The sequence below is a fragment of the Shewanella holmiensis genome (assembly GCF_025370255.1).
GTDB classification, from domain to species: domain Bacteria; phylum Pseudomonadota; class Gammaproteobacteria; order Enterobacterales; family Shewanellaceae; genus Shewanella; species Shewanella holmiensis.
Map to the genome: position 1 here is coordinate 1 of NZ_JAMTCD010000027.1, position 50,092 is coordinate 50,092.

Consider the following 50,092-nt stretch of genomic DNA (forward strand, 5'->3'; position numbering starts at 1 on the left):
CCAGGAAAGCCAACTCAAAATGCTTTTATTGAACGATTCAACCGCACTTACCGAAATGAAGTTCTGGATTGTTATTTGTTCAGCAGCTTGACTGAAGTAAGGGAAATCACGGATAGTTGGCTTGAAGAATATAATTATGATCGGCCACATGAATCACTGAACGATCTACCGCCCAAGATGTATGAGCGATTAAATGAGGAAAACTCTCTTAAAATATGATCTATATAAGGGATGGTTACAGCATGATGTAATGTCGAAATAGTCTGTGGCGTGGTGTAGTGAAATAGTTAATTTGGCTACGAACTAAAAGATTAAAACTACTGTGGGTTACGCATGTGATGGTTAACGGAGTGAGGGCATCTGTTAGATTCCTTCACTACCCCTACAAAATCTAATGAATATCACTATCGACTAGTACAATAACTCTAACAAGCTTTTGTCCAGGTACAGCTTAGAGTGAACGCTCTAAATCGTTATTGCCCCAAAGCGTTTTTCATTAGCAGCAGTAATCGATTACTAATCCTTATTTGAAAACACCTTCAATAAGGTATTAATTGCTTATGAGGGCCACTTAGTTCGAACTTAGCCCAACATCTAAAAAACCGATTTAAACATTGTCGTTTTTGTTCAATCTTAGCGAGCAGACATTGCTTATTATGTGTGACATACGAAAGCGAGGCACTTTTTAGATAAAGATGGAAGGCTTTCCAGTAAATCAAAAAATTAGGTAAAAAGCGATGTTAGAAATTAAACCAATCGAAAATCTAGAAGAAATCAGCACACTAAAGCAAGCATATTTTGCACAATCAACAGCACCTCTTGATGGTATGTGGCACTTTGGATTTGTACCCATGTCTACACACTTTGGGTTTTATGAACAAGAAACCCTAGTTGGATACTGCTGCATCAATGGCGAAGGTTATATGTTGCAGTTCTACCTGAGTAATGATACTAAAATGGATGCAAAAGAACTGTTCACGCTTATCGCAGAACAAAATAACTCAGTCATTGGGGCTGTAAATGGCGCATTTGTCAGTACAGCAGAGCCGCAGTATCTATCACTTAGCCTTGATAACGCATCAGCAGTGAAGGTTAATTCTCTGATGTACAAGCAAAAAGAGGCGAGTAAGCAAAGCACTATTCCAGGGTTTGAACTAAAGCTAGCAGAGTCAGAGCAACTGGAGCAATTTGTTGAGTTTGCAGCCACTACTATCGGTGCACCAGAGCAGTGGCTTACAGGCTACTTTGGTAACCTGATTAATCGTAAAGAGTTATTCGGTTATTGGAGCGAGAATGAACTTATTGCAACGGGCGAGTGCCGTCTGTTTGATGAGTACCAAACGGGATATGCAGACCTTGGCATGATTGTCGCTCAATCACAACGTGGAAAAGGCATTGCTACTCAAATGCTTAACTGGCTAGTTAACTCAGCTAATCAGCGTGGTTTAACGCCTATCTGTTCTACTGAGAGCAGTAATGTAGGTGCACAAAAAGCCATTAAACGTGCGGGTTTATCATCTTCAAACCGCATTGTTCAGGTTGAATTTAACAACAAATAACTTGTTATCCCTCTTGCTGTTGTAAGGGGGATTTTGGTTTACGACGATCTGACTTATAGTACCCTTAATCAATAAACCTAACGGAACTGGTTATGATCCATTGGCTAAAGTCGCCAAACTCACCATGTGTTTCCCAATATGTAGAATGCTATTGGTTAATTGATAAGCGCCCTGATTCAGAGACTTATCAATTCCCAAAGCTCAACCCTGACCCATCGGCACATTTGATTCTTTCACCTAACAATCAAGCCTACTCTTATGACCTGAACCCGAGCATAGCGAAGGGAGAAGGCAGCCATTGGCTTTATCCACATCGGCAGACCTTTGAATTAGATCACTCTAAGCCATTTGTTCATCTTGGTATCAAGTTTCGTGTCGGCGCTCTTTACTGTTTACCCGATTTTTCTGCCAATCCTTTGGCACTAGATGAAGTGGAGTCAGTGGAAGACTCAACATTGTTCAAGCAATTAGGTATGGATCAAAGCAGACTGATTGAACTGGCTCGAACCAATCCACAGCAGTGTGTAGAGCAGTTAGATACGATGCTGTCGCCTTGGTTGGAACAGTGCACCGAAGATCAGCACAGTAAAATCACTCGCAATGTACTTAAACATCTAGACCAGAGTACGATATCTGAGCTGGGTGAAAAACTGTATTGTTCACAAAGAACCCTAGAAAGAAGCTTTCAACGCACCACAGGGCTTACCCTTAAACAGTGCCAGTCGATGAATAGATTAGAAGCAATGCTAGAGTATCTCTATCAACGTGAATCGACTGAACTAGATTGGGTTGAAGTTGTCTTCAAATTTGGTTTTAGTGATCAACCTCACTTGATCCGCCACCTTAAAAAACAGCTTGGCTTTACACCTAAAACTTATGAGAAAGAGCGAGGGTTGACGATTGATGTCTATGGTGGTGTTAGTTCAAAATCAAAGTTAGGCTGATGGAACTATTCAATGGGCACTAACGCATTACAGAACCTAATCTAAAGTGATAGTATTGACGTGATTATTCTAGCTCGCTTTTGTCCAAAAGTGAGCTTCATAAAGTTTACTCTGCCCCCACTAATTCTAAGCCTGCAACAGGCAATAAGTACCGATGAAGTATTGGACTTAATTTGTCGACCAAATTTAGTTAAATTGTGGTGGTAGAATAAAACTACCACTCACGACATGCTCAATGTTAGCTAGCATTAGCTACATACTGACCACAGCTCGGATCAAGCCCTGTTGAAACCAAGCTTGTAAGGTTTGTAATACCATTAGTGGCGCAGATTGTTCATCGTGCCATTCCAGCATTTGCTCGCACTGGTCGGCAAAATTGTTGCCCTGAATAAATCCTAGCAATAATGCATATTGTGCTGCTGATAATGAAACAAACTCGGTTAAGCGCGATTCACCGCGCCATAGTAACCATGCTCTAGTTGACTGATAATCTGGCTCTGGCGGCGTGGTATCCACTTTTAATGCTTGCCAAGCTTCGACAGCATTACTGTTACAGGTGAATATTTGCACGCTAGGATGAAAGCGTAAACAGCAATTGGGCCACAATTCTGGCGATATAGCCTGTAAATCACTAAAGCTTGCGCGCGGGCTTTCTGCTGCGTCAAAGGCATTTAGCAAACGACGTTCGAATCGGGCTAAATCAGCAATAATAGGATGCTGTTTAAAAAAGTCATCTTGTTGTAAAAAGTTCGGTAAATTCTCACAAAATTGGCGCAATGACTTATTACTTGAGGGATATTGACGAGTATAGTCGGCGGCCATTTTATCGAATAAATCGTCACCCAAATATACCCCAAGTAGCTGGTGGTCTGTTTCAATGGTTTCTTTTAAGCGGATCCGGTAAGCGTTGGCATAAATTTGTAGGCGATCATTTGCACTGATCCCCACTTGTTCAGACACGTTAGCTTTCATTACTGACTGAATTTGTTCGTGCTGTATATCCGCACCATCGGAGAGTAAATACTGCATAAATTGCTGTTGAATCTCAGCTAAACGGCTCATTGTTATGCCCTGACGTGTTTCGGTGAAACGTTATTAGTACTGATATGCTTATTTAAGCCAACAAGTGAGCGAGTGCCAAAGCTTGAACGGGCTAATTCGGCATTGTCGGGCAGAGTTAACTCTGCAATGTGTTTCGCTTCAAGCAATTCTTGGTATAACACGGGAAATTCGGGAATATTTGCATCGCGTTCAATCATGGTGCTCACAGGTCCAAAGCGTTCTAATGCTGCTTGGTAAAGCGTCCAAACCGAAGGCGACACATCATGGTCGTGGGTATCGATGACATAATCACCAAAGTCACTGTGACCGGCTAAATGAAATTGCTGTACTCGGCGAGGGTCTATTTTTTTAAGGTAATCGAGTGGATTAAAGTGATGATTGCGAGCGCTGACATAAATGTTATTAATGTCGAGTAAAATTAAGCAATCTGCAGCTTCTGCAACCTGGCTTAAAAAGTCCCATTCGTCCATAGTCGAGTCTTGATATGACAAATAGCTGGATACGTTTTCTAACAGTATTCGTCGACCTAAAAAGTCCTGCACAATACGCACACGCTCAGCGACATGGTTAACCGTTTCTTCGGTGTAAGGCAGTGGCAGTAAATCATGGCTATTAACGCCGTGAATAGAGGTCCAACAAATATGATCTGAAATCCATTTAGGCTGAATGTCGTTACTGAGTTTTTTGAGTGCTTTAAGGTAGTCCATATCAAGTGGGTCGGAACTGCCAATTGACATAGACACGCCATGCATCACTACAGGGTATTGCTCGACAATGGCTTCTAAATAATATCGAGGTTTACCGCCTGCAACTAAGTAGTTTTCAGACAAAACTTCAAACCAATCAATGTCGGGTTGGTGTTGTAAAATATGCTCAAAATGGTCAGTACGTAAGCCTAAGCCAAATCCAAGAAAGTCTTCTGTAATACGAGTATCTGACATGGTCCATCCTTTTTAAAGCAATTTTTCTAGCTTATGATTAGGTAAAAGTTGCGTTAATAATTGAGAAAGTAAACTGATGACCCTGTAACGATAGTCGGTGACAGAGTCATCAAACGAAGCCAAATTAGCTTGCTTTACCGCCAATGTCAGCGCACGATTTTGCTGTAGTGCTAACAAATCCGGTACCTTTACAACTTGCTTGACCGCCACATGCGTTATCAGCACCTTTACAATCGTTATGGCCTTTACAGATGTTAACACCGTAGCAGTGAACTAGATCGGCTTTAGTGACTTTACCAACCCAATCATCTTTTTGTGTGCCGCCGACATCAGCACAAGCTTTTGATGGCATACCAACAAAACCAGTACCTTTACAGCTTGCTTGACCATTACAAGCATTATCTGCTGTTTTACAGTCATTGTGACCTTTACAGACGTTTACCTCGTAACAATGGACTAAATCTGTTTCGCCATCGGCTAAAGGTACTGTGCTTGTTTCAGCTGCCATTGCTTGACCTGATAAACTGGCCATTGCAAGTGCTAATGCTGCACCTGTTATGCTACTTTGTGTTTTAGTATTCATTATGTATTCCTTTGCTTGATAATAGTTCAAATCGACTTAAGCCTTGCGGTAGCTTTATGATAATTGAGATAGTGACTACAGCGAGGTTGGGATAAAGACCGCTATAGTGTAGAAGATCTTACAAGAGTATTTGAATAAAGTAGTTATTGTGGTCAATTATTGTTAAATTGCTGTTACAGTTTTTCTGAAATTTAGTGGGGTCAGGGTCTGAGGGATCCCACTAATTTTTAGGTTTTTCCTATTGCGCCATTTATACCAATCATTAAGCGTTTAAATCCGAAATAAAAAAGGGGCCTAAAGGCCCCTTTATCTAATTAGCTAATGTTTAAAACTCGTAACGGGCAACTAGCGAGAAATATCGCTCAGTTTGACGATCGGTTGTCATACCGTAATCGGGATTCAACTCCAAACCGTTGGCGGTATCAGCGTATCTGGCGCGCTCTTCGTTGATATTCGTTGCAGTATCAGAATTAAGTACATTGTAAACAGTACCTTTGACACTAAACCCACCACCAAGCAACTCAGGCTTATACATCAAAGACATATCTACATTGGTCACCCAAGGTAAATTACCCGCGGTACCACGAGGAGCGGGATTGCCGTTCTCATCATAGTGTGAGGCTTGATCGTAATAACGACTGATACAATCTTCCCATGGATTACCCGGTGCACAGCTATCTACGCTATCAGGGTGTTGAGAGAACATACTCTGAGGGCGTCCCGAGGTAGTTCTGGCAACTAGACCAAAAATGAGATCATCTGTGATCTTGTAGGCACCACTGATCTTAATCGAATGACGATGGTCGTTAGGGAGGTCACCATTAGAATGGTCCATCAGATCACCATAGTCATAAGAAGTTGTCCAGCCTGGATCTGCCTGATTGTTATCAGTCTTAACCAATCCCTCAGTGTTACCGTAGCTGTGTGACCATGTGTATGAACTATTAATCGTTAAATCATCAGTCACGTTGCCATCTAATGTGAACTCCATAGCAAGGTACTTACGCTCAGCCTTTGGCAACATCAGCTCTTCGGCAGACAAGGTAACATCGTCAACTTGTCCATCACCGTCAAAGTCATAAGACATTTGAATCGCTTCGCCTGGATTATTCAGCACATAGTAAGAGCCTTGACCCACGTTATCGTCAATACCTAACTCTTGTAACTTCTTCGCTAACACAGGGCCCACATCAGTATCTTCTACGCTGCGACCTAAATCGCGATATACAAAACGTACACCACCGCTCATGGTGTCAAACAACTCTTGCTGATAACCAACTGTAAACTCATCTGAATACATTGGTTTTAAATTCGCTGATGCAATGAGTCCAGGCTCTGTGATACCACGTTGGCGCCAATATCTATCACGCAACATTGCACCGCGACTTGGTGAACCATCAGCTTCCAATATTGGCTGGCCATTGGCGTCAACTTGATCTAGCTCTGAATACTCAAACCATTCAATAGATGATGAGCCTTGAGTAATGTTCATGTTGGCTGAGACGGGCTGGAAATAACGTCCGTAAGTCGCAAACACCTTAGCGCTACCGTCACCAAACACGTCATAAATAGCCTGTAAACGTGGGGCAATTTGGTTGTCTATAGACACATATTCGCGTCCATCGGATACGGTATTATCAAAACCACTATAACGTAGGCCTAAATTAAGCACGAGCTGGTCCGTTACCTGCCATGAGTCATTCGCATAAAAGGCAAGTGATGTCACTTCTGAATCGGTGTAACGGGTTCGAATACGACGCTCGATAAAGTCAGTACCCACAGGTGCTCCAGAACGATCATCTACGCCCGCAGTTTTAACTGACCACCAACCTTCCGCATCGCCAACACCATTCTGGCCAGAGTTGAAATCGACTGTCACCTTAGTGTAGTCAACACCAAACTGAATAGAGTGAGACTCTAAATCCCAGTTAAAATCGATACGGGCTTGGTCGCGAATATATTCTTCTTCTGATACCGAAGAGTTGGTATGAGTACTAAGATATGAACCATTACGGTAGTCATAAACACTTGGATTGGTCGACGCGACCACATTTTCAACGTTTTCAGATGTTCTACCAACAACCGCAGAGACCGAGAAATCATCAGAAAAATAGCCGTTATAGTTCAAGCTATACATTTGCCCGCCATCTTCACCAGGCGCTGCAACGCCTTCTTGCTCACCGACGATGTTCGTCTCCCAGTCGTAAGCATAGTTAGTGTTGGTCCAAGTACGTTTGTTGTTCATCGCTGACAAACCAAATGAATGATCTGAATTAATAAACCAATCGACCTTGGCAAACCAACGGTCTTCCTCTCTTTCTCTATTTGTCTTTACGGTTGAGCCAGCCCAGTCTTGATCTTCACGACGAGGGGCAAATAAACCGTAGAAAAACAGCTTATCTTCTACAATCGCACCGCTAGCCCATAATTGAAGCTCTTTAAAATCGTTACTATCTTGAGCGGTATTGGTTTGAATAACGCCTTCGCTGTTGAAAAGCGAATCATGGCTTGAACGCGTTGATGATGGATCCCAACGAACTTCAGTACCAAAACTAAATTCATTCTCACCAGATTTAGAAACCGCGTTAACGATACCACCAAGCGCTCCACCAAACTCAGGGCTCACCCCACCAGTCTGAACTTGTGTTTGAGAAATTGCCTCCCAAGGTAGGCGTATAGAGCCAAGACCAGTACGAATACTCGTTACATTCATACCGTTAAAGTAATAACCATTTTCAGCAGCTGACGCCCCACCAAAACTCGAAGCACCTTTGAAATTTGAGCCACCAGGCGCAGCAGTACCCGGGGCAAGCAATGCGATACTTTCGAAACCAGTATTAACTGGCATCGACTGTAAATCACTTTGAGTAAAGGTCACCCCAGATGTAGATGACGCCATGTCCACGCGACGAATCATACTGCCGGTAACAGCAATACGCTCAACATTGTCCTCACCTTGCGTGGCGAGTTGGCCATCAAGAATAATCGATTGGCCGATTGTCACTTCAATATCATTCTGCTCTGACTGAATAAACCCATCTTTACTAATCGTAATGTCGTACTTGCCAACGGGAACATTACGCAGAATGTACTCACCATTGTCATTGGTTTGAACCGTGTAAACTAGACCTTTCGTTTTATGTTTAAGCGTGATCGTCGCATTTGTAATATTGCTTCCCGAGCTAGAGGCAACCTGCCCCTTGACGATACTACTTCCATCCACAGCCATTGCTGCTGGGGCAGACATTAGCAGTACCGAACCGACAGCAATAGCCGCCAGTGTTTTCCGTGGCATAAAGCGCCCGCGGGCATTACTTCCAGACATAAAAACCTCTCCCTTATCTAATTTGTTGTAGTGCATCCGCGTAGAATTATTTTTGATTGATCGTAGGTACATATTTTTGGATGCAACAAAACCATAACACATGACACATATTTTATACAATCTCCAATATACAATATTCAATGTGCGATAAAGGAGTGTTAACTAAATGAGTTTTCACAGGCTTTAAAACAAGACGTAAGAAAAAAGCGAAGATTGGAACACTATCCACAGCGGCAGTTAATTGAGTCATTAACTCAGATAAGATTGATAGAACAGTAGATTAAAAGAGGGGGGCTGAGGTTAAACGCTCGCCGTTACACTGCTTACAAAAATTTAGTGGGGTCAAAATTTAGTGAGGTCAGGGTAAACTTTTATAAAAAGTAAATTGAAACACTGCTTTTTCTAAAACGTTTATGTCCAAAAACGATTTAGCTTTTTATTGTCCGATTGATACCCGAAAGGTTAAATCGAAGAGATCAAATAACCAAGTGTAGATGCGGCTGAGGGTATCGAAAACAGGGATGTTTTCGTTAAGCGGTCAGGGATGACGCATAGCGTCCCGAAGCAGTATCTGCACATAAGCGAGCCGCAGGCTTTTAACTACAATGAAGATTCGACTTTAAACACTAATCCCAATTCCAACTCAGCCAAACGTTATAAGCTCAAGATGCCAACGCCTTCATTCGAAGGCCTACACACTTTTGTCCAAAAGTGAATTTAAAAGTGATCACACTTTATAATCAAAAAATGAAATTTGTCCTCTGATAATTTATCAAACTATTACGTCATTACCGTTCATGACAACCTTAAGTTTTTATCAAACGATATTATTGTCGTACAAATAATAGAATAAATAACAACTGCGAATATCGAGTGCCTATATCGAGTGCCTATGTCGATCACTCATAGCAGATATTCCCCGAATCTAACCTATCGTTGTCGAGGCTAATTAACTCAACACTAAATCCATCAAAATCGCATCTTCATGGCCATCATCCGTTGGGTAATACCCCTTACGACGACTGGTTTCAACAAAGCCAGCTTTTTCATATAGCCCAATCGCGCTCAAGTTAGACTGACGAACTTCTAACATAATGACTACCGCGTCGAATGCTTTTGCCTGTGCAACTAATGAGGTTAATAAGCGCTTACCCAAACCTAAACCCTGTGCTGAGGGGGCGACGCAAATATCCATCAAGGTCACTTCATCTATCACCTGCTGAACAATACTAAAGCCCAATAATTGCCCCTCAGCCATCACGCCTTCAACGCGATATAAATGCCCGAAACAACTGGCTAAGGTAGCTGACGACATTGGTGAATGATGGCATGCCTGTTCTATAACTGACATGTCAGCAAGATGAGCTTCCGTTAACGCGACCAAGGAATAAGTCATAAATTTTTCCACAAATGGGCAATGACACAGTGATGCTATCTAAGATAAGCAAGCAGATATACCTAAATCATATCAGTTAGTTAAAACAATTGTTACCAGATTAAACATCACCCTCTGTGGATTTATTCATATTCTTTCATAAGTTGTCTAAATTCATTCATCCACGGTCTGACTGTCGTTAACAACTCTTATCTAATATGGGCTTCATCGGTAGAAGTCATCATTAAGAGAGCAAATCATGACCGCAAAAGAATTATCTGAAACACCTAAAAAAGTGAAACTCAATGAACTTAAAGCACTGGGATTTATCATTTTTTTATTATTCCCCATTGTCACAGCCACCAGCATTAGTGCCTATGGCTTTGTAATTTGGATGATCCAAGCCTTTGGTGGCGTGGTCGCTCACTAATCCTTCTCACTCTGGGTCAATCTTATTAAGGATGTCGTTATGAAATGGTTTATCAACACCTGGCGCACACTCAACCAGCCAGCTAAATATCTCACTTTAGGCACTATTAGCCTTTCAGCCTTTTTAATGGGCATTATTTTTTGGGGCGGTTTTAATACCGCTCTAGAACTGACTAACACAGAAGAGTTTTGTATTAGTTGTCACAGTATGGAAAGCAAACCCTACCAAGAATTACAGCAAACCGTGCATTGGTCTAATCACTCTGGTGTGCGTGCTACGTGTCCTGATTGTCATGTGCCGCATAACTGGAGCCGTAAAATTGGCCGTAAAATTGAAGCATCACATGATATGTGGGGCTGGTTAATGCAAACCGTGAATACCGAAGAAAAGTTTGAAGCTAAACGTCTTGAAATGGCCAGCCGTGAGTGGAAACGTTTTGACCGTGATAACTCATTAGCCTGTAAAAACTGTCATAACTACGACTCAATGAAGTGGGAAGACATGTCGAAACTGGCGCAAAAACAAATGAAACGTGCTGCCGAAACAGACCAAAGCTGTATCGATTGTCACAAAGGGATTGCCCATAAACTACCTGAAATGGGTACCTCACGTGCACCAGAATTGATTGCCCAAGTCGGTGCTGGCGAATCAAGCCTTGAAGCAAACAGCAGTTACTTTACCGCATTAACCAAGCCACTTTATTTCAACGAAAAAACTGACGTTGAAGCTGGTACCTTAAACATTGCCACTAAAGTGACTGTGTTAGAAACCAAAGGAAATCGCGTTAAAATTGGCATTGATGGCTGGCGTAAAAAAGTCGGCGCGGGCCGAGTGATTTACTACGATTTTGGCCTCAACATTTTATCGGCTCAATTGTCAAAAGATGCAGCGCTTGAAGAAGGTGTAATGGAAGTGTTCGAGCAAGAAGAAGATCCGATGACAGGGCTTATTTGGCAACGTGTAGAAGCCAAAATTTGGACCGACTCAGATTACCTTGTGAAAGACCTACAGCCACTTTGGGACTATGCAAGAGACACTTATACCAACAGTTGTAGTGTGTGTCATACCCAACCTGCTGAAGCGCATTTTGATGCCAACAGCTGGCCTGGTATGTTTCAAGGAATGATAGCGTTCGTCAATATGGACCAAGATACCCAAGCACTTGTGCAAAAGTACCTACAGGAACATTCATCTACTTTCGACAAGTCAGCGCACTAATAGGACATCATTATGAACAGAAGAGACTTTCTAAAAGGCTTAGCAGCAACTTCATTTGTTAGCCTAAGCAGTGCATCAGTGCTAGCGCCATTTAAGGCTTTGGCCGCAGCGGGAACCATGGCGAATGATGACTGGTTAACAACTGGCTCACATTTTGGCGCATTCAAAATGAAGCGTAAAAATGGCGTCATTGATCAAGTTATCCCATTTGACTTAGACAAATATCCAACCGACATGATTAACGGCGTTAAAGGGTTAGTGTATAACCCATCACGCGTTCGTTACCCTATGGTGCGTTTAGACTTTTTATTAAATGGTCATAAAAGCGATACTTCACAACGTGGTGATTTCCGCTTTGTACGTGTCACCTGGGACAAGGCACTGAACCTGTTCAAGGACTCATTAGACCAAGTGCAGACTAAGTATGGGCCATCAGGCTTACATGCGGGGCAAACTGGTTGGCGCGCAACGGGGCAGCTGCACTCAAGCACTAGCCATATGCAACGCGCTGTAGGCATGCACGGTAATTTTGTTAAAAAGATTGGCGACTACTCTACCGGTGCTGGGCAAACCATATTACCGTACATTTTAGGGTCGACTGAGGTATACGCCCAGGGCACCTCGTGGCCGTTAATCCTTGAACAGTCAGACACTATTATTTTGTGGTCTAACGATCCCTATAAAAACCTGCAAGTGGGTTGGAATGCTGAAACCCACGAGTCATATGGCTACCTTGCGCAGCTGAAAGAGAAGGTTAAGCAAGGTAAAATCCGCGTGATCAGCATTGACCCTGTGGTCACTAAAACGCAGCAGTATTTGGGCTGCGAGCAACTGTATGTCAATCCACAAACTGACGTGGCATTGATGCTGGGCATTGCTCATGAAATGGTGATCAAAAACCTGCATGATAAAAAGTTTATCGAAGGTTACAGCCTAGGATTTGAACACTTCCTACCTTATCTATTAGGTGAGTCCGATGGCATTGTAAAAACCCCAGAATGGGCCAGTAAGATTACTGGCGTGACTCCTGAAATCATTCGTGATTTAGCCAAGGTAATGACTAAAGGTCGTACCCAAATCATGATGGGCTGGTGTATTCAACGCCAACAACACGGTGAGCAACCCTATTGGATGGCTGCTGTGTTAGCCACTATGATTGGCCAAATTGGTTTACCTGGCGGTGGTATCAGCTATGGCCACCATTACTCAAGTATTGGCGTGCCCTCATCTGGCGCCGCAGCACCAGGGGCGTTTCCACGTAATTTAGATGAAGGTCAAAAACCGCTGTTTGATAATAATGACTTCAAAGGCGCAAGTAGCACTATCCCTGTTGCGCGCTGGATTGATGCCATATTAGAGCCGGGTAAAACCATCGACGCTAACGGCGCAAGAGTGACCTATCCAGATATCAAAATGATGGTATTTTCGGGGAATAACCCTTGGAACCATCATCAAGATAGAAACAAAATGAAGCAAGCATTCAAAAAGCTTGAATGCGTGGTCACCATTGATATGAACTGGACGGCGACATGCCGTTTCTCTGATATCGTGTTACCAGCCTGTACCACGTTTGAACGCAATGATATTGATGTCTATGGCAGTTATGCTAACCGTGGCGTATTAGCGATGCAAAAAATGGTTGAGCCATTATTTGAAAGCTTATCTGACTTTGAAATCTTTACTCGATTTGCCAAAATCATGGGTAAAGAGCAAGAGTACACCCGTGGTATGTCTGAGTTTGATTGGCTTAAAAAGCTATATAACGAGTGTAAAGCAGACAATGCTGGCAAATTTGACATGCCAGATTTCGATACCTTCTGGAAAGACGGTTATGTTCACTTCGGTGAAGGTCAACCTTGGACTCGTCACGCTGATTTTAGAAACGATCCTGAAATGGCGCCACTTGGTACACCATCGGGTTTGATTGAGATATTCAGCCGAAAAATCGCTCAGTTTAACTATGATGATTGTCCAGGCCACCCAACTTGGATGGAAAAATCTGAACGCAGCCATGGTGGACCCGGTTCAGATAAGTACCCTGTGTGGATGCAGTCTTGTCATCCTGATAAGCGTTTACATTCGCAAATGTGTGAATCAGAGCAATACCGTGCAACCTACACTGTAAAAGGGCGTGAGCCAGTTTACTTAAACCCAACCGATGCCAAACAACGTGGTATTAAAGACGGTGATATCGTGCGGGTATTTAACGACCGTGGTCAATTGCTTGCTGGCGCAGTAGTGTCAGACAGCTTCCCGCCTGGTGTTATTCGTATTCACGAAGGTGCTTGGTACGGTCCTGTTGGCAAAGATGGCAGCAAACAAGGTGGCAATGAAATTGGTGCATTATGTAGCTATGGTGACCCAAATACCTTGACTCAAGATATTGGCACCTCCAAGCTAGCCCAAGCTTGCGCAGCCTATACTTGTTTAGTTAACTTTGAAAAGTATCAGGGCAAAGTGCCAGAGGTCAGCTCGTTTAGTGGCCCAATTGAAACACAAGTGTAGTTCACACAATTAGCCGTTAACTGAGGTTATTTAGCACCACATTTTCCATTGGGGCTAAATAACCCTCTAGATAGAATCGACCTGAATTGGGTCAAAGGAGATTACATAGATGACTGATAAGCAAGTATATGCCACCCCAATGAACCAGGGCCGCGCGATGGTATACAGACTGCTCTCATCGCTTTTTGCTAAAGAGCTTGATCAGCAACTATTGCATGAACTGACATCCAGTCAAGCTCAAGCCTTCTTTGCTCAACTGGCCAGCGATCCTTTATTGGCACAAGATATCGCTAGCTTAAATTCAGTGTTGAATACGCTAAATACTGATCGGGCGTTATTAGAGCTTGCTGCTGATTATTGCGGATTGTTTTTAGTCGGCACTAAACATAGCGCAAGTCCCTATGCCAGCTTATACCTTGGCGATAATGACGCCAGCGATGAAATATTGTTATTTGGTGAACAACATCAGCAAATGAAGACTTTTTTACAACAAAGTCAATTGACTGTACAAAGTGAGTTTCCTGAACCTGCTGATCATATCGCAGTCATTTTAGCCTACGTCGCCCACCAAGCCTGTTGCAGTGACGATAAAACACAACAGGCCTTTATCGCCCAATATTTGAATGCTTGGTTACCTCAGTTTACCGATAAGGTAATGACGGTTGATAGCGGTAATTTTTATGCCGCTCTTGCCAGACTTACCCAGGCTTGGGTTGCCAGTGATTGTGATGCTTTACAAGTAAGTTAGTTTTATCCTTCCCCCAAAGACCCAAAACACCGAGCTTGCTCGGTGTTTTTTTATTCATGCTATCTGCTGACATCAGATAACTTGACTGAAACGGCATCCATTGAGTCTTGCCATAATTGTTGTAACGCTTGGTATTCTTCATTGGTAAAGGTGCATGTTTCCAATTGCTGACATAGCTGAGTTAACGCAACTAACCCCATGCTGGCACTACTGCCCTTTAAACCATGTAATAATTCGCTACTGTTAGCAGGTAAGTTAGCTAATGCCGCTATCTGTGCGGTACTGCTGGCTTTAAACAAGGTGAGCATTTCAGCTATCGCATCCGCCCCTAAGTATTCTAAGTCCTCAGTAATTTGTTGCTCATTAAGCAAACTCGCTGTTGGTTTACATACTGGATAGCTATTAGGCTTGGCCTTAATGGTGCTACCTGCAACTAGGCTGTCGGCATCAGTAGTATTGGAGTTCACTTCACCATGATAAGCCGATGCCGAGTGGGGAGCCGATGCTGCACCTACACTGTGCGTCTCGGTTTGAAATGCCTCACTGGCCACCCCAATCCATCCTGCTAAAGCCTGCATATTCAATGGTTTTTCGAGTACCGAATCAAACCCTGTTGCTTTATAAAGCTGCATATCATCATCTTGCACTTGGGCAGTAAAAGCGGCGATATTTGCCCTCACCTGCGCCGATTGCGCAATCTGTGTTAACTCAGCCAGTAACTCAATGCCCGAGCCGTCACCTAACTGAATATCAAGCATAATTGCATCAAACTGAGCGGCGTTATCCTGCCGATAAACCGCTCTTGCCTCGGCGCAGCTTTCAACCAATATCGACTGATGCCCAAGGTGAGCTAAAAAGCCTTGAGCTACCATGGCGTTGACTTTGTTATCTTCAATGACCAACAGATTTTTAGGCGTCACCTTTGGCAACTCGATACGGCTTAACTCATCGGCTTGATTACACATAATAAGCGGTAAGCTAAAGCTAAATGTTGAGCCCTTACCCACTTGGCTATCCACGCGAATACATTGGCTGGCGTTATCGAGATTGTTTTCGCAGTTATTGTCGAAATCATTCATCAATGCGACCAATTCTTTACAAATTGCCAGCCCCAAACCAGTACCACGGGTGCGCCCTTGATTAGGTTGAGCACTATATGCGATAAACAATTGTTCCATCGCGGTGTCACTAATGCCAACTCCGCTATCAATCACAGTAAAAGTGAGCCTTTGGTCAACCACAGCCACACTTAATTCCACACCACCTTTTGGGGTAAACTTAATTGCATTACCCAACAAATTAAACAATACCTGTCGCAGTTTAGGGCCATCGACATGCACCCAGTGCGGCAAGTTTTGACAGTTTAACGATAAAGATAATCCAGCCAGCCCCGCACCCGACATCATCACAGCCATCACTTCATCTAACAGATCATTTAACGCAACGGGTCGCGGCTCATTAGTTAACTTGCCTTGCTCTAAACGCGAAAAATCTAAAATATCGTTCAATACGGTTTGCAGTAATGTGCCGCTATATTGAGACAAAGCCAGCATTTGCTTTTGGGCTGGCGGCAAAGGAGAGTGACTTAATAACGTTAACGTGCCTAAAAGCCCATTTAATGGCGTGCGAATTTCATGGCTCATGGTAGCTAAAAATAATGATTTAGCATTACTGGCCTGCTCTGCCATCTCCCTTGCGGCCGAGTGCCCTTTTGCTTCGGCATCTAATTGACGGTTGGTTTCGGCTAATTCTATGGTGCGCGCCTGAACGGTATTTTCTAATGAGGCTTTATGCACAATCAATTCTGATGCGGTAGTTTGTAACTCGACTTGCAACGCTTGATTTTGGGTGGTTTTTTGCTTAAATGCTTCAATAGCTGAAGCCATAGCTGTCAGCTCATCATCGCCATGGGGATCGAGCACAACCTCGGTATTACCTAGGCTTAATTGCGATAATGCTGTCGTCGCTTCATTTAGGCGCAGGGCAATGCCTTTATAAATCACCCGATATACCACTAGCATCATGATAATAAACATCAATACGCCGGTGGCCCACAAACCCGATTTTGCCCAAAGAAGTTGTTGTAAAAAATCACGGCGGGCATTGTCTGCTTGAATTTGTTGGGCTTTCATCGCGCCATCGACCGACTTATTTAACTGGCTTAATTTGTCGGTTAACTGCATTAACTGAGCATTTTGCTTCGCCAACACTTGTGCATATTGCTGTTGTAAGCGTAAACCAATATTCACGTCCCTCAGCAAAACTAATTCTTGCTCGAGTTCAGTTGCCCTAGCTGGATCACGTACCAGCCCTTTAAGTAATTCAAGTGGCATTAAATCAATTTGCTTATCCATTACATGATTTGAAACATCTACTCCAGAGGCGGAATTAAGCGGGGCGCCTGCAACATTTTGACCGCTTATTTTAGGGCGAAATCCCGATTGATAAAGCACCCGCGTCATGCTGTCTAATACTTTATTCAACCCAAGTTGTTGCTCGGGTGACTGTAAAAGTTGACCCACCAATGCGATATGGTTGATCAGTGCTAACGCCCTATTTAAGCGTTCTCTGATATCTAAATCTTGTTCTATAATGGTGTCGAGCAGATGGGCACTTTGCGCCTCACCTGCCACTTGCGGGTAGGCTAAGCTTAATTTGGCTAAAATAGCCGAGTCGACTACCGCTTGTTCGGCTTCAAGCAATATGCCGCTTCGACGGGCCGCTTCAGCAAGGTCACTGCCTTTATCATCTAATAGTGCGGTTAATGCTAAGCGTGCACCTACTTGACGTCCTAAAACCGATAAGTCGTGAATAATTTCCCCCGCAAGCAAGGCTAAGTTATTATCTTTGCTGTTATGATTACCTTGCACATTTAACGCGTTAAGCCGCTCAATTGCCGCGAGTAAATTGGTGCTTTCTAAAGAGAGCTTACGCCCTAAAAACGCTCGCTGAGCTTCTTCTTCAACTCGCTCAAGCCCTTGGGCATTGTCGAGTAAAGCATTAGATGACTGCATAAGTTGTCTGGCCGCTTCCGAGGCGGGTAAGGCTTCTTCATATAAATACTGATCGGCTAATTTGACCCAATACAAAGATAAACTGCCCAGACTAACTAATAATAGTAATAGCAGTCCTAACAGACTAAAGGCCAACATGAGGCGACCAACTAAGCTCTTACCTGATAGTGATAAAGCACTCACATTCATTCCTTAAACTGTTACAATCTACTCGACAAAAATCACAGTGTTTTACTTAACGGCCTAGACACCCTAATAGAGACAATAAGATGCGACAACTCATTTATATACTCATTTTTTGTTTAGGGACAACTTCATCATTTGTTGAAGCAAAAAACGACACTCATTGGTCATTAGAGCGACGAACCCCATTTAACCAAAAAATTCAAACCACTGAGAAAATCCATTATAACGCCTTAACGTCTGCCCAAAAAAACTGGCGTATTTGTGCACTCGTCCCCCACCTTAAAGATGCTTATTGGATAGGCATCGATTATGGATTGGTGTCACATGCCAACCAATTAGGGATTAATCTTGAGTTATTTGAAGCTGGCAGTTATTACCGCAAAGATAAGCAACTAAAGCAACTCGAACACTGTTTAACAGAGCCGTTTGATGCAATTTTACTTGGCACTGTCAGCCCTGATTTACTTAAGCATTATAAAGGACTAATCAATAAACCAATTATTGCCTTAGTCAATCAGCTTAATAGCCCTATCATAAATACTCGCGTTGGCGTGAATTGGTATCAAATGGGCTGGATTGCAGGCAATTTTATTAGCCAAGCACAACCAAAGCCCCCAACAGATAAATCGGTTAAAGTAGCACTATTAACTGGCCCGGAAGGTGTGGGCGGTAGCAGTTGGGTTGAGCTTGGTATTCTTGATGCCATAGCTAACAGTCCGGTAGAAGTGTCCTCTATCCGCCACACAGATAATAACCGCAACCTTTACCGTGACCAATTACATCACTTACTCAATGATCATATTCCCGATTATATTTTAGGAAGTGCGGTGGCCATTGAGGCAGCAATAGGATCTTTACAGCATAAACAATTAACTGAGCAGGTAAAATTAGTCAGTAGCTATTTATCTCCCGCCACGTTACGCGGACTGTATCGAAATAAAGTGGCTTTTAGCACAGATGATCAAGTGGTGTTACAAGGTAAGTTAGCCATTGATGTGGTAGTAAAAGAGCTTGAAGGAGCAGCGCCCTTCGGTGACATAGGCCCGCAAATACAAAAGCTATCACAAGGTAAGGTGTCCTTTAAAGCACTTGAGAATAGCTTGGCCCCTGCTGACTTTTATCCAGTCTATCGTGTCGTCTCGCCTAGTCTTCAACCTTAGTGGCAAACAAATAACCTTCACCGTGGACGGTAACAAATAAATCTGCCTGAAGCTTATTGCGTAAACGGCGGATAATCACGTCTATGGTTCTGTCATTGACATCTTCATTCCGATGACTTGTTTGCTGCATTAAACGTTCGCGAGATAACACCTGTTGTGGGTGTAAAGCAAAAGCCGTCAGTAGCTCAAATTCCGCTTTGGTGAGTTTAATCACTTCATCACCGCGAGATAACTTACGGCTATTCAGTTCTAAAACATATTGGTCGAAAACAATTAAGTCGTCACATTTTTCAAATTGCTCTACCACTTCCTGCTGGGCTTTTTTTACTAACGAAATCCGCCAAAGCAAGTTTTTAACCCTAACGAGTAACTCTCTTAGTTCAAACGGTTTAGTGACATAATCATCGGCGCCCATTTCAAGGCCAACAATTTTATCTATGGTTTCATCTCTACCAGTAACCAAAATAATACCGACATCTGAACGGCTACGAAGATCACGGGCTAAACTTAAGCCATCAACACCGGGCAAATTCACATCTAGCATCACTAAATCTATATGTTGTTTAGCAAACTGTTGCCACATTTCTTCACCATCTGCGGCCTCAAGTACCCGATAACCTTCACGCTCAAAGTATCCTTTTAGCCGTGCACGTATTACCGCCTCATCATCAACTACGAGTACAGTACTTGCTAACCCAGTATGTGCCATTTCATTTTCCAGATAGAGTGAAATCGATACCCGTTATTATTCATAATTTTTCATATTTGCCTATAAAGATATCAAAGGAATGAGTAGCTGGTAGCAAAAAAAGCCTAAAAAAATGGACCTGAATATCACTAAGGGAGTGACGTTTCAGATCCACTAACAATATTTACCGCGAAGCGGCTATTGCAGGTTAGAAACTTTTGTTAATACCGACAACGAAGCGATCATCAAAAATTTCAGTTTGGGTACCATACACTTTATGATCAGAATCAACTGTGCTGCCATGATAACGCACGTCAAAATTAATCCCTGCATAGGCTTTACTGACACCAAGGTTCCAGTGTCCCCAACCTTCTGCCCCCTCGCCATCTAAATCTTGGTAACCGACACTGCCTGACACTTTCCAGCCACTGTCGAATTGATAACTTGGGTGTACTGCGTAGTTCACACCTTGCCAGCCATCAACACCAAACCAGTCATCAACCGTTGGTGTCACTTCTAGTTGCACGTTGGCACGGCCAAACTGCTTGCCCACTTTAATCCATAATTCAGTGTAGTTTGAATAAGAGGCACCCGGATAAAGGTAAGAAAAGACCATCACGTCATAGGTAATGCCGCTTTCGCCGAACTCGCCAGCTTTACCAATATATGGTGCGGTTACAATTTCTAAATTAGGATCGGCAAACTTAATATTAGAAGCAAAAACACCAGTATACCAACCATCATCGTTAGCCCAGCCTAAGGTGCCTTGTACCACAGGAACGTCGCCGTCCATCGTTTCAGATTCACCACGAAAAACATAATCAGATGCAAAAGTCATGTTACCGCTGATTTTACCGCCAAATACGTCGGCATCATCTGCGGCAAACGCAAATGGCACAGCTGATAAAAGCATGCTGCCAAGTAAAACCGATTGAGTCAGTTGATGTATTTTGTTCATAATTATCACCCTATGTTTACCACTTATTATTGATAGGATGACTATAGGGAAAACTTATGAATGGCTATTGTGCTTGATATGAATTGATAAAAAATGAATATGAAAAATTATGAACACAAAGGTTAATTCACTTGCAGAGGTATGAGTGCAGCCCTGTTAACGCTCACTTTGGCGAGTGTTTAGGAGCTGACAGATTTGTTGCCAAAGTTGACGTTTTTCATCACCATTTTGCATCACATCATTAAGCGGAGCGGTAACCAGCCAGGCGACCCGTGGGCGACGTTTGGTTTTACGCATATCCCAAACAACCTGTGGGCCTTTGTGGATTTCACAGTCAAAATCACACTCATCTAGCGTCACATTAACCAGCCCAAGTACCTGTTCAATAAACGACTGCGCCGACAAGTCAGCATCTATATCATGCAATACTAAAAAAGGTTTACCCGGCTTGTCGGCACTGCGCCAACGAGTAATGTTCATTGCATCAAGAAACGCTGATTTTTCCATGTTCACTGTCTAAAAACCCATTGTGCGTTAAGAATATCAGGTTAGCGGGGATGAGGGAAAGCCAATGTCATAATCCTAACTCCCTTGCCCATGTTTACAACATTGGCTTAAATGCTATTAACCAATTGCAATGGAATGAGTTAACCGTTGTTGTGTGTCATAACGAGGTGAGCTTAGTCAAAAATGGGGGATGCGTTCAACACTCAGCGTACAAATTACCCGCTGCATTTCTAAATATTCCAAACCTGCAACCTGCAACCTGCAACCTGCAACCTGCAACCTGCAACCTGCTTTACAATCAGCATAAAGATGGCAATAAAATTTTCCCATAAAAAAAGTCATGTTAATCAACATGACTTTTTAAGAGGCAATATGTCAGGTTAACCCTGGCATAGGTCAAACCGGTTAAATGAATAGTCCAAAGGTTTGATTAATTTTTTGGTGCTCTTGGTTTGCCCATTGAAAATATTCTTGCTCGGTTAATTCGCTAGCGGCATCTTTATCGATAAGAATAATTGCATTTTCATGCATTTGTAAGGCTGACGCTGGACACATAGCCGTTACAGGACCGGTGATCATTTGCTTAACCGCAGCGGCTTTATTCTTGCCCGTTGCCATAAGTAATACATAACGTGCATCAAGAATAGTTGCTATCCCCATGGTCATTGCCATAGTTGGTTGATATTCGTCTTTTTTAAATAAACGACTGTTATCTTGTAACGTTTGCTTGGTTAAGGTTTTAATTCGAGTACGCGACGCTAAGCTTGAAGTCGGTTCGTTAAAACCGATATGGCCATTTGCACCAATACCTAAAATTTGTAAATCTACGCCACCCGCATTTTTAATTTGTTCTTCGTATGCAAGACCTTGCACGCGAGGATTTTGATCATTACGACAAGTTGGTAAATATGTCTTTTCTTGATCAATATTGACATGATCAAACAAATTTTGTTTCATGAAAGTACGATAGCTTTGTGGATTTTCTGCTTCAATATTATGATATTCATCAAGATTAAATGTAGTCACATTTTCAAAGCTTAATTGGCCTTTTTGATGATATTCCACTAACTGCTTATACAAACTAATTGGCGTACTACCCGTTGCAAGACCTAAAACAGGATTTGTTTTTTGTTTGATGACTTCTGCAACCCATTGAGCTGCACCGCTCGCAACTTGCTCTGCATTTTCTAAAATAATAATTTGCATAAATATCCCAATAAAAAAACAATAATGAACGTTAATCAAAGACCCACGCATATTAGCATAAATTTAAACGGCAAAAAGCTCTGCATTGCCCACCCATGCTGGTGAAATTAATTCAACTAGGTAATTTTTTGCTTAAAAGACTTATTAAGTATCTGCTTAATGAACAAAGATCCCGACAGCAATTTTTAACCCTGCTGAAGATTTACCATTGGCGTGAGTAATCAACCAATTCCCGGAGAATTAGCTTAAAACGCCCGCGATATGGGCGCTGATAACTCCGGTGACACTCATTGGCAAAGAAAGACACATCCCAAATAGATGATGGTTACTTTATAACTAAACTGAAAATTAATCACTAATTAGCGCTTAATTTATCTCTCAATTTGAGTGGTTTGATTTAATGATAATGCATTGAAGTGAAAATCAGAAAACAGATATTTTGGGATTACTGAGTCAACTTTAGCGCCTTTCCCCCCAAAAAATGGTCATGCCACTGGGACTCTGCTTACACATATATACTCAATTCTATAAGTGGTATTAAGCCCTGTTACCCATGACATTAAACAACACAACAACGCTAAGCTCCCCCCGCCAATGACAAAAACTGGCTATGTTAATCTGTTATTGGCATGTACATCCTTAAAGCAGCGGATGATGTGCAATAACTAAATCACCTTTGTTACCCTGTTCAGTTGATTTCTCGTTTTTGATGGCAAATTGTTGGAGATTTTTATAAGAAAGAAACTTTTTGATTTTAAGGGAGGGTTACACTGGAGCAGCGACACCCGATAGTGAGTGTATTGGAAAGAGTCGCAGCGGTAAGGCAACGAAAATTCATTTGGTCGTGGATTGTGGTGGATTACCATTCTAATTCGAGATATCAGAAAGCCAGAGAAAATGATATTGCGCGTGCCGAGAGTCTTGTTGACCACCTTAGGGAGGGAACGTATTTATCGCTGATAAAGGATATGACAACGACGCTTTAAGGGCATATGTTTAAGCAAAAGGTGGGGAAACCGTTATACCAAAGCGAAATTATGGACAAGATATCGACAAAGAAAGTATGGATTGGTGCTTCTACAAGTATCGACATCTGGTTGACAATGCTTTCAGGAGGATTAATTACTTACTTTAATATCAACAATATATAATAAAATAACAAGAAATTAAGCCAGTATAGTATCACTGGCGTTTACTATAATGTGGCTGTGGCTGCCGATGCATTGCTGAGTAAAATGTGCACAGCAAAGTTCAACACGCCCCTAGGTTGTCCGAATTCAGTTGACCAGGTCATAACATAGTCGAGAATAATTAAAGGTAACATAGCGCACAGTTTTCGTGGAATGGCAACGAAGACTATTTGAACTCAACTAAGACATTATTTTTATAAAAATGGCTTGAAAACAATCTATATTATTGATTAATAATCTTAAAATATTGTCTTCGTTTTTGTATGGTTATCTAAATCAAGCTCATTACTCTTGAAAATATCGGGCAAATATAACCAACAAGTCTGGGTCACACATATTAGTGAGTTTTTTGATATCTAAACAGGTAATTGAACCGTAACTCGTTTCAATGATTTGCTGATCTCTTAGTTCTCCTAACAGTTTTGACCAGTGCTGGCGGCTGCAGCCTGTTACGCTTGATAAATCTGCCATTGAAATTGGTAAGGTGTTTTTTCCTTTATGAGATAAAACAGAAAAAGTGACGGTTAAATAGATAAGCAATGTGTCATGCTTTCCTACCTTATTAGCAACAACCCAGAATTCTCTGGTTGCACTTAACGACATTTGTGAACGATTGATAAAGAAATCAAACAGTGCCATAGAGCTAGAGCAAAGTTGGTAAACCGATTTCTGGGGATAGATGGTTAATTCAGTGTCACAGAGTGCTTCATAGAGAATTTCAACATCTTCAAAATCATACCAAGTGTAGTTAGGGACCAATATTTGATGGTCGCTCCAAATGAACATGGTGACGAAATCACCACTTTTTCTGACTAGAGATTCTTTTATAAATCCGTCGTCGATAAACAGCATGCCTACTGATTTATCTAGCGGAAAAAGTTCGCCTTTTTTTAATGTTCTTTTGAGTACATTACCATTAAGTGCAGAAATAATTTCCTGTTCAACCCCTGCATATGCAAGTGTCTTCTCTATCTTTTTGATTTTTAACTGTTTCATTTGGACCAATCCAGCCAAGCGTTTAAATTAAATGCTTTTTACAACCGATGTAGATTAGCCGTTTTTCGATGGCGATTCCCTCTAATGTGTCACAAATCATAGTTTTGTAACGAATCATTATTCGATTTCTAAATGTGTGATTCTCAGATTGACTCTTTGTAAAGTACTTACCATTTGTAAGGTTATTAATGGTTTAAGCTTGGTTTAGTTTGTTAACGATTCCATTTGAATGTTTTCATTCAAAACTATTCAAGGTGCCACAATGAAGCATTGTAAATTTTATTCACGCTTATTAAGTCTATTGCTATTCAGTAGCAGTATTTTGGCTGTCCAAGCCACCCCATGGGACGACCTTAGCGGTGAACAATTAGAACAACAATTAGTAGACAAGTTCGCTGAAGGTAAGTATTCCCCTAAAGGCGCTGATAACTGTTTGACTTGTCACCGCAAAAACGAAACCGTCATGGCGTTATTTAGTGGCGTGCACGGTAACATTGCCAGCAGTGACTCACCTATGGCAGGCCTGCAATGTGAAGCTTGTCATGGCCCGCAAGGTCAGCATAATCGCGGCGGTAAAGAGCCGATGATTGCGTTTGGTGCCGACAGCAAATTGTCTGCCCCAACCCAAAACACCGTTTGCCAAGGCTGTCATAACGACCCTGAGCAAATGGCATGGCATACCAGCACCCATAATCTAGAAGAAATTGCCTGTGCCGATTGTCACACCATTCATGCCGCTACTGACCCCACGTTAGATAAGTTGTCGGTGAATGACACCTGTACTTCATGCCACACCCAAGAAAAAGCTGACATGAACAAGCGCTCATCACACCCAATGAAATGGGACCAAATGACCTGTATTGATTGTCATGCACCGCACGGTTCAATGAGTGAAAGCGCCCTAGTTAAGCCAACCGTTAACGATACCTGTTATAGCTGTCACGCTGAAAAACGCGGCCCATTCCTATGGGAGCACGCACCGGTTACCGAAAGCTGTGTGTCATGTCATAACCCACACGGCAGCGTCAACGACAACTTATTAGATAACCGCGCACCGCAGTTATGTCAGCAATGTCACGCCGCAGATGGTCACGCAAGTCGCGTGGTACCAGAGCCCGGAATGGATGCCTTTGGTGGTGGAAAAAGTTGCCTTAACTGTCATAGCCAAATTCATGGTTCTAATCACCCAGCTGGCAGTCTGCTGCAACGCTAATGGAGAGCAAGATTATGTCATTTAAATTGAATCTTATTACCTTGTCACTGCTGGCGGTATCCACCTCTGGCATGGCGGCTAACTTCGGTGTCGGTCAAGCCAATACCACTGCGGTTGATACCCAGAAATACGAATGTAAACGCTGTACCAATGTTACCGGTTATCGCGGTGAAGTGAGTGTTGCTGCTGGGTATAACGACGTCAGTGATATTCACGCCGGTAATGCGTTAGGCACAGCCAAAGACGGCGGTATTGCAGCGGTGAGTGGTGATGTTCACTACCAAGGCGAGTCAGGTTACCAAGCTCGCATTCAAGCCCATCAGTTAGGCATGGATAATGGCTTTGCTCATCTATCAGGTGGTAAAGCAGGCTTATATGAATTCAGCCTTGATTATGATGCGATTAAAACCTACAAAGCCGGTGATGTGGAAAGTGGCCTGTGGCACAACGATGGCATGCTCACGCCATCTGACAGCATCAACATCTTTGATTTAGCCCAGCGCCGTGAAAAAATTGGCTTAGGGTTTGACTATGGTCAGGACTTTTATGGCGTCTTTGTGAACTACAGCCAAGAAGATAAAACCGGTCATAAATCAGCAAGCCTTGTGTCGCCTAGCCCGATTAATTTTGGTCTACCAACCGATGCAACCACCAAGCAGTTTGATGCTGGGATTAACTTTTCTGGGCAAAACTGGCTTACTGAGCTGAGCTATTTTGGCAGTGTCTATGAAAACCACATCGACCACTTAAGCCTACCTTATGCCAATGATGTGTACTCAGCAGACCCAGATAACCAAGCCCACCAAGTGGCATTATCGGGTCAGTACAATATCGGTCGCACCTTTATGAATGGTCGCATCGTCACGGGGCGCATGATTCAAGATGACAACCTGATTCAAATGACCGGCAACCCGTTACAAAACTGGGACGGCCAAGTCGACACCTTAGATGGTCGCTTTGCGCTGACCTCAATGGTCACTAACCGTTTTCGTATCGGCGGTAGTGTTGATTACAGCAAGCGTGACAATAAAAGCTCAACCGCTGAGTTTGCGCAATACAACTTCAATAGCTTAACTGGAGCCTTTAGACAAAATACCCCACAAGATATTGAGCGTAACACATATAAAATCAATGCAAGTTACCGCATCGCCAGTGGTTACCGCTTACAAGCCGGTTACGACCGCAAAGACGTAGAGCGTACCTTCAGTGACCGCGAGCAAACCAATGATGACAACCTATGGTTAAAGTTCAATGTGCGTGCGCTAGACAAGGTTAATTTTAACCTGAAAGCCGAGCATGCCAATCGCAGTGGCTCTGACTATGAAGTTAATGAGCTGACCTCATCTGAAAACAACGCCCTACTGCGTAAATACTACTTAGCCGACAGAACCCGCAACGCAGTTGAATTAAAGGTGAACTACAGCCCTATCAACTGGATGAGCCTCGACATCAGCACCCGTTATGCCCAAGACGAGTATGACGATACCCAAATCGGTCTCACTGAGTCAGAAGATTACGGTTACGACGCCAATCTTAACATCGCCTTTAATCAGCATATTGACGGTTATGTGTTTGCCGGTCAGCAATGGATTAACTCCAATCAAGCAGGCAGCCAAAGCTTTGGCCCAGCGGATTGGATGGCTGACGTTGAAGATGAGTTTATCAACTTAGGCGCAGGCGCAAGCTATAGCGGTTTACTGCAAGACAAGCTCACCTTGGGCGTTGATTACCTATTCAGTAACTCCGTCAGTAACACGGATGTGACAGCCGCGACCACAAATCCGTATGGGGATTATTACTCATACAACCACAGTGCCAGCATGTACGCCGATTACGCGCTGAATGAGCAAATGGCACTGAAATTAACTTACCGCTATGAACGCTATTTCGATACCGATGCAGCCAACGTAGGGGTCAATGATATTCCGGGGATGATTACTCTGGGTGATATCAACCATAACTACAACGCGCACCAAGTGATGTTGTCGTTTACCTACCAATTGCGCTAAGACGTATCGTTAAAGCTACGAGAGGAAATATCAATGGAACGTAGAAGTTTTTTAAAAGCGAGTGCAGCACTTGGCTGCGCAGCAACGGTTACCGGTTGTAAAACCAGTTCAGATGAGCCAAATAAAGTCCCGCCAGTTGCACCTGTCGATGAGGTGATGGATTGGAACTTCTGTACCGGCAACTGTGCATCAATGTGTCCACTTAAAGTGTATTCAAAAGATGGCATCATGACTCGGGTTGAAACCGAAAATGATGATGACGTGATTGATGGTGAGAATGGCCAAGTGCAGTCGCGCGCTTGTCCTCGTGGCCGCGCTGCCCGTCAGCGTGTTTATGCGCCTGAACGCTTGAAGTATCCGATGAAACGGGTTGGTAAGCGTGGCAGCGGTCAATGGCAAAGGATCAGTTGGGACGAAGCGCTTACTACCCTTGCCGATAAAATTCAATACACTATCAATGAGTATGGTAATGAAGCGATTCACTTCACCCAAGCAACAGGGGGTGGGTTTATTTCTGCCGGCAATGATGGCAAAGGGGGTTTTGCCTATCCACTACCGCACTCAATGAGACTGTTCCATCTTCTTGGCGGTTTTACGGCAACTCAGGGTGGATACAGTGCGGCACAGCTCAGATGGGCGGGTCTTGCAACTGACGGTGTGATGCGCGGTAGTTCGTATGACCAAATGGCAAAAAGTGACTTTATTTTAGCCTTTAGTAGCAACCCCCGTGAATGTCAAATGGCGGGTGGCGGCAACAGTTACGCTTGGACTCGTTACACCGCAGGCAAAGAGCTGTGGATTGTGGACCCTAAGTATACCGATAGTGCTTTGGGGATCGAAACCGAGTGGCTGCCTATTCGCCCAGGCACAGATACCGCAATGATTGAAGCCGTGATTCATGAGTTAGATGAAAATGGCTGGATTGATGAAGACTTTGTTCGTGAGCATTGTATGGGTTGGACGCAAGATACTATGCTTGACGAGATACAAGATGAAGAACCTTATAGGGATTATATCAGGGGTCTTAACGACGGCATTCCTAAAACGCCAGCGCGCGCAGCCAAAATTACAGGTATTCCAGAAGAGACCATTAAACGATTAGCTAGAAAGCTGCATGAAGCACAGCGACCATTCATTCTGCAAGGTCTTGGACTTAATCGTTCAAAAGTCGGTGAGCAGGCTGTACGTGCGGTGATGATTTTGCCTTGGTTAATTGGCAAAATTGGCAAAGAGGGTACCAGTAATGGTGGTTTTTGTGGTGTATATAGACCGGACGCAGTGCCAGTCGCCACCAGCCCTAACTTTTTATTGGAAAACAAAGTTAAACAGATGGTCCAAAGTTCAAACATTGCATTAGCGGTTGATTTGGGTACTGAGTTTAATGGCAAAGAGCATGGCTTGTTCGAGCAATTGGAAAAGCAAGCCTTTATGACGGGCAACCGTACCCCAGATAAAAGCTTAGCAATGCCGATTAAGTTCATTTGGAGTGCTTGTGGTAATAGTTTGGTTAACCAAACCCAAGGTGCTGAATATAGCGAGAGGGTTTATAGCGATGAATCCAAGTGTGAATTTATTGCCGCTTTTGATATTTTCCATACTCCGACCACACGCTGGTGTGATCTTATCCTGCCAGCCCAAATGGATGTTGAGCAGAATGATGTTGGTTTTGCCCAAACTGAAAATACCATCACGCCTATGTCGGCAACGTCTTCAATAACACCAGCGTTTGAGGCTAAAACCGCATGGGACATGCACTGCGAGTTGGCTAAAAAATTGGGCATATGGGATGAATATACCGAAGGTAAAACTGACGAAGAGTGGAAGAGGCAACTATGGGAAGAAAGATATTCTCATCATGATGACGGCTCTGGAGAATTCCCGCATTACGATGAGATTCTAGAAATTAAACATAAGCGTTTCTATCGTCCAGGAACCAAACTCGTCCACAAAGATTTACTGCCAGGGACAAAGTTTAATACCCCAAGTGGCAAGGTTGAAATCTATTCAATGACCTTACGTGAGATGGCACTGGCGACAACCCAGCCTGATCCCAAGGATAAAATGCCTGCGACACCGCAGTATTTCACGCCTCATGAAGGTTATGAAGATGAAGACACCAAACATGACTATCCATATCAGTTTGTGACGTCTCACGACAAGCGTCGTACGCACTCGCTGAATCATAACAACATCTGGTTGGCTGAAGCGATGCAATCTGCAGTTTGGATGAACCCGCTCGATGCCCAAAAATTAGGGTTGTCAGATGAACAAATTGTCATTGTTGAATCAATGAGTGGCAAGATTGCCGCTCGACTAAAAGTAACCCCTAGAATTTTACCGGGTGTACTCCAGAAAGCACAGGGTTCATGGCGACAGTTGAACGATAACGGGATTGATATTGGCGGGTGTGTAAACACCTTGCTTGGTCCGTTTTATTCGCCATTTGTGAAATCAATGTGCTCACACACATGTCGTGTGAAAATTTCTGCAGCGCCAGCCAGCATTGTGCTGGATAAGTACCAAGACTGATTTATAAGGGGAGATTTATCAAATGAATAGTACAAAACAATATGGTTTTTACGTTGATACTTCAACGTGCAGTGGCTGCAAAACGTGCATGATCGCTTGTAAAGACAGAAATGATATGGATCTAGGCATTCTCTGGCGTCGCGTGTACGAGTATGCGGGGGGCGGGTTCGTCGAAAATGGTGATGACACTTATACGCAAAATGTTTATGCGTATAACGTTTCGGTTGGTTGTAATCATTGTTCAGAACCTGTGTGTGTTAAGGCGTGTCCTACTGGTGCTATGCATAAGCGTCGCAGTGACGGATTCGTTCTGGTTGAACAGAGCATGTGTATTGGTTGTGAGAGCTGTGCACGGGCTTGCCCATATGATGCACCACAATTGGATGCAGCTAGAAAAGTGATGACCAAATGTGATGGTTGTTATGACAGAGTTGAAAAAGGACTTAAACCTATTTGTGTTGATTCATGTACCCATAGGGCACTGGAGTTTGGCTTAATTGAGGACTTGAGAGCCAAGTATGGCGACAATGCCGATGTTAAACCGCTGCCTGATTCCGGCATTACCTCGCCTAACTGGGTCGTTAAAGCACATAAAAATGAAAACCAAGGCGCTAGAATTATTAATGTTCGCGAGATCTAATTAAGCGTGATATGTGGAAATATGCGTCAGCTTAATTGGCGCTATTTCTATGTAGCCCTCTGTGTATCAGTTGATGGTAAGTCAATTGATGCATCAGAGGGTTTTATTGGGTAATTGAAGTAAACAACAATTATTGTTGTCAATGAAAGTGTCATTGCTGCCAGACGTGCTGAGCAAAATGATGCTTATTGAATAGGTGGAAATGGTCACATGGTTACAAAAACAGATTATCAACTTGCAGCCGCAGTATGCCGTATCTTGAATCGTATTTATTATGAAGCACCAACAGAAAGCATTCTTAGCGAATTAACTCAGCAAGATATTCTAGACTGTTGGCCGACATTTAATCGCTCAAATGAAGCGCCGATAGAACAGTTAAAAGACAGCTTAAAGCACGAAAGTCTACAGGACGTGAGTGTCGACTATCATCGTCTTTTCGTCGGCCCCGGAGAGCTAGAGGCTTACCCTTGGGGATCGGTTTATACCGAAAAAGGCAACTATTTGTTTGGCGAAACCTCGTTGGCTTTTAAGGCGTTTTGCCAACAAAACCAGATCGAATTTACCCTAGAGTCAAATCAGCCGGTTGATCATATTGGTTTGATATTGGGTGCGCTCGGCGTTCTGTTTGACAATGCTGCGGAGCATGGAAACAGTCTGCCTATAGAAACACTACTAAAGGAACACTTACTGCCTTGGAGTGGTAATTTCCTCTCTGCCATCGAGGCAAAAGCACAAACAGATTACTACAGAAGCTTTGGGCGACTGACTGCCATCTTGCTTGATGACTGGCGTGAACTCTTATCAATCGAACCCGTTGAACGAAAACTCTACATGTAACCTCAACTGCGGATGATAAAGGCAGAACAAACAGCTCTTTGCAGCGCTAATAGTGTTGAATTTACTTACAATAGGCCAGCTATTAACGCGTAAATTAGCCTTGTTATCAGCACAAGGTTAAAGTTTGACTGTAAGGATTTGCAGCTAGGTTGATTATTCGGTTGGTGCCTAGGCATGTATAGGCAAAGAGGTAGAGGACTAAAATGAGTTTATTTCGATCCATCGGGCGACAATGGGATAAATCAGCATTTGCCGATAAAATAGCGAAAAAGCTTCAATCCCATCGTGAAATTTGTGCTTTGTTTGTCGGGGCAACGTCTATCGAAACCGTTGCTAATTTAGTCTCAGCCTTTACTTATGATGAAGCCCAAAAGCCATTAGAACAAAATCTTAATGATGCCATGATGCTGCAGTTATTATTCGATAGCTTTCGGCAGCTTATCGGCAAGCAAATTGATTTGGGAGAGCTTTCTCAAGCAGAACATTTGATTGTCCAAGCAACAAAGGTATACGCTGATATTGTTGAGTTAGAGGAAGATTCTGAAGCATTGACAAGGGTTGTGGAGCAAGTCCGCAGCTTGAGTAAGCAACTGGAGGCTTTACAGAAATATCAGCGAAACCAGCATCGAAGTATGGTGGTAAATAGATATTAGATTTAGTATTGCTCGTATTTACTTATCGCAGAAAAAATATCATTTGTGAGCTTACAAAATCAGCAGGATTAAGTGAGTACAACAAGTCATCAATTAAAATAGCGGATAAATTTGATGGTACTGATTTGGCCTGTGGGTCCTTAAATAGATATAAACGCCCCACTTCAACAACATCAACTAACTGGTATCCAAAGCGAGCTAAAACCTGATCAATAACTTTACCATCAAGGCTCATTGCGATTGCCTTTAACCAGAATCGCATTTAACCATTTTTCATCTTGCCGATCAGGTCTTGCATCAGCGGTTATCCATGTTTTAACCATATGCAAACGGGTATGTTTAATAAACATAGTCAGTCTGGATTCATCTGCGTTGGTAAAGTAACGCCCTCCTCGCTCAACATCATCATTGCCATATTTAAAGGAACAATAAAGATAACCACCGTCTTTTAAGTTTTTAGACAAGTTTGTAAATGCAGCAGGCAATGCGTTACTGGCAACGTGCAATAATGAAGCACAAGCCCAAATGCCATCGGCTAACTTTTCTGTTCTGAAGTGCTCAAACGTATTAAGTTCAACATCTAGACCCGTTAACGCTGAAGCCTTCTCCACCAAACGCTCACTGGCATCAAAAGCACTGACTGCAAACCCGTGCTGTAGAAAATACAAACTATCTCTACCACTGCCACACCCAGCATCAATAATATGCCCTGAGGGGGCTAATAAAGGTAAAAACAAGTCATACAAAGGTGACAAATCGACTGCGACGGTATCGTTATAAAATGATTCCGCATTGACGTTATAAAAGCTAGTTTTCATAAGGTTGGATTAAATAAGCAATATCTACAGATTATCATAAACAATAATGTTGGGTGGAGCATTTAATTACTGGCGAGCCTATTTGTTGATGACACATAGTATTAAAAAATCGAAGTCAAATCATAACCTTCATAGCGGTATTGGTTTGCTCATAAAAGCAAGATCAGCAATGGTAGAAAGTGTTTTGTTAAAGAGTAAATACGTGGCAACATGAGCAGTCACCCAGTTGGGTGCCTCTTTGCTTGACCATATCATCACCACTCTGATTGGATTAGAATTATGGTCAAAGTCAAAATTACTATCAGTGAAATGGAGATGACGAATATGTTCGATAAAGACGCATTCAGCCTCGCACATCTGTGCGACAAAGGCCTATCCCTTTATCCGGAGCGAATCGCCCTCATCCAGGAGGAGCGGTCGATTACCTATGCTGAGCTAGAGGAGCGAATAAATCGGGTTGCCAATGGACTGATCTCGCTCGGTGTTAAGCCCTTTGAGCGCGTCCTCGTCATCTTCGAAAACGACATTCGCTTCCCCGAAGTTATGCTCGGCATCATCAGAGCTGGCGCCGTAGCAACTCCTCTCAACTTCAAGCTCAAGCCGCAACAACATATGGATCTGGCCCAAGACTGTGAGAGTCGCATCGTATTAGGCAGTGCCGGGAAAGTCGAATCGGTCCTCGCTTGCCTGTCCGATGGGGGGGCCGAGATTGGTATTGTCGTCGATGCCGATCAAGGGCCACTTCTAAGCTATGAGGATTGGTTAGCTTCATCTTCACCCGAACGCTGCGATCATGGTTCGGCTGGCAATGACCTCTGCATACAGGCATACACCTCAGGCTCGACCGGACGCCCTAAGGGGGTTCTTCTTACGCACCATGGACTAATACGTACCGCTCAGCTTCTAGTAGAATCCAACCGAATCAATCAGGATTCACGGGTCTTGCTGTCAACACCGCTATTCCATATGAACGCTACTGCTGCGGGAATACTCCCGTGCCTGAGCCAGGGGGGCTCGGTAGTCATTCTCAAACAGTTCGACGCAGATCGTGTGATTGATGAAATCGATATACACCGCTGCACATACACAACCGGTGTACCGGCCTCGTACGAGCTTATTCTGGCTGCTGCACGACAAAAACCACATGCGGATGTCTCTAGCCTCGAGTTCATCAACGTGGGGTCTGCTCCTATGACACGCACGCTTCTTGACGAACTGGTGCAAACTTTACCTAATGTTGATGTGATCGAAGGGTACGGTTTAACGGAGTGTCCCATCATCACCCTCAATCCACGTGGGCAAAACAAGCTGGGCACTATCGGTCGCGCGCTTCCGGGCTTCGAGTGTAAGGTCATCGGCACCGATGGCAACACTGTGCCAGAGGGAGAGGAGGGAGAACTTATCGTGCGCAGCGAATGCAACGCGCTCGGCTATCACAACCGGCCAGATGCTCAGGCAGAACGCTTCCGCGATGGTTGGGTGTATACCGGAGATATAGTGTCATGCGCCCCCGACGGCTGGTTTACCTTTAAGGGGCGTATCGACGACCAGATGAATGTAGGGGGAGAGAATGTCTTTCCGGCCGAAGTCGAGAACATTCTCGCCACTCATCCTGAAGTACGCGATGTCAGTGTTGTGCCGGTTCCCCACGAAGTGAAAGGTCAGGTTCCGGTGGCTTTTGTGGTGCGCAACGTCGGGGCAACCCTCAGCGAGAAAGAGCTCATTGACTACTATATCGCACACGGTGCTGCATATTCCCATCCGCGCCGTATCTACTTCATCGATGAGATGCCGCTCTTGGCTACCGGTAAAACCGACCTGCAAGCGCTTACAAAGCAGGCTCGCGAGGCAGTTTAAGAAATAGGCCCTCTAACTTGTCATAATGAGTGCTTACCGGGTTTGATGCGTCAGGATTGTGAGTGCCTCTCATTTTTTAATGAGAGGCAATCAAAATGCAACGAAGCTTTGCTTAATCATTTAAAACACAGGCTTGTCGAGCCATTATTGCATACCATTTTATGAATAAGATGTTTGAAAAAAGCTAACAGCAACCCACAAAAGTAAAGCAATAAAAAACCCATTCATTTAATAACGAATGGGTTTTATATTATGTAGACTCGTTAACATTCAAAATGTATTTATCTGGCGTTAACTCGGAAACTCAAGCCTCATAGCTGAATCTCGTCGCCCCTTGCTACGTAGGGAGCAAGTTTATTTTGGAAAAATACAGCCAACGAATTTTGACGTGTCTAACGGATCTTTAAAGTCAGGAGTACGCTTATTAATGAAAGCGTCAGCACCTTCGTGGAGATCATTGGTGCGAGATAGCACATCAATCACACCAAGCAATTTCGCAATCGCCTGCTCTTCAGGCAAGTACATGCCATAGCGTAACGCTTGCTTACAGGCACACATTGCCTGCTTCGGACCTTTTGCAAGCTTGGCGGCAAATTCGTGCGCGTGCGCCAGCACTTCACCCTTGGGCGCAATGCGGTTGGCATAGCCCCACGCGAGCACTTGCTGTGCATCGACCATATCGCCCAGCAGCATCAACTCACTGACGCGACCAATACCGATACGGCGTGTGATACGTACTGTGCCACCACTGCCTGGTAAGGCGCCAAGTTTAATTTCAGGCAGGCCAAATCTTGCGTTTTCGCCAACCACGATGATGTCGGCGCCAGCGGCGAGTTCCATGCCACCGCCTAGCGCAAAGCCTTCAATAGCCGCGACTGTGGGTTTCGGGAAATTGGCAAATTTAGTGAATGTTTCGTTCTCAGGCGCAAGCTTGCGAGAAACGACTGCGCCGTCTGCCAACAGTCCAGGAAATTCTTGGATATCTGAGCCAGTGCCGAAAGAGCGGTCACCGTCACCTGTGAGTACAAGCACTGCGACTTCTGGGTCAGCCTCTAGGCTAGTCAGGACCTCGTCCAACTCGCGTCTCATATCCAGTGTCATGACGTTCATTGGTGGGTTAACCAGGAACACGGTTGCTACGTTGTTAGCGATCTCTACGCGTAGTTTTTGGTATGTCATATCTTTTCCTTTAATTGCTGTGATTGCAATGCTTCCAGAGCCTACTGACTCCCACGCCTGTTAGTTTTTTTACTAACCTTCGTATGTCCGTCTGTTGGTAAGCTTGTGATGCCGGTATTCATCAACAAACGGATGGGGGTTAACAGGTCCAGTTATTGGGGTCTAGGTAATATAGGTAGGGCGTAACGCAAGTTACACCCTCACCATTTAGCTTCTTGTAAACACTGGGTGTCTTTTCTCTACAAATGCTTTGGTACCTTCCGCCTTATCATGAGATCTAGCAATGATGCCAAAAACTTCACCTTCCTGTTTTAGGCCGTCTTTATTTGACATATCATTGCCCGCATTCATCACTTCTTTTGCACTTGCAACAGCAAGTGGGCCATTTCTGCCGATCACTTTTAAACAGTCAACAGCAGCTTGTAAACAGCTTGCTTTATCGTCTGTTATTTTATTCACTAAGCCCCATTCATAGGCTTTATCAACATCGATAAACGTGCCTGAATAGATAAGCTCTTTTGCTCGGTTGCGACCAATGTATTTTGGCAGTCTTTGGGTGCCACCAAAAGCAGGTAATACACCCCATTTAACTTCAGGCTGTCCGAACACGGCTTGTTTTGAAGCATAAATAAAGTCACAAGACATGGCCATTTCACATCCACCGCCAAGTGCAAAGCCATGAACACAAGCAATCATAGGTAGCGCTAAGTCTTCCATTGCGATAGTCACATCTTGACCGAGTTTAGCGAAGTCTTCGGTTTCTTCCGGCGTCATTTTAGACATACCAGTGATATCTGCACCGGCGATAAAAGATTTCTCGCCAGAGCCAGTAAGAATCACGCCAATATATTTTGTAACATCGATATTTTTTATCGCATCCAACATTTCTGCTAAAACCGTGTTGCTCAATGCATTTAGCTCATCGGGTCTGTTTACTTCTAAGTAAAAAATATTATCTTTTTCAAATGTATTGATTGTTTGGTAACTAGTCGTCATGGTTTTTCTCACTCTATTTTATTGTTTGCGGTTCGGCTTGCTTAATTTCGTTTCAGACTTCCTCTAACTAAATCTGCGTAATCTGCGTAGAGGAAGCCTGCATTCATCCTCATTGGATGAACAATCGTCAATTAAGTACGCCCTAATTCATGTCATACTGGACACTTATCCAGCGTTCTTACCGTCCAAACCAAATTCGCGTAGTATCTCTTCGGTATGCTCACCAAGCTGTGGAGCCATGTGGCGCAAGCTAACTGCTTCGCCATCGAAATGAACGGGACAACCCACTACATCCATTTTGCCAAGAATAGGGTGATCGATTTCGATTTTCATATGGTTAATCTTCGTTTGCGGATCATCCATTGCTTCACTTAGTGTTCTTACCGGAGCACAAAGTACATCCTGTCCATCAAAACGAGCCAAAGCATCAGCCATTGTGTATTTAGCAATTTCTTGGCGAAGTGTGTTCTGTATAAGCGCTTTGTTTTTAATCTGAGAAGCCATATCTGGGTAAGGTACGGTCAGATCGTCTATTTCCAATGCAGCGCACATCGCTTTTAGTGGGTTAGGCATAAATGCGCCAATCACCACAATCGGTCCATCCGTAGCCATAAAGTGACCAGCAAGTGGCATTGCAGCCCAGTTCAGAACCTGTTTATATTTGCTCCAGTAGGCGGCTTCTTGCATTTGCATAGAAAGCATTGAGTCATAAAGACACACCTCCACTTTTCGACCTTTACCGGTTTTGCCTCGACCAATCAACGCGGCCATAATGCCCTGACAAAGATGCATTGCGCCTGTGTAATCACATAGGGCAGTTGGATAAATCGATGATGGAATTGAAGCGTCCGCGGTGACAGCCATAACACCAGACAACGCTTGGGCTACCATATCCTGACCTGGTTTTTCAGCATAGGGACCGACAGGTCCGTAGCCAGTTGCCGAAGCAAAAATAATGCCTGGATTAATCTCTTTGAGCTTCTCATAGCCAAGGCCTAACTTATCCATTACGCCAGGGCGGAAATTGTTTACAACCACATCCATCTCTTTGACAAGCTCATAAATAATCTGCTTTCCAGCTTCACTTTTTGTATCAATTTCCATCGAACGCTTGTTACGATTCATGGCTACATAGGTCGGGTTGTTCAATGCCTCTACAGAGGTTCCACCAACAGTATGTCGACTTAGATCACCTGCACCTGGGCGCTCGACTTTGATCACATCGGCACCAAAATCAGCAAGCATTAAAGTGCCAGCAGGGCCCTGCTCAGCCTGGGTGAAATCAAGAACGCGGATGCCGTCTAATGGAGTATTTGAAGTATTGTTCATATGTATAGCCTCAGATAATGAATCGTAATTAGGTCTGTTGACCTTCTAAATTTAAATTTTATTCACTGATATATGTGGAATAACCACTACATAAACCAGCCTTGTATATATAGCCCCCAATATACGAGTGATATTGGGGCTGCAATCTTATTCACCGGTCTCGTAGTAAAGGATCCATTCAGCATATAGCGCTGGCTTTTCCTCACCTTCAATTTCAACAGTTAACGCTGTGACGAATTTGCAGTTGTGCTCATCCTTCCAAATAACGTCCTTCACTTCTCCGTGTATACGTACTCGTTTACCAGTATGAACCGGTGCGAGGAAACGAATCTTGTCATAACCATAATTAAAACCATGTGGCATATTCTCAGGTATTGGGAAGTTAGCCATGATGTAAGGTGTTAAGCCTAGCGTTAATAAGCCGTGCGCAATGGTGCCACCCATATCCGTTTTTGACGCTTTTTCTGGATTAACATGCATGAAGTAGTCATCGCCTGTACAGTGGGCAAATTCGTTAATGCGTTCTTGGGTAACTTCATACCAATCGCTTGGTTCGACTTTGGTGCCAATGTAATTAACTAGCTCATTTTTAGGTACGATTTTGTTCATGTGGATATCCTTTGTTCAACTTAATTTGCTTCCGCGCAGCTCAAAAAGTAGACCAAGCTTAGGCGTAAGGCAATACGGTATAAAAAAGTTCATATATGCACGGCTAGCACATGTTAATTCCATACTCCAAGAGGCTTTAGCGATAGCTTTACCCATGGAGACCCTCTGAAAATAAATGCTAATAACTATGCGAGCCTTCAAATCAATAGAGCTAGAATAATGCAAAAAAATTATTACAAACAATCACGTTTGATGGATCATATCCACACTTTAAGGAACGTTACTCAAATACTGAATTTCCAATAAGATTGCTGATAGTGTCAACTTAACAGCCCCTAGTTGAACCTGCCATACAGGTAGATCCAATTACGACTTTTAACCTAGTTAATCTCATTGCAATACGCCAAAGTTTACACTCACTTGAAAGACGAGAATTAAACATAGAGGACCATGATAGAAAAGGTCATGGTCACCATTTGGTCACCATGTAAAAAATTGAGGTTTTATGAAGTAAGGAGTTGGTGCTGTAGAAGAAAGTAAAAAATTGATAAATGCCAGAAAAGACAAAGGCCTAGCATTTCTGCTAGGCCTTCTAAATTTGGCAGGGGTGGCAGGACTCGAACCCGCAACCATCGGTTTTGGAGACCGCTGTTCTACCAATTGGAACTACACCCCTGTTGACGAGGGGCATTATGCTAAAACCTCTGAAAAAGGTAAAGCACTTTTTCAACAAATGCCGCTAACTGCAGCATTTTCAGCCAAGTTAGCCACTGTCATCATCCAAAAGCTAAATTACTTAACCGCTACAGTTGAGCATTCAGGTAAGTCACATTGATGAATCTCGATGGTAATATGCTTAATTTGCTTAAATTTTGACTCTAAGTCTCTTTTTAATTGCAGGTTATCGATATTTTCATGAGCAACAATTGACATCACTAACACAAAATCGGCAGAGTTTGCGCGCCATAAATGGATATCAGTTATAACACAAGCGCAATACTGTTCTACAAATGCTTCTATTGACTCTTGCTGTTTTGCGGCTTTGTTATCATCTAGCAATATTGGGCTGGTATGCATAATAAGCCCATAGGCCCACTTGGTTATGATAATCGCCCCCACTATGCCCATAACTGGGTCAAGCCATAACCAACCGAGATATTTACCTAAAACAAGTGCAAAAATAGCTAATAAGGATGTCAGCGCATCTGCCAGTACATGCATATAAGCTGCATTCAAATTGTGATCATGATGATGACCATGATTATCATGCGAATGATGGTCGTGATGGTCGTGATGGTCGTGATGGTCGTGATGGTCGTGATGGTCGTGATGGTCGTGATGGTCGTGATGGTCGTGATGGTCGTGCGAATGATGATCTTTTAACAAGAATGCACTAACAATATTGACCGTTAAACCAATCACAGCGACAAATATAGCTTGTTCAAATTGAATCTCATGCGGATTGAAAATTCGCGACAACGATTCTACCAACATCAGCAATGCAACCATTCCCAAGGCTATGGCGCTGGTAAAACCACCCAATACACTGACTTTACCTGTGCCGAATGCAAACTGTGGCGAGTCTGCATGTTTTCTAGCGTAGTGGTAAGCAAATAGGGTAATCATAAATGCTGCGGCGTGGGTTCCCATATGCCAGCCATCAGCTAATAAGGCCATAGACCCATAAACGGTACCAGCAACAATCTCAACTATCATTGTCACTATGGTTAAAAGCAGTACATAGCGGGTATTTTTTTCACCTTCATGATTATGGTGATTAAAATTATGTGTTTGAGCCCATTTTTCTGTGGAGTGATTATTCATGGTTACATCAAGAAACAAAGGATGGATTTTAGTTACTAATAGGTTATATACAGCTTCACAAAAACTAACAAGGTAGCGACTAAAAATTGTGAACCAAGTATTGATTTTGCTAATACAAATCATATTCATTTATAAATTATAGTGCACTATCGTCAATTGACGTCTTAATGGGGAATACTTATTTGATGGTAACGATTAAAGCCGAGATCAACAGTTCCCCTGTATTTGGTCATAACTTTAAATGTTAGCCGTTGAAACCACTACATTAGCAGCGAGTATTAAACACTCATCAACTCAGGGCTACCGCACGAGTGATTGTATTTTATACAACTCGTGAAAGTTTATTAAACGAAACGCCGTTAAATCATCCATGATGGTCCAAATATAAAAGAATAACTGCGTCCATGCAGTTGATATTCGATTAATAAACTTCCACTAATTGAGCGAAAAGCATTCACGTTCTCCCACTTCTCATCAACCCACTCCTTTATCCCAAATTACTGTAAACAACTGACTATCGAAGCCCCACTAGACCTCAGCGGCACAACTAGAAATATGATCGATATAACAAAAAATAGGCTGTTTACATTCGCTTAGTGTTCAAATTTGTTTTTTGTATGCTATAAAAGAATGGCAATGATTAAATAATTGACAACAAAAGGTTAAATGCAAGACCAATTTGTCGTACAAACTATGTTAATCGGAACGATTTGATGATTAGTTTAAACGCTACAAAATTTGGGGACTTCACAACAAACTTATATTAACTATACAAAGATTTAAAAGTACCTAATGAATGCTGCATCGATATATTTCAGTAGGTGAATTTGCAATGAATAGAACTATAAAGGGATTGTTATGCGAATCGTCCAACTCTTAGCGCTATTAACATTTACGCTCACTTTTTCGCAATCTGCCATCTCAAATAATGCAAACACAGAAGAACAGCTGATTCTATCGTCCTGCATGTCACTAAACAAAGAATCGACTGACATTTCCACTAAACCTTGCGCTTACTATATTCAAGGATTTCTTGCAGGCACATTCAACAAAACGCAACAGTTTGAGCTTAAAAAAGGTTCAGAAGGGTTTGCTGACAGGGCGTATCGTATTCGAGTAGGTAACCTGACATCAAAAATTGCACCAACAGAATTATGCATACCAGCAAATGTAACTCGTGATCAGCTACTTAAGCGAATAGTAGATAGAACGATGAACGAACTACCACCATCGACTAACTCTCTACAAAGGCTGCAAAGCCAGATTTATCATGCATTAGTCAACGAGGCGTCATGTGAACGAGATGACTAACGAGTGGATAAGGCCAAAAAAGTTTTAAACATGACGGATTTTAAGCACTTAACTATCAAAAAACATTAATCAATATGAAACAAGAAAACAAAAGCGGCGTTGTTCCAAGCCACAGACTTGTCCTGATATTAACACTGGCTCTATTTTGGTGGATTAATTCAAATTACAGTAATCCTCTTTTACTGTCGCTGGGTGTAGGTTCCATCATGCTGGTACTTTACATTGCCCAAAAAATGGATGTTATCGACCAAGAAACTCACCCTATTCGTCTAAATGCCAATATGCCAAGTTATGCGCTGTGGTTAGCAAAGCAGGTGGTTTTATCTAACATTAGTGTGGTTAAACATATCTGGATAGGCAACAGCAGTATTTCACCAATACTTACTAAGATAGACACTCGTCAATGCTCTGATATTAATAAAGTCATCTACGCTAACTCAATTACCCTAACCCCTGGAACCGTCGCAATAGATTTAATTGATGACCAACTCACTGTTCATGCTTTGCATAAGGATGATGTCGAGATACTAAAAACCGGAGAGATGGATCTCCGGGTAAAGGAGCTTGAAAACTAATGTTAGCTGCCGCCACAATCGCCATTCTTGTTGTTATGCTACTCGCAATCATTCGCTGTATCGTCGGTCCCACACTTTACGATCGTATATTAGCCTTCAATTTTTTTGGCACCAAAGCCATTTTACTGATTTCAGTTTTGGGCTTTTTAATGGGACGACCAGAGTTTCTTGACATCGCCCTCGTCTATGCCCTAATTAACTTTATCAGTGTTATCGGAGTTTTACGTTACTCCGATTCTGCCGAGTTCAAAGTTACCCCTTACCCCCCCTCTTCAACTCAGGAGAGTGACAAATGAACGTGTTCCTCGAAATAAGCAGTGGATTATGCCTGCTAATAGGTTGCTTTCTTTGCTTTTCTGGTGGAATTGGCATTATCCGTTTTCCAGACTTTTACACTCGCATGCATGCAGCAAGCGTTACCGACACCTTAGGTGCAAGCCTAGTGCTAATTGGCTTAATGTTGCAAAGTCCCAATGGTGTCGTACTTATGAAGCTGATTTTGATTTTAATGTGTACGCTATTTATCAATCCATCTGCCAGCCATGCATTAGCAAAAGCAGCATTGCATAATGGCCTGTTACCGCTACAGGCTAAACCCGATGATCAGGGAGGGAACAAGCCATCGAAGCTTTAGTTGATGTAATACTGTTAATATTTTTAGTGGTCATCGCCATCGCAATCGTTCGGACTCGCAATCTATTAGCGGTTGTCATGTTAAGTGGCATTTATGGCTTATTATCTGCGTGTTTCTTTGTGGTAGTAGATGCCGTAGATGTGGCCTTTACCGAAGCTTCCGTGGGGGCTGGAATATCGGGCTTACTCATGTTAGCAGCCATTACCATAACGGGTCGTAAAGAAGCCCCTAAGCGCCATAAACCTTTTCTGGCACTATTTGTGGTACTAGTCACTGGAGGCATGTTGATTTATGGCACCATGGATATGCCTTATTTTGGTGCTGCTGATGCGCCAGTTCATCAACATGTTGCGCCGCGTTATATTAATGAATCTATGCAGGAAGTCGGTGTCCCTAATATTGTGACTGCGGTTTTAGGAAGCTACCGTGCATTTGACACCTTAGGTGAAGTCGCCGTTATTTTTACCGCCGGTATTGGCGTGCTTTCATTATTAACACTGCCCAGACGCCGTAAAAAAACTTCATCTGATGAAGCCACTGAAGAGCAGATGCATGAGCGTCATATGGTTGTACGCATTGTCAGTAAAGCTCTTATCCCTTTCATCTTGCTGTTTGCGTTATATGTACAATTCCATGGTGACTTTGGTCCTGGCGGGGGCTTCCAAGCTGGTGTGATCTTCGCAGCAGGGATTATTCTTTACACCATGCTATTTGGTTTAGATACCGCTCAAAAGGTGTTTAACCCGTCGATAATTCAACTGCTCGCCGCGGTGGGGCTTTTACTTTACGCCTCTGTCGGGGTTGTTTCGATGATAAATGGTGCCAACTTCTTAGATTATAACGTGCTAGCTGATGATCCTATTGATGGTCAACATATCGGGATACTCATTATTGAATTAGGGGTGGGTATCACTGTCGCATCGGTCATGTTGAGTATCTTTTTCAATTTTGATGCCCGCAGACAAGCCATTCAAAACAGTAACAAACAAAAAGGGGAGCAGGATGTTTCTCGGACTCTATAACTATTGGATCGCAATTCTGTTGATGATGATCGGTTTTTATATCGTTATCGCCCATGGTAATTTGGTTAAGAAGTTAGTTGGACTAACCATTTTTCAAACCTCAGTGTTTATCTTTTATATCAGCGTAGGCGTGGTTGAGCGTGGCAGCGCACCTATCTTAGCTGAAGGAATTAGCGATTACTCTAACCCTCTACCTCATGTATTAATTCTTACCGCCATTGTAGTCGGTATCGCGACCACAGCACTTGGGCTCGCATTGGTCATCAGAATCAAAGAATCATATGGCTGTGTCGAAGAAGATGAGATACAAAAACTAGATCAGCTAAACGAGGAAAAATCATAGTGTTAGCTCACCTGCCTATTTTACAAGTGGTGGTGCCGCTAATGGCCGCCCCATTATGCTGGTTCTTAAACCGTTCAAAACTAGTGTGGATATTTGCCTTATTAGTCTGTGCTGCGACCTGCACCAACAGCACACTATTACTGATAGAAGTGATGAAATCAGGGACTATTACCTATGAACTTGGGGGATGGGAAGCGCCTTGGGGGATTGAATTACGCATAGATAAACTTAATGCCTTTTTACTGCTGATTATATCAACCATTGCTACTGTGGTGATGTTTGCCGCCAACACTAGCATACAAAAAGAATTGAGCGAAGATCGCCACACCCTATTTTACAGCCTCTACCTGTTATCTTTGACAGGTATGTACGGCATCGTGGCTACTGGCGATGCATTTAATGTATTTGTCTTTTTAGAGATTTCCTCGCTTTCGGCCTACGCTTTAATCGCCTTAGGTAATGACAGACGTGCACTTTGGGCCGCTTTCCAATACCTGATTATGGGTACCATTGGGGCCACCTTTATTTTGATTGGTATCGGCATGCTCTATCAAATGACGGGCACGCTCAACATGAGTGATCTCGCGATTAGATTGGTTGACGTTGGCCACACCCGCACAGTATTTGTCGCTTTCGCGTTCTTAATTGTCGGCCTCTGCTTAAAGCTAGCACTATTCCCACTCCACCTGTGGTTGCCTAATGCTTATGCCTACGCACCTTCAATAGTAACGGCTTTTTTAGCTGCAACCTCAACAAAAGTAGCAGTTTACTTACTGATCAGATTTACTTTTACTGTATTTGGTATCAGTTTCTCGTTTACCACTCTCCCCTTACAAAGCATTTTAATGGTGCTAGGGCTTGTGGGTGTTTTTGTTGCTTCTGTTACTGCCATATATCAGCAAAATGTTAAACATATCTTAGCCTACTCAAGTATCGCGCAAGTCGGCTATATGATCATCGGTTACTCCATTAATACCAGTACTGGCGTGATGGCAACCTTACTGCATCTGTTTAACCATGCCTTAATGAAAAGCGCCCTGTTTTTAGCATTAGGCGCAATAATGTACCGAATTGGCAGCGTTCAATTGAGTCAATTTCAAGGCCTGGGAAGACAAATGCCATTAACCATGTCAGCCATAGTCATTGGTGGGTTGAGTCTTATTGGTGTGCCCTTATCCGTCGGTTTTATCAGTAAATGGTATCTGCTTATCGCCAGTGTTGAAGCTGGTATGTGGTCAGTTGCCGTACTTATCCTACTCGGTTCATTACTGGCAATTGTCTATATCTGGCGCATTGTGGAAATGGCTTACTTTAAGCCGCCACTACCAGGGCGGGAAACAGTCAAAGAGGCACCTTGGACATTCCTTGCGCCTATTTGGGCACTCGTCATCGCTAATATCTATTTCGGTATCGATACTCGCCTAAGTGTGCAAGTTGCACAGGCGGCTTCTCAAAGTTTGTTTGGAATAAACCCATGACCTCATCTTTGGCGCTGATGTTACAGCTAACTATCTTATTGCCACTGCTGGCAACCTTTGCAATAGCAATAACAGCAAAGAAACCTAACCTTCGTGAGGCTGTCACCATTAGCACCAGTCTTGCGGTACTTTACTGCGTGATCAACCTTTATCAAGCGATCAAGGCTGGAGCAAGCATTGAGGTGTCTTGGTGGGAACTGATGCCTGGGTTAGAGGTGAGCTTTGTTGTTGAACCACTAGGAATGTTATTCGCACTAGTTGCTAGTTTTCTTTGGTTAATTACTACTATTTATGCCATAGGCTATATGCGTGGTCACGGTGAGGAAAACCAAACTCGCTTTTACATTTGCTTCGCTTTAGCCATTAGTGCGGTTATGGGACTCGCCTTTTCAGCCAATCTATTTACCCTATTCATCTTTTATGAAGTGATAACCTTATCAACCTATCCACTGGTGACGCATGCCGGTACAGACAAAGCTAAACAGGGTGGTCGCGTCTACCTTGGTATTTTACTTAGTACCTCAATCGTATTCTTCCTGTTAGCGATTGTATTGACTTGGTTAATTAGTGGCAGCCTTGAGTTTACCGCAGGCGGTGTCTTTGATGACAAAGTTAATACCACCATGGCTGGCGTAATCTTAGTACTCTTTATCTTTGGTATAGGCAAAGCAGCCATCATGCCATTTCATCGCTGGCTACCTGCTGCTATGGTTGCACCAACTCCAGTTAGCGCCCTGTTGCATGCTGTAGCGGTGGTAAAAGCCGGAGTATTTACGGTAATCAAAGTCTGTATTTTTATTTTTGGACTCGACCTATTACCTAAACTGCCCACCACAGAGTTTTTGCTGTACTTAGCGACTTTTTCTGTATTAGTAGCTTCTATCGTGGCGATGCGACAAGACAACTTGAAAGCCAGATTAGCGTACTCTACCGTGAGTCAATTGGGTTACATCACTATCGGTGCATTACTAGCAACCTCATCAGGGGTTATCGGTAGCGCTATGCATATTGCTTCCCATGCCTTTGGCAAGATCACGCTGTTCTTTTGCGCAGGTGCAATTTTAGTAGCCTGTCATAAATCGAAGGTCAGTGAGATGCGTGGTTTAGGTTATACAATGCCAATCACTATGGCCGCTTTTTTTATTGGCAGCCTTAGCATTATCGGCGTTCCACCCACTGGTGGAACATGGAGTAAATGGTTCCTATTAATGGCTACCGTTGAAACAGGTTATTGGGTTGTAATGGTCACCTTGATGCTGAGTTCGTTGCTCAATATCGCCTACCTATTGCCCATCCCTTATCATGCGTTTTTCCCTGGCAAGGATGAAAAGCCAGAAAAAAACACAATCAAAGAAGCGCCATTACCCTCTTTAATTGCATTAACTATCACATCATTAGGCTGCTTGATTATGTTCATCCATCCACAGCCCGTTTATGAATTGGCGAAAACTATCTTGACTGTATCTGGAGTTAGCCATGGACAATGAGAAGCAGTACATTTTTGATAATCCCAAAAATATCCAGCGAGTTTTATACCTGTTATATGCTTGCTGCGGATTACTTGTGATACTTGATTTTGTCATTCACCGTCATGTTTCTCATCCCTGGGAAAACTTACCTCTCTTTTATCCTATCTATGGTTTTGTTGGCTGTGTGATATTGGTATTGGTCGCAAGCTGGATGCGAACCTTTTTGATGCGCCCAGAAGACTATTATGATCAAGATAATGATGGTCAGGAAAATAACGACAATGAAATCGAGGACAACCAAGCAGCTCTTAGTATAGCCGCTGCAACTGATGTCGAGTCTGAAAAAGAACACTTAAGCGAAATTAGAAATAACAATAAAGGTGATCGCAATGTGGATGCTTGAATTACCGCCCTTTGTATTGTTTTTAATCGGCGGTTTGATTGCTGCTACAACTCATGGGAAACTCCGCGGCGCATTGATGATAGCAATACCTATCGTCAGTGGGTTGCACTTGTGGACTGTACCTGAGGGTGTCCATCTTCAATTCATGTTTTTAGACTATGAATTAGTCCCCTATCGCGCTGACAAATTGAGCCTGATGTTTGGCTATATTTTTCATATTGCAGCATTAATTTCGATCATCTATTCACTTCACGTTAAAGATACTGTGCAGCAAGTAGCAACCATGCTATACGCGGGAAGCGCCATTGGTGCCGTGTTTGCGGGAGACTTACTTACTCTATTTGTGTTTTGGGAGCTATTGGCGTTTACCTCAGTATTTCTCATTTGGGCTCGTCGTACTTCTCGCGCTTATAGCGCTGGTATGCGCTACCTAATCATGCAAGTACTGTCAGGGGTTATTCTACTGGTAGGCGCACTGTTTCATATAGCTGAAACAGGCAGTGTCGCCTTCGATAAAATAGGATTAGATGGCATAGCTGGTTGGCTAATATTTATCGCCTTTGGTATTAAATGTGCCTTTCCTTTTTTTCACACATGGCTTACCGATGCCTACCCTGAAGCGACACCAACTGGTACCGTTATTCTGAGTGCTTTTACCACCAAGGTGGCAGTTTATGCACTGGCTAGAGCCTACCCCGGTACGGAGTTTCTAATTTATATCGGCGCAGCAATGACTTGCTTCCCTATCTTCTTTGCGGTAATTGAAAACGATCTTCGTCGAGTACTTGCTTATAGCTTGATTAACCAAGTCGGCTTTATGGTAGTAGGTATAGGTATTGGCACCTCACTAGCATTAAATGGGGCTGTTTCTCACGCCTTTAACGATGTGATCTTTAAAGGCCTGTTATTTATGAGCATGGGGGCTGTATTGCACATGACTGGACGAATAAATGGTTCAGATCTCGGTGGCCTTTATAAAACCATGCCTAAAACCACAATATTATGTATTGTAGGCGCAGCCTCTATTTCAGCATTCCCGCTGTTTAGCGGTTTTGTCAGTAAATCTATGGTGATGTCGGCTGCCATTGAAACGGGTCATGATTGGGTCTGGTTAATGCTATTGTTTGCCTCGGCGGGTGTATTCCACCATGCAGGTATCAAAATCCCTTATTTTGCGTTCTTTGCACATGACTCAGGCATAAGAGCAAACGATCCACCAAACAACATGTTATTGGCTATGTTTATATCAGCCGGTCTGTGTATAGGTATTGGTATCTACCCGGCTGCGCTCTACTCGTTATTACCATACGATACTGGCTATAATCCCTATGATGCAACCCATGTACTCGCCCAGACACAGCTGCTGTTATTCTCAGCACTGGCCTTCGTCTGGTTGAACCTTAAAGGTAAGTATCCGCCAGAATTACGCTCCACTCATCTTGACATTGATTGGGTCTACAGGCGTTTAGTGCCTAATGCTCTGCAGCGTATATTTGCGGTGATTTGGAAAGTAGACGCAGAAATACGTCAATCAATACGAAGCAAACTAAACCAATGTCAGACGTTTTTATCACGTCAATACAAAGGAGGTGGTAGCCTTATGTCCACCGACTATCCCTCTGGCAATATGGTGCTCTGGGTAGCGGTTATTCTCGCAACCTACCTGTTCATTGGCTTTGTGAGCTAATCGTTCTCATCAAGTATAAGCTAGCCTATTTGAACACTGTAATTGCGAATAGGCTGGTATCAAACCTTAGTATTAGCCAAGG

44 protein-coding genes, 1 tRNA gene and 1 pseudogene are annotated in these 50,092 nt (G+C 43.2%); 27 read left to right on the forward strand and 19 right to left on the reverse strand.

The features are described from left to right. From NE535_RS16135 to NE535_RS16145, 3 genes are all read left to right on the forward strand, one after another. A partial coding sequence (locus tag NE535_RS16135) for an integrase core domain-containing protein (protein ID WP_261299629.1) occupies window positions 1-219 on the forward strand: 219 nt, incomplete at its 5' end. Between the two features lie 518 nt (window positions 220-737). Continuing rightward, window positions 738-1,559, forward strand: a complete 822-nt coding sequence (locus tag NE535_RS16140) for a GNAT family N-acetyltransferase (RefSeq protein ID WP_063883836.1) — start codon at window positions 738-740, stop codon at window positions 1,557-1,559. A 92-nt stretch (window positions 1,560-1,651) separates the two neighbouring features. Further along, entirely contained in the window at window positions 1,652-2,503 is an 852-nt protein-coding gene (locus tag NE535_RS16145) for a helix-turn-helix domain-containing protein (RefSeq protein ID WP_261299630.1), read from the forward strand. Window positions 2,504-2,755: 252 nt separating this feature from the next. Here the strand turns inward: NE535_RS16145 and NE535_RS16150 are convergent, their stop codons facing one another. From NE535_RS16150 to rimI, 5 genes are all read right to left on the reverse strand, one after another. Beyond that, window positions 2,756-3,565: an HvfC/BufC N-terminal domain-containing protein gene (locus tag NE535_RS16150; RefSeq protein WP_261299631.1), complete on the reverse strand. Its 810-nt coding sequence runs from the start codon at window positions 3,563-3,565 to the stop codon at window positions 2,756-2,758. A gap of 2 nt (window positions 3,566-3,567) precedes the next feature. Next, window positions 3,568-4,506 (reverse strand): MNIO family bufferin maturase, encoded by a 939-nt coding sequence (gene bufB / locus NE535_RS16155; RefSeq protein ID WP_261299632.1) that lies wholly within the window; start codon window positions 4,504-4,506, stop codon window positions 3,568-3,570. 124 nt (window positions 4,507-4,630) lie between these two features. Beyond that, window positions 4,631-5,089: a BufA2 family periplasmic bufferin-type metallophore gene (bufA2, locus tag NE535_RS16160; protein WP_261299633.1), complete on the reverse strand. Its 459-nt coding sequence runs from the start codon at window positions 5,087-5,089 to the stop codon at window positions 4,631-4,633. 325 nt (window positions 5,090-5,414) lie between these two features. Continuing rightward, window positions 5,415-8,414: a TonB-dependent receptor gene (locus NE535_RS16165; protein ID WP_261299634.1), complete on the reverse strand. Its 3,000-nt coding sequence runs from the start codon at window positions 8,412-8,414 to the stop codon at window positions 5,415-5,417. Between the two features lie 949 nt (window positions 8,415-9,363). Next, window positions 9,364-9,810, reverse strand: coding sequence for a ribosomal protein S18-alanine N-acetyltransferase (rimI, locus tag NE535_RS16170; RefSeq protein ID WP_261299635.1), 447 nt, complete (start codon window positions 9,808-9,810; stop codon window positions 9,364-9,366). 238 nt (window positions 9,811-10,048) lie between these two features. On the opposite strand from rimI, the gene NE535_RS16175 reads away from it, so the two are divergent. The 4 genes from NE535_RS16175 to torD all read left to right on the forward strand — a co-directional run bounded on the left by NE535_RS16175 (window position 10,049) and on the right by torD (window position 14,690). Next, complete coding sequence (locus NE535_RS16175; RefSeq protein ID WP_261299636.1) at window positions 10,049-10,219, forward strand: periplasmic nitrate reductase, NapE protein; 171 nt, start codon at window positions 10,049-10,051, stop codon at window positions 10,217-10,219. Window positions 10,220-10,258: 39 nt separating this feature from the next. Further along, on the forward strand, window positions 10,259-11,437 hold the full coding sequence (gene torC, locus NE535_RS16180; protein WP_261299637.1) for a pentaheme c-type cytochrome TorC: 1,179 nt from the start codon (window positions 10,259-10,261) through the stop codon (window positions 11,435-11,437). A 12-nt stretch (window positions 11,438-11,449) separates the two neighbouring features. Next, on the forward strand, window positions 11,450-13,942 hold the full coding sequence (torA, locus tag NE535_RS16185; RefSeq protein WP_261299638.1) for a trimethylamine-N-oxide reductase TorA: 2,493 nt from the start codon (window positions 11,450-11,452) through the stop codon (window positions 13,940-13,942). Window positions 13,943-14,051: 109 nt separating this feature from the next. Next, on the forward strand, window positions 14,052-14,690 hold the full coding sequence (gene torD / locus NE535_RS16190) for a molecular chaperone TorD (RefSeq protein WP_261299639.1): 639 nt from the start codon (window positions 14,052-14,054) through the stop codon (window positions 14,688-14,690). Between the two features lie 59 nt (window positions 14,691-14,749). Here torD and torS read toward each other — a convergent pair whose 3' ends face one another. Further along, complete coding sequence (gene torS / locus NE535_RS16195; RefSeq protein WP_425347468.1) at window positions 14,750-17,842, reverse strand: TMAO reductase system sensor histidine kinase/response regulator TorS; 3,093 nt, start codon at window positions 17,840-17,842, stop codon at window positions 14,750-14,752. A 131-nt stretch (window positions 17,843-17,973) separates the two neighbouring features. Here torS and torT point away from each other — a divergent pair, with 131 nt between their 5' ends. Beyond that, the gene (gene torT / locus NE535_RS16200) at window positions 17,974-19,050 is read left to right on the forward strand and encodes a TMAO reductase system periplasmic protein TorT (RefSeq protein WP_261299641.1); all 1,077 of its coding nucleotides are present in this window, start codon (window positions 17,974-17,976) and stop codon (window positions 19,048-19,050) included. Here the strand turns inward: torT and torR are convergent. From torR to NE535_RS16215, 3 genes are all read right to left on the reverse strand, one after another. After that, window positions 19,034-19,759, reverse strand: coding sequence for a two-component system response regulator TorR (gene torR, locus NE535_RS16205; protein WP_261299642.1), 726 nt, complete (start codon window positions 19,757-19,759; stop codon window positions 19,034-19,036). The genes torT and torR overlap by 17 nt on opposite strands. 187 nt (window positions 19,760-19,946) lie before the next feature. Beyond that, window positions 19,947-20,696 (reverse strand): TorF family putative porin, encoded by a 750-nt coding sequence (locus tag NE535_RS16210; RefSeq protein WP_261299643.1) that lies wholly within the window; start codon window positions 20,694-20,696, stop codon window positions 19,947-19,949. A gap of 156 nt (window positions 20,697-20,852) precedes the next feature. Beyond that, entirely contained in the window at window positions 20,853-21,203 is a 351-nt protein-coding gene (locus NE535_RS16215; protein ID WP_261299644.1) for a DNA polymerase III subunit psi, read from the reverse strand. Window positions 21,204-21,253: 50 nt separating this feature from the next. On the opposite strand from NE535_RS16215, the gene NE535_RS16220 reads away from it, so the two are divergent. Next, a complete protein-coding gene (locus tag NE535_RS16220) occupies window positions 21,254-21,535 on the forward strand; it encodes a hypothetical protein (protein WP_261299645.1) in 282 nt (93 codons plus the stop codon). A gap of 73 nt (window positions 21,536-21,608) precedes the next feature. Here the strand turns inward: NE535_RS16220 and nagB are convergent, their stop codons facing one another. Beyond that, complete coding sequence (gene nagB / locus NE535_RS16225) at window positions 21,609-22,409, reverse strand: glucosamine-6-phosphate deaminase (RefSeq protein ID WP_261299646.1); 801 nt, start codon at window positions 22,407-22,409, stop codon at window positions 21,609-21,611. Between the two features lie 772 nt (window positions 22,410-23,181). Between nagB and NE535_RS16230 the strand changes: the two are divergent. Next, window positions 23,182-23,579: pseudogene (locus NE535_RS16230) on the forward strand (transposase); the annotation flags it as partial. 305 nt (window positions 23,580-23,884) lie between these two features. On the opposite strand, the gene NE535_RS16235 reads toward NE535_RS16230, so the two are convergent. Then, a complete protein-coding gene (locus tag NE535_RS16235; RefSeq protein ID WP_261299647.1) occupies window positions 23,885-24,595 on the reverse strand; it encodes a Crp/Fnr family transcriptional regulator in 711 nt (236 codons plus the stop codon). A 262-nt stretch (window positions 24,596-24,857) separates the two neighbouring features. On the opposite strand from NE535_RS16235, the gene NE535_RS16240 reads away from it, so the two are divergent. The 6 genes from NE535_RS16240 to NE535_RS16265 all read left to right on the forward strand — a co-directional run bounded on the left by NE535_RS16240 (window position 24,858) and on the right by NE535_RS16265 (window position 32,476). After that, window positions 24,858-25,808: a DmsE family decaheme c-type cytochrome gene (locus tag NE535_RS16240; RefSeq protein ID WP_261299648.1), complete on the forward strand. Its 951-nt coding sequence runs from the start codon at window positions 24,858-24,860 to the stop codon at window positions 25,806-25,808. Between the two features lie 14 nt (window positions 25,809-25,822). After that, window positions 25,823-27,817 carry an MtrB/PioB family decaheme-associated outer membrane protein gene (locus tag NE535_RS16245; protein ID WP_261299649.1) on the forward strand — a complete coding sequence of 665 codons (1,995 nt, stop codon included), beginning with the start codon at window positions 25,823-25,825 and terminating at the stop codon, window positions 27,815-27,817. Between the two features lie 33 nt (window positions 27,818-27,850). Then, window positions 27,851-30,346 carry a molybdopterin-dependent oxidoreductase gene (locus NE535_RS16250; protein ID WP_261299650.1) on the forward strand — a complete coding sequence of 832 codons (2,496 nt, stop codon included), beginning with the start codon at window positions 27,851-27,853 and terminating at the stop codon, window positions 30,344-30,346. 22 nt (window positions 30,347-30,368) lie between these two features. Then, on the forward strand, window positions 30,369-30,986 hold the full coding sequence (locus NE535_RS16255) for a DMSO/selenate family reductase complex B subunit (RefSeq protein WP_261299651.1): 618 nt from the start codon (window positions 30,369-30,371) through the stop codon (window positions 30,984-30,986). Between the two features lie 210 nt (window positions 30,987-31,196). Then, window positions 31,197-31,823 carry a TorD/DmsD family molecular chaperone gene (locus tag NE535_RS16260; RefSeq protein ID WP_261299652.1) on the forward strand — a complete coding sequence of 209 codons (627 nt, stop codon included), beginning with the start codon at window positions 31,197-31,199 and terminating at the stop codon, window positions 31,821-31,823. A 203-nt stretch (window positions 31,824-32,026) separates the two neighbouring features. Further along, a complete protein-coding gene (locus NE535_RS16265; protein WP_261299653.1) occupies window positions 32,027-32,476 on the forward strand; it encodes a hypothetical protein in 450 nt (149 codons plus the stop codon). A 22-nt stretch (window positions 32,477-32,498) separates the two neighbouring features. Here the strand turns inward: NE535_RS16265 and NE535_RS16270 are convergent, their stop codons facing one another. Beyond that, window positions 32,499-32,711, reverse strand: coding sequence for a hypothetical protein (locus NE535_RS16270; protein ID WP_261299654.1), 213 nt, complete (start codon window positions 32,709-32,711; stop codon window positions 32,499-32,501). Further along, on the reverse strand, window positions 32,701-33,294 hold the full coding sequence (locus tag NE535_RS16275; protein WP_261299655.1) for a class I SAM-dependent methyltransferase: 594 nt from the start codon (window positions 33,292-33,294) through the stop codon (window positions 32,701-32,703). Before NE535_RS16275 ends, NE535_RS16270 begins: the two co-directional genes overlap by 11 nt. A gap of 279 nt (window positions 33,295-33,573) precedes the next feature. On the opposite strand from NE535_RS16275, the gene NE535_RS16280 reads away from it, so the two are divergent. Then, window positions 33,574-35,151 (forward strand): class I adenylate-forming enzyme family protein, encoded by a 1,578-nt coding sequence (locus NE535_RS16280; protein WP_261299656.1) that lies wholly within the window; start codon window positions 33,574-33,576, stop codon window positions 35,149-35,151. Window positions 35,152-35,505: 354 nt separating this feature from the next. Here the strand turns inward: NE535_RS16280 and NE535_RS16285 are convergent, their stop codons facing one another. From NE535_RS16285 to dmeF, 6 genes are all read right to left on the reverse strand, one after another. Next, window positions 35,506-36,330, reverse strand: coding sequence for an enoyl-CoA hydratase/isomerase family protein (locus NE535_RS16285; RefSeq protein ID WP_261299657.1), 825 nt, complete (start codon window positions 36,328-36,330; stop codon window positions 35,506-35,508). A gap of 207 nt (window positions 36,331-36,537) precedes the next feature. Beyond that, window positions 36,538-37,326 (reverse strand): enoyl-CoA hydratase/isomerase family protein, encoded by a 789-nt coding sequence (locus NE535_RS16290; protein ID WP_261299658.1) that lies wholly within the window; start codon window positions 37,324-37,326, stop codon window positions 36,538-36,540. 165 nt (window positions 37,327-37,491) lie between these two features. Then, a complete protein-coding gene (locus NE535_RS16295) occupies window positions 37,492-38,655 on the reverse strand; it encodes a CaiB/BaiF CoA transferase family protein (RefSeq protein ID WP_261299659.1) in 1,164 nt (387 codons plus the stop codon). 147 nt (window positions 38,656-38,802) lie between these two features. Further along, entirely contained in the window at window positions 38,803-39,264 is a 462-nt protein-coding gene (locus tag NE535_RS16300) for a MaoC family dehydratase (RefSeq protein WP_261299660.1), read from the reverse strand. A 599-nt stretch (window positions 39,265-39,863) separates the two neighbouring features. Continuing rightward, window positions 39,864-39,940, reverse strand: a tRNA-Trp gene (locus NE535_RS16305). 116 nt (window positions 39,941-40,056) lie between these two features. Next, the gene (gene dmeF / locus NE535_RS16310; protein ID WP_261299661.1) at window positions 40,057-41,088 is read right to left on the reverse strand and encodes a CDF family Co(II)/Ni(II) efflux transporter DmeF; all 1,032 of its coding nucleotides are present in this window, start codon (window positions 41,086-41,088) and stop codon (window positions 40,057-40,059) included. An 858-nt stretch (window positions 41,089-41,946) separates the two neighbouring features. On the opposite strand from dmeF, the gene NE535_RS16315 reads away from it, so the two are divergent. The 10 genes from NE535_RS16315 to NE535_RS16360 all read left to right on the forward strand — a co-directional run bounded on the left by NE535_RS16315 (window position 41,947) and on the right by NE535_RS16360 (window position 50,010). Then, window positions 41,947-42,399, forward strand: coding sequence for a hypothetical protein (locus NE535_RS16315; protein WP_261299662.1), 453 nt, complete (start codon window positions 41,947-41,949; stop codon window positions 42,397-42,399). A gap of 74 nt (window positions 42,400-42,473) precedes the next feature. Beyond that, window positions 42,474-42,974 (forward strand): Na+/H+ antiporter subunit E, encoded by a 501-nt coding sequence (locus NE535_RS16320; protein ID WP_261299663.1) that lies wholly within the window; start codon window positions 42,474-42,476, stop codon window positions 42,972-42,974. Continuing rightward, window positions 42,974-43,270: an MrpF/PhaF family protein gene (locus tag NE535_RS16325; protein ID WP_261299664.1), complete on the forward strand. Its 297-nt coding sequence runs from the start codon at window positions 42,974-42,976 to the stop codon at window positions 43,268-43,270. Before NE535_RS16320 ends, NE535_RS16325 begins: the two co-directional genes overlap by 1 nt. Beyond that, window positions 43,267-43,608 (forward strand): monovalent cation/H(+) antiporter subunit G, encoded by a 342-nt coding sequence (gene mnhG, locus NE535_RS16330; protein WP_261299665.1) that lies wholly within the window; start codon window positions 43,267-43,269, stop codon window positions 43,606-43,608. Before NE535_RS16325 ends, mnhG begins: the two co-directional genes overlap by 4 nt. 26 nt (window positions 43,609-43,634) lie before the next feature. Beyond that, window positions 43,635-44,630, forward strand: coding sequence for a Na(+)/H(+) antiporter subunit B (locus NE535_RS16335; protein ID WP_261299666.1), 996 nt, complete (start codon window positions 43,635-43,637; stop codon window positions 44,628-44,630). Continuing rightward, the gene (locus NE535_RS16340; RefSeq protein WP_261299667.1) at window positions 44,611-44,973 is read left to right on the forward strand and encodes a cation:proton antiporter subunit C; all 363 of its coding nucleotides are present in this window, start codon (window positions 44,611-44,613) and stop codon (window positions 44,971-44,973) included. The genes NE535_RS16335 and NE535_RS16340 overlap by 20 nt, the downstream gene beginning before the upstream one ends. Further along, window positions 44,973-46,451: a monovalent cation/H+ antiporter subunit D family protein gene (locus NE535_RS16345; RefSeq protein ID WP_261299668.1), complete on the forward strand. Its 1,479-nt coding sequence runs from the start codon at window positions 44,973-44,975 to the stop codon at window positions 46,449-46,451. The genes NE535_RS16340 and NE535_RS16345 overlap by 1 nt, the downstream gene beginning before the upstream one ends. Continuing rightward, window positions 46,448-47,938: a monovalent cation/H+ antiporter subunit D family protein gene (locus NE535_RS16350; RefSeq protein ID WP_261299669.1), complete on the forward strand. Its 1,491-nt coding sequence runs from the start codon at window positions 46,448-46,450 to the stop codon at window positions 47,936-47,938. The genes NE535_RS16345 and NE535_RS16350 overlap by 4 nt, the downstream gene beginning before the upstream one ends. Beyond that, the gene (locus tag NE535_RS16355) at window positions 47,928-48,323 is read left to right on the forward strand and encodes a hypothetical protein (protein WP_261299670.1); all 396 of its coding nucleotides are present in this window, start codon (window positions 47,928-47,930) and stop codon (window positions 48,321-48,323) included. The genes NE535_RS16350 and NE535_RS16355 overlap by 11 nt, the downstream gene beginning before the upstream one ends. Beyond that, window positions 48,310-50,010: a Na(+)/H(+) antiporter subunit D gene (locus NE535_RS16360; protein ID WP_261299671.1), complete on the forward strand. Its 1,701-nt coding sequence runs from the start codon at window positions 48,310-48,312 to the stop codon at window positions 50,008-50,010. Before NE535_RS16355 ends, NE535_RS16360 begins: the two co-directional genes overlap by 14 nt. The last annotated feature ends 82 nt before the right edge of the window (window positions 50,011-50,092 follow it).

Excerpts from the sequence above, each read along its gene's own strand:
- NE535_RS16140 (WP_063883836.1), top strand. The coding sequence starts at position 738 with ATGTTAGAAATTAAACCAATCGAAAATCTAGAAGAAATCAGCACACTA.
- NE535_RS16145 (WP_261299630.1), top strand. The coding sequence starts at position 1,652 with ATGATCCATTGGCTAAAGTCGCCAAACTCACCATGTGTTTCCCAATAT.
- NE535_RS16150 (WP_261299631.1), bottom strand. The coding sequence starts at position 3,565 with ATGAGCCGTTTAGCTGAGATTCAACAGCAATTTATGCAGTATTTACTC.
- bufB (WP_261299632.1), bottom strand. The coding sequence starts at position 4,506 with ATGTCAGATACTCGTATTACAGAAGACTTTCTTGGATTTGGCTTAGGC.
- bufA2 (WP_261299633.1), bottom strand. The coding sequence starts at position 5,089 with ATGAATACTAAAACACAAAGTAGCATAACAGGTGCAGCATTAGCACTT.
- NE535_RS16165 (WP_261299634.1), bottom strand. The coding sequence starts at position 8,414 with ATGTCTGGAAGTAATGCCCGCGGGCGCTTTATGCCACGGAAAACACTG.
- rimI (WP_261299635.1), bottom strand. The coding sequence starts at position 9,810 with ATGACTTATTCCTTGGTCGCGTTAACGGAAGCTCATCTTGCTGACATG.
- NE535_RS16175 (WP_261299636.1), top strand. The coding sequence starts at position 10,049 with ATGACCGCAAAAGAATTATCTGAAACACCTAAAAAAGTGAAACTCAAT.
- torC (WP_261299637.1), top strand. The coding sequence starts at position 10,259 with ATGAAATGGTTTATCAACACCTGGCGCACACTCAACCAGCCAGCTAAA.
- torA (WP_261299638.1), top strand. The coding sequence starts at position 11,450 with ATGAACAGAAGAGACTTTCTAAAAGGCTTAGCAGCAACTTCATTTGTT.
- torD (WP_261299639.1), top strand. The coding sequence starts at position 14,052 with ATGACTGATAAGCAAGTATATGCCACCCCAATGAACCAGGGCCGCGCG.
- torS (WP_425347468.1), bottom strand. The coding sequence starts at position 17,842 with ATGTTGGCCTTTAGTCTGTTAGGACTGCTATTACTATTATTAGTTAGT.
- torT (WP_261299641.1), top strand. The coding sequence starts at position 17,974 with ATGCGACAACTCATTTATATACTCATTTTTTGTTTAGGGACAACTTCA.
- torR (WP_261299642.1), bottom strand. The coding sequence starts at position 19,759 with ATGGCACATACTGGGTTAGCAAGTACTGTACTCGTAGTTGATGATGAG.
- NE535_RS16210 (WP_261299643.1), bottom strand. The coding sequence starts at position 20,696 with ATGAACAAAATACATCAACTGACTCAATCGGTTTTACTTGGCAGCATG.
- NE535_RS16215 (WP_261299644.1), bottom strand. The coding sequence starts at position 21,203 with ATGGAAAAATCAGCGTTTCTTGATGCAATGAACATTACTCGTTGGCGC.
- NE535_RS16220 (WP_261299645.1), top strand. The coding sequence starts at position 21,254 with ATGAGGGAAAGCCAATGTCATAATCCTAACTCCCTTGCCCATGTTTAC.
- nagB (WP_261299646.1), bottom strand. The coding sequence starts at position 22,409 with ATGCAAATTATTATTTTAGAAAATGCAGAGCAAGTTGCGAGCGGTGCA.
- NE535_RS16235 (WP_261299647.1), bottom strand. The coding sequence starts at position 24,595 with ATGAAACAGTTAAAAATCAAAAAGATAGAGAAGACACTTGCATATGCA.
- NE535_RS16240 (WP_261299648.1), top strand. The coding sequence starts at position 24,858 with ATGAAGCATTGTAAATTTTATTCACGCTTATTAAGTCTATTGCTATTC.
- NE535_RS16245 (WP_261299649.1), top strand. The coding sequence starts at position 25,823 with ATGTCATTTAAATTGAATCTTATTACCTTGTCACTGCTGGCGGTATCC.
- NE535_RS16250 (WP_261299650.1), top strand. The coding sequence starts at position 27,851 with ATGGAACGTAGAAGTTTTTTAAAAGCGAGTGCAGCACTTGGCTGCGCA.
- NE535_RS16255 (WP_261299651.1), top strand. The coding sequence starts at position 30,369 with ATGAATAGTACAAAACAATATGGTTTTTACGTTGATACTTCAACGTGC.
- NE535_RS16260 (WP_261299652.1), top strand. The coding sequence starts at position 31,197 with ATGGTTACAAAAACAGATTATCAACTTGCAGCCGCAGTATGCCGTATC.
- NE535_RS16265 (WP_261299653.1), top strand. The coding sequence starts at position 32,027 with ATGAGTTTATTTCGATCCATCGGGCGACAATGGGATAAATCAGCATTT.
- NE535_RS16270 (WP_261299654.1), bottom strand. The coding sequence starts at position 32,711 with ATGAGCCTTGATGGTAAAGTTATTGATCAGGTTTTAGCTCGCTTTGGA.
- NE535_RS16275 (WP_261299655.1), bottom strand. The coding sequence starts at position 33,294 with ATGAAAACTAGCTTTTATAACGTCAATGCGGAATCATTTTATAACGAT.
- NE535_RS16280 (WP_261299656.1), top strand. The coding sequence starts at position 33,574 with ATGGTCAAAGTCAAAATTACTATCAGTGAAATGGAGATGACGAATATG.
- NE535_RS16285 (WP_261299657.1), bottom strand. The coding sequence starts at position 36,330 with ATGACATACCAAAAACTACGCGTAGAGATCGCTAACAACGTAGCAACC.
- NE535_RS16290 (WP_261299658.1), bottom strand. The coding sequence starts at position 37,326 with ATGACGACTAGTTACCAAACAATCAATACATTTGAAAAAGATAATATT.
- NE535_RS16295 (WP_261299659.1), bottom strand. The coding sequence starts at position 38,655 with ATGAACAATACTTCAAATACTCCATTAGACGGCATCCGCGTTCTTGAT.
- NE535_RS16300 (WP_261299660.1), bottom strand. The coding sequence starts at position 39,264 with ATGAACAAAATCGTACCTAAAAATGAGCTAGTTAATTACATTGGCACC.
- dmeF (WP_261299661.1), bottom strand. The coding sequence starts at position 41,088 with ATGAATAATCACTCCACAGAAAAATGGGCTCAAACACATAATTTTAAT.
- NE535_RS16315 (WP_261299662.1), top strand. The coding sequence starts at position 41,947 with ATGCGAATCGTCCAACTCTTAGCGCTATTAACATTTACGCTCACTTTT.
- NE535_RS16320 (WP_261299663.1), top strand. The coding sequence starts at position 42,474 with ATGAAACAAGAAAACAAAAGCGGCGTTGTTCCAAGCCACAGACTTGTC.
- NE535_RS16325 (WP_261299664.1), top strand. The coding sequence starts at position 42,974 with ATGTTAGCTGCCGCCACAATCGCCATTCTTGTTGTTATGCTACTCGCA.
- mnhG (WP_261299665.1), top strand. The coding sequence starts at position 43,267 with ATGAACGTGTTCCTCGAAATAAGCAGTGGATTATGCCTGCTAATAGGT.
- NE535_RS16340 (WP_261299667.1), top strand. The coding sequence starts at position 44,611 with ATGTTTCTCGGACTCTATAACTATTGGATCGCAATTCTGTTGATGATG.
- NE535_RS16350 (WP_261299669.1), top strand. The coding sequence starts at position 46,448 with ATGACCTCATCTTTGGCGCTGATGTTACAGCTAACTATCTTATTGCCA.
- NE535_RS16355 (WP_261299670.1), top strand. The coding sequence starts at position 47,928 with ATGGACAATGAGAAGCAGTACATTTTTGATAATCCCAAAAATATCCAG.
- NE535_RS16360 (WP_261299671.1), top strand. The coding sequence starts at position 48,310 with ATGTGGATGCTTGAATTACCGCCCTTTGTATTGTTTTTAATCGGCGGT.